The organism is Photorhabdus bodei (assembly GCF_003287735.1).
Lineage (GTDB): Bacteria > Pseudomonadota > Gammaproteobacteria > Enterobacterales > Enterobacteriaceae > Photorhabdus > Photorhabdus kayaii.
The window spans coordinates 1-50498 of record NZ_NSCM01000036.1 but is presented as its reverse complement, the minus strand read 5'-3'; the positions used below and the strand labels follow the sequence as shown (position 1 = coordinate 50498).

Genomic DNA, 50498 nt, shown 5'->3' with positions numbered 1-50498 from the left:
ACACTACTGAAAACTTTAATTTTCTTGGTTAAATCAGTCTATTGAATGAAGTATTTAATCTCTCCCTGTTTGTCTTTTTAAATAGTCATAGCTGGTTAGGTAAATGTAAAATAAGTGGAGTGTAGTATTACCGATTTACCGATAAGTGGATTAAAAATAGCACGGAATAGGTTGTTTTTAGTCACTCTGTACCTTTTAAAAAGCTGGCTAATGTGGCGCCTATTTTTTAATCCTTAGTTGATTAATTACCGATAAAAGGGAAATGTAAGTTAAAAAAGTAATGTTAAAAATATGATAAACTTGTACAGTGGTTTTCATTCTGAGGGGTTGCTTATTTTTAATTATAAATCTATTGTAACGAAAGGTTTTTATTACTTAATTGTGGTAAATCTAAAGGTTTCTACATTTTCTGAATCGTATTTAATGTTCTTGTTTTCATTAAGCTGATATTTAGATTTTCTCGTTTTTCGTTTCTCCTTTTTCTGTATTTAATTTTTTAGGTTTAAAACCAGTGAGGGTAGCAGATAGCTAACGGTATTAAGATTAACGCCAGTTTCTTTAATCATTTTTAATGTTGTTAAATACTCTTGCTTTTTTGGGTTAATCTAAAGGCATCTCGGTTTTCTACAATTATAGTCTCTGATTTTTCGTGAACTTGTTGCAGTCAGGAAAAATCTTTTATTTAAGAAAATCGGTTTAATGTGGTTAATACTGTTAAATGTTTTGATATGATATATTATTGTTATTAGGTTAATACTGTCATTTTTTCACCTTGTTTAATCAATTTAAAACCTGTTTTTTCTGATGTTTTCTCTTCCAATGTTAGAATGCCATCGGGTTTTTAACCTGTTTAAAAAATCCTTAATTACTTCTTTTTACTTTTGATGATTAAAGTTTTTACCTGTTTTTTCGTGGTTAGCCTGGCCTCTTTTCCAGCTTTTAAAACCACACGGATAGATAAAAAAGGTTTTTTTTAACAATTGCCCCGTAAATCCTAGCTCAATGCGAGGGTTTACGGCGGTTTTTGCTAATCCCCATTTTTCTGGCTTTCGCCACGCCAGTACTCAGAGCATAAAGGTGGCTCATAAATTCATAGTTGACAAACAATCTTTCCCTCCATCTACTTAGTCATCCGACAACTCACTAAATTTGTTAGCTTTCTTGCAGATTTAATTGATTAATTTGCACAACCAGCCTTTCCTGCACATCATGGAAGTTATTGTATTTACCATTATCTATTAACTAAAACTTATGATTAGAGTTGCACTTATTGACGACCACGTAGTCGTCCGTTCCGGTTTTGCCCAATTACTCACGCTTGAAAATGATCTTGAAATCGCCGGGCAATACGCCAATGCCAAAGAAGCCTGGTTGGGTTTACTCAGAAACCCGATTGATGTTGCCGTGATGGATATCGCGATGCCGGATGAAAGTGGTTTACACCTGCTCACTCGGTTACGGCAAAAACGGCCTGATTTTCGTACCATTATTCTCAGCATTTATGACACCACCGCATTTGTACAAAGTGCGCTGGATGCCGGTGCCTGCGGCTATCTCACCAAACGATGCGGCCCGGAAGAATTAGTACAGGCAGTACGCTCCGTACATCAAGGAGGCTGCTATTTGTGCGCTGATGCACTAAAAGCACTGCGCCAAACATCACAGAAGGTTACAGCACTGCAAGTGCTAACCCCCAGAGAACGGGAAATATTTGATCTGCTGATCAATGGCATTAATGTTAAAACTATCGCAGAACAACTCTATCTCAGTCATAAAACGGTTCATGTGCATCGTGCCAATATTCTCAGCAAACTCCAGTGCGATAGCACCATTGATCTGGTCCATTACGCTCTGCAACACCAGATTCTCATGGGGAATCCATGAACAGAGGATCACGATTTGGCCTGTTATCACTCTTTCTGCTGATTTTTTATTCGCTGAGCTGGCTTGCTCTGTGGACCATCAGCTTCTACCTGAATGACAATGGGCAACAAGCTGCACTACTTCTGCCACAAGGGTTGCGGCTAGCGCTGTTTATCCTACTGGGGCGTCGTTACTTACCCACCTTGTTAGCCACTGAGATTACCATTTTGCTATGGCTTAACAGCGAACAACTTATTACTCACAATATCATTCTGTTATCGCCCTTTCTCAGCCTAATACCCACATTTATCGTGCAACAATTCTGGTGGCGCTATCCCCTGTATTGGCAACGGCTCTCGATTCTGCTGGCTGGCGTAGCCGCCAATAGCGTATTGCAGGCTGTTTGTCTGGGATTTACGCTGACTGCCGGCACCAGCCACCTGTTTCTCACCTCGTTAACCGGTGGAGTTTTATTGTCACCTTTTGTTTATCTGATCTATGAATATCTACGTCAGCAACATCTAAAAAATATGCTGCAACCGAGTGACCCTGATCCGCAGTTACGCCCTTCTTTGTTGATGTGGTGTTGTCTATTCTGCTTGCTAGGATTAAGCGCCCAGATCTTTATGTCACCAGAAATTGAAAACCTTTTGGTGATTCTCATCTTTATCCCTAATGTCTTCATGGCCTACCGTTATGGCTGGCAAGGCGGCGTACTGGCGGCTTTACTCGGGAGCCTAATGATCACATCAGCTCGGCAATTCAGTGGCGCTTTTAACGATTTAGGCGAACTGGAAATGTTCCTGACCATTCAGGCCCTCTTAGGCATAGGTCTGGGGATAGCAATCAGCCGCCAACAACAGCTCGCTGAAAATTTACAACGCTACCATGAACTCTTAGAGCAGGAACTAACCGCCCGCCATACTCTGATGAAGAAGCTGGTTCACACAGAAGAAGATATTCGTAAAAGTATTGCCCGCGAGTTACATGATGAAATTGGTCAGAATATTACTGCCATTCAAATTCAGGCAACGCTGATAAAACGTACCGCCATCACCCCGGCAACAGAAATGATCGCAGAACAGATCAATAACCTGGCCCAACAGATCCACCAATCCACCCGTCAATTATTACGCCAATTGCGCCCACCGGTTTTGGAAGAGATGTCCTTAGAAAAAGCGCTTCACCATCTGATCCATGAATTTGCGTTTAAAGAACAACATATTGATTGCCGGTTGGACTACCAGCTTCCTCAAAATCCAACCAATGAAACGGTGGTTTTTACCCTTTACCGTCTGGTTCAAGAGTTACTGAACAACGTTAGTAAACATGCCAAAGCGACTCGAATCGCTATCATCCTGCGGCAACACCGGGATGTGATCGAACTCAGAATCAGTGATAACGGCATCGGCATTACAGAAGATAAAAGAAAAGGTGGATTTGGCCTCCAAGGTATTGAAGAACGTATCCGCGCGTTAGGTGGAGATTGGCAGTTAAGCAATGATAACGGCACGCGTATAATTGTTAAGCTGCCCACAAATTCTGATGAAAATCAGGCATAACTAGGAATTATTCCTAGTTGCCTAAAACCTTATCCCATCCATTTTCATCAACCTTTCTTTATATTTCATTTTCATGGAGGAGCCGGGTATGCAAGCCACCAGCCAGAAACAGATTTCACAACACTATCGCCACTGGCGTAGCCGCCTGCTGATTTCCATGATTATTGGCTATGCCGCGTTTTATCTGACGCGAAAAAGCTTCAACTTTGTTATGCCGGTTATGCAGTTGGAACTGGGATTGGATAAAGGGCATATCGGCTGGATAACCACTCTGTTCTATCTGGCTTACGGCAGCTCAAAATTTATTTCTGGTGTATTTCATGATCACACCGGTTATCGCTGGTTTATGGGCGCCGGATTAGTGATGACAGGTGTGTTAAACATTATCTTTGCTTTCTGCTCATCATTTTCTGCTCTGCTGATCATCTGGACACTGAACGGCTTCTTTCAGGGCTGGGGATGGCCCCCCTGCGCCAGATTGCTGACACACTGGTACTCCCGCAATGAGCGCGGCTTCTGGTGGGGATACTGGAATATCTCCATTAATATTGTCGGTATCACCGTCCCGATGTTGTCCGCTTTTCTGGCGACAACTTACGGCTGGCAAACAGCCCTGATGATGCCGGGAATTATTGGCATTTTATTAGGCATCTGGCTCTGCCATCAGTTATGCGACATACCACAACAGCACGGTTTGCCCAGTGTGGGGCAGTGGCGGCAGGATTCACTGGAGCTTCGACATGAACAGCTATCGCACCCCATGCCGATGATGCAGATACTGCGGGATACCATCTTAACTAACAGAACTATCTGGTTGCTAGGATGCTCCTACATTCTGGTCTATCTCATCAGAATGGCGATTAACGATTGGGGAAACTTGTGGTTGTCAGAAACACATGGTGCCAATCTGCTCAGTGCCAATGCGACGCTCTCGCTGTTTGAACTCGGTGGTTTAACCGGTGCTCTGTTTTCCGGTTGGGGATCTGATTTACTGTTCCGCGGCCAACGCGCCCCAATGATTCTCCTGTTTGCTCTTGGGCTATTCATGACTGTCACCGCATTGTGGCTCACTCCCATTCATCACTATGCGCTGTTGGCAGTCTGTTTTTTCAGTATCGGTTTTTTTGTATTTGGCCCGCAAATGCTGATTGGGCTGGCAGCAACGGAATATTGCCATAAACAAGCTGCCGGCACCGTCACGGGTTATCTGGGATTGTACGCCTACCTAGGCGCAGCAATCGCAGGCTGGCCACTAAGTCAGGTGGTTGCCCACTATGGCTGGTCAGGGATGTTTGCCCTGCTCACCGCCGCAGCCGCCATGATGGGTTTGCTGTTGATGCCACTGTTAATGGCAGACGTTGGTAAAAGGGAACATATGGCAGGGGTAGCCTCGCTACTTTCTAATAATAAGCAGTTTTGAATACTAAGGACAAAATAATGAAACTGAAACCTCTCTCTACACTTATTGCAGCCGGTCTGGCCGTTGCTGCATTTACCAACAGTGCTCAGGCCGCCGGACGTTTGATCGTTTATTGCAGCGCGACTAACGCCTTGTGTGAAACTGAAACCAGAGCATTCGGTGAAAAATATAATGTAAAAACCACTTTTGTCCGTAACGGTTCAGGCAGTACCCTAGCAAAAATTGAAGCCGAAAAACGCAATCCACAAGCGGATGTCTGGTACGGCGGGACTCTGGACCCACAATCTCAAGCGGGAGAGATGGATCTGCTAGAACCTTACAAATCCCCTAATCTGACACAAATCATGCCACAGTTCCGCGACCCGGCTAAACGTAAAGGCAACTACAGCTCCGCCGTTTACGTCGGTATTCTCGGCTATGGCGTCAACACTGAACGTCTAAAAGAGAAAAATCTGCCGATTCCAACCTGCTGGAAAGATCTCACCAAACCGATATATAAAGGCGAAATTCAGATTGCCGATCCTCAAAGTTCAGGCACCGCTTACACCGCGTTAGCAACCTTTGTTCAGTTATGGGGCAAAGATCAGGCATTTGATTACCTGAAAAAACTAAACGCCAATATTTCTCAGTACACCAAATCCGGCATTGCGCCAGCACGAAATGCCGCCCGGGGCGAATCTGCGATTGGTATCGGTTTCCTGCATGATTACTCATTGGAAGTAGAAAATGGCGCACCACTGAAACTTATCGCGCCATGTGAAAGCACCGGTTACGAAATCGGCGGCGTAAGTATCATCAAAAACGCCCGCAATATGGACAACGCCAAACTGTTTGTTGACTGGGTGTTATCCAAAGAAGCACAAGAATTGAGCTGGAAGAGAGGGAAAGCTTATCAGATCCTGACCAATACCACGGCAAAAGCTTCTCCTTTGGCTCTTAAATTATCCGATCTGAAACTGATCAACTACGACATGGATAAATATGGCGCGAATGATGTACGCAAAGAGTTAATTACCAAATGGGTGACAGAAGTGAAAATGGCTAAATAAAGTCAGTCAAGGGCGGATCACCTCCGCCCTTAGAAGCTATCCGTCAGGCTACCTTATGTTCCCGCACCAATAATGTCTTAGCGGATAGCTGCTTACTGTCGCTACCACACAATAATATATACCCTATGGATTTCAAGATGCATCGCGACGGCAAGGGAGCGAATCCCCGGGAGCATGGATAACGATGTGACCGGGGTGAGTGAGTGCAGCCAACAAAGAGGCAACTTGAAAGATAACGGGTATAAAATGGAGGGAAATTATGTCTCATGCCTTTACCCTGCCTATCAGACAGAAGCAGGATGCCGTGTTCTGGTGGATTGCTCTAATGTGGCTGGCCTTCGCGCTTTTGCCATCATGGAGCCTGGACTACGGCCTTTTCGACTCTACTCAAGATGAACTTCTCGCCGCCTATGGCTGGAACAAATTAAACATCAGTTTACTGTGGTTCCTGTTACCCTCAGTGCTGCTGCTACGTCCACTGACACCAGCAAACCGCAATCAACATCGACGCCACTATTTTGACGCGGGTTATGCCTTATTATGCGCTCTATTTGTGGTTATTAGCGCAGCTATTATCGGTCGTGGGCTGGGCTACTCGACGATTTTCCTGTTTATCTCACTGGGCGCGATTATTACTCTGGCCCTGTCTCGCCTTGAATGGCTGGGTGGTGACAGTTTTGTTATCGGCTCATTAGTCGCGGTTATTGCCCTAATCGGCATATTTATCCTTTATCCGAGTATTGCCATCTTTATGCCGATGTTTACGGATGATGCCGGTCAGTTTGCCCCATTTGCTTTTATATCGATCCTGGGGCAGGCACATATTATTCAGGTTATCATCAACTCCATTCTGCTCTCTCTAGCCGTTGGTGTAGGTTGCACTTTCTTCGGGCTGGTACTGGCAATTTATACCGCCAGAATCGCCCGCCGTTCCGCCATTATTGGCCGGGTATTCTCTATCTTACCCATCGTCACGCCACCGTTTGTGGTTGGTTTAGGCGTCACCCTAATGATGGGCCGTTCCGGTTATATCACTGAATTTATGGCAACCTGGTTTGGCCTAACCAACACCAACTGGCTGTATGGCTTTACCGGCATCTGGCTGGCGCAAGTTCTGGCCTTTACGCCAATGGCATTTATGATCCTTGATGGCGCTATCAAAACCATCCATCCCTCATTGGAAGAAGCTGCTTATACTCTGCGAGCCAATCGCTATCAGACATTCTTCAATGTTTTTATCCCGCTGTTGAAGCCGGCACTGGCGAACGCTTTCCTGATTGTCATTGTCCAGTCGCTGGCAGACTTCAGTAACCCTTTGGTACTGGGCGGTAGCTTTGACTTACTGGCGACCCAAATCTATTTCTATATCACCGGTTCTCAACTCGACTATCAGGCCGCCAGTACTCTCGGCGCTTCACTGCTGGTTTTCTCATTACTGGTCTTCTGCGTGCAATATCTGTGGATTGGTAAACGTTCCTACGTCACGGTTTCCGGCAAATCCTACCGTGGTGACGTACAACCGTTACCAACGTCACTGGTTTGGGGAGTCTGTGCCATCCTATTTATCTGGGTTGTGTTCAACATTTTGTTATATGGCAGCATCTTCTACGGCAGTTTCACCGTCAACTGGGGAGTGGATTACACTCTGACCTTAGATAACTTCATCAAACTGTTCGGTCAAGGTCTGCACGATGGCGCATGGCCATCATTACTGGATACCCTGCTCTACGCCGGTATCGCCGCTCCCATTACCGCGAGCCTTGGTCTGCTGATTGCCTACATTGTCGTACGCCAGGAATTTCGCGGTAAAAAAACCATCGAATTCACCACCATGCTGTGCTTTGCCGTACCGGGTACCGTCGCCGGGGTTTCCTACATTCTGGCCTTCAACGATTCACCTTTTTATCTCACCGGAACCGCAGCCATCGTCATTATCTCCATGACCATGCGAAACGTGCCGGTAGGTATCCGAGCAGGCATTGCCGGTCTTGGACAAATTGATAAATCACTGGATGAAGCGTCACTCAGCCTGCGCGCCGGATCGATGAAAACCATCTTCCATATACTGTTACCCTTACTGCGCCCGGCGATTTTATCTGCACTGATCTACAGCTTCGTTCGTGCGATTACCACCGTCAGCGCGATTGTCTTCCTGGTCACACCAGACACCCGCGTAGCAACCTCTTATATTCTGAATCGAGTGGAAGATGGTGAATACGGAGTTGCTATCGCTTATGGCTCGATCCTGATTGTGGTTATGCTGGCCATTATTTTCTTATTTGACTATCTGATTGGCGAAGCGCGGATCTCTCGCTCCAAAGCCAAAAATGCACAGTAATCACGGAGTGACGACATGACACAACAAAATTTTGTCGAACTGAAAAATGTAACCAAACGGTTCGGTAACAACACCGTGATCGATAATCTGGAACTCTCTATTCCGCAGGGACATATGGTCACGCTGTTAGGACCATCCGGCTGCGGTAAAACCACCGTATTACGTCTGGTTGCCGGGCTGGAGAAACCTAGCGCAGGTAAAATTTTCATTGATGGTGAAGACGTTACAGATCGCTCTATTCAGCAACGGGACATCTGTATGGTATTTCAGTCCTATGCCCTATTCCCGCATATGTCACTGGGGGAAAATATTGGCTACGGGCTGAAAATGCTAGGGCAGCCTAAAGCAGAAATACGCGAACGGGTTAAAGAGGCGCTGGAGCTGGTGGATTTAGGCGGCTTTGAAGATCGTTACGTAGACCAAATCTCCGGTGGTCAACAACAGCGTGTTGCCCTCGCTCGCGCACTGATCCTCAAACCTAAAGTGTTACTTTTCGATGAACCGCTGAGTAACCTTGATGCCAATCTGCGCCGCAGTATGCGCGAGAAAATCCGCGAATTACAGCAGCAATTTAATATCACCTCGCTATACGTTACTCATGATCAAAGTGAGGCATTTGCAGTTTCCGATGCGGTACTGGTGATGAATAAAGGTAAAATCATGCAAATCGGCACGCCACAAACACTCTATCGCCAACCGGCGTCTGAGTTTATGGCAAGTTTTATGGGAGATGCCAATATCTTCCCGGCGACTTTGGGTACTGATTATGTTGAGATTTTCCAATATCGCCTGCCACGACCAGCCAACTTCACCACCAACTGGCAATCGGTAACGGTAGGCGTCAGACCGGAAGCGATTACCCTGAGCCATCAAGGTAATACCAGCCAACGCTGCACCATCAGCCATGTGGCTTACATGGGGCCACAATATGAAGTCACCGTAGATTGGCAAGGGCAAACTCTGCTATTACAGATTAACGCTACCCAATTGCAACCCGATGTTGGCGATAATTATTATCTGGAAATTCATCCGTTTGGAATGTTTATTTTGGCCGAGAAAAGCAGCAGTTAGTTTGATTGCAGAAGATCCTGACTTTTAGATATAGTAGGCTGCCAGATGGCGGCCTATATAATGAAAATACAGACACGAAAGGAATAGCAGAGGTTATCACAGGTAAGCAGCGCAACAACCTGATAGGTACGGTTTGACTGATGTTTAACAGTCAATGGTCTCGATTTGATAACTACTCTGACCCAGCTTATATAGACAATATCGATTAAAACTTGCACAAGATCATGGCAAGGATTACTATAATAAAAATTACCATTTCGGGGATTTCGTGGCTGTTTACTTAACAAAACTTTTTAATAAAAAGGCCAAAAAACTAAAAATCACCACAGATACCTTACTTAAAGCAGCGTCTGAGGTCATGAATGGTGTATTTGAAGCTGATTTAGGCGGTGGTGTTATCAAGAAGCGGGTTCCTTTAAAAGGCACGGGTAAGAGTGGAGGCACACGAACTATCATCTTCTTTAAAAGTGGAACTAACCTGTTTTTTTTCGATGGCTGGTCAAAAAGTGAAGTCAGCGGAAAAGGAGCTAAGGAAATCGAGGACGATGACTTGGAAGGCTACAAAGACGTTGCCGCAGAACTTCTAAAGTATAATGATAAAAAAATAAAAAAAATGCTCGAACTAAAACTTTTGGTAGAGGTGAAAGATGAGCACTAAATTGGACGAAATGCTTAGCTTTGCAAAAGAGCTGGAAGAGGCTGGTATTTCTAACGGTGATTTAACCAAAAAACTTGAAGCTAGAATTCAGGTTCGCAATTTAAGTAAACATATAGCTAAAGCTCGCCCGATGTCTGGAGATGAAATCAAAAAATTACGCGACCGTTATAACATTTCTCAAGCTAGTTTAGCTCTGGCGCTTAATATGACGAAAGAAAGCGTATCGAAATGGGAGCGTGGTGAAATTAAGCCCAATGGGGCAGCATTAAGAATGCTAAACCTCATTGATAAACAAGGATTGAAAATTATCACCGCTTAACATAACCATTAAAGGTACCTTTCGGGGTGCTCTGACCGCTGACAAACCTCGTTTAAAGCACTGATACAGGAGCGGAAATTATGAAAATACAGACTTTTGAAAGCGTATGGGACGCGATCAGTGATACACCAGAGCAGGCCGAAAACATGAAGATCCGTGCTCAACTAATAAATATTCTCAATGCATGGATAGCAAAACGGGAATTTACCCAAGCTGAAGCCGCCAAAGTACTGGGGATTACCCAACCCCATGTTTCAGAGCTTGCTAGGGGGAAAATACAACTTTTTAGTGTGGATAAACTGATTGCGATGATGGCTCATGCAGGTGTGTATATCCGGCATATCGAGATAAGCGAGCCGGAAGTCACTTTAACCACGTTACCCATCGTTTAACTCTCTCAAAAGTGAAATCCAGTGCTTAGCGCACTGAATTTCACTTTTACTTAAAAGCCCCTGATTTCATTACCGCTATACAATTTATAAGGTTTTATACCTTATGGATTTCAAGATGCATCGCGGCGGCAAGGGAGCGAATCCCCGGGAGCATAGATAACTATGTGACCGGGGTGAGTGAGTGCAGCCAACAAAGAGGCAACTTGAAGGATGACAGGTATATACCCTCTTTTTTACACTCATCAAAAAAGAGAGCCAGAGATTTAGCGCCCTCTTCCTTCAACTCACCAATGTTATAAGCGTAAAAGTCAGCGCCACCATTTAACCCGACAAACTCACCACGAAACATCTCGATTTCTGGATCAAAAGTGATAACAGCCACATGGCCGTCAATTTTTAACGTATTGTTCATCATGGCCTAATTCCCGACTAAAATAACAAGAACCTGTTAAACAATATAAATAAATTTATCAGGTTCCTGATTAAATATTAAATACAAAAACAACGACAAATATACCCTATGGATTTCAAGATGCATCGCGGCGGCAAGGGAGTGAATCCCCGGGAGCATAGATAACTATGTGACCGGGGTGAGCGAGTGCAGCCAACAAAGAGGCAGCTTGAAAGATGACGGGTATAAACGTATTATTTAAGTAGTTCTCTTACCTGACCGGCAAATGCCTCACCACCATCCTTCGCGGTATAACGTACATGCAAAATAATATCTGCCAAATTATCCAGAATATCTCGCTGTATACTGTCTGTTGCCGCTGATGGGAAAGTGAGTTTCCAGTCAGAAACCGCCCCAGTTCCTTCAAAAGGTAAATAGCGATCATCACCAAAATTAAGATTAAATGTACCGCTATCATTAATCCCTGATGAAAGTGCGATTTGTTGGCTCGCTCTCAAATTCGTGACAATTTGTTTATTATCGCCTTCCTTATTTGAAAGTAAATATTTCACACCATTAATATCCGGCATTTTCAACGTATAACTTTTAGTTTGAGTTAAAGTCGCTTTAATATCCTGATAAGGGCCAATTAATGTCGGCAGCGTAACCGATACAGAAGTGATCTGGCGTAAATAATGCCCGGCATAATCTTGATCAAATAATTTCTCATTCAGTATAAATGTAATTCCTTCACCGGTTTTAAGTTCAGATTGAATATCTTGCCATTTTTTCGTATCAGATAATAGATTTTTTAACGAGATCGTTTTAGTTAACTCTAAACGACGTTCATTACGATTCAAATAAGCCGATTCCATTTTCAGTAGATTCAGTTTAATCTTTTCTCCTACCAATAAACCATTATGGTTATCGTCCCAACTATTTTGCACAATGAATTGTGTGGCAAAATCCCCCATTTCATATTGCCAACATGCTTGTGCATTTAAACATAGCGAAAGCACCGCATCGTAAGCCTGACGATATAATGACATCATCTGATCATTCAGCCATTGATAAAGCGAAGATTTCGTTACCTTAGTCACAGTAAGAAACTGATACATATCCTGCTCTTTCTGCAGTTGTGCCTGAGATTGTTGTAATGTTGTATTCGCGGCGGAAATTTGCGCCTCTTGCTGTTCAATCTGTTTTTTCAACATTTCCAGCTCACTTTCCGCCTGTTTATATTGAATCTCCCACTCTTCACGTCGCCGGTTATAACTGGCTTTAACACTCAATGCATCACTTGCCATTTGCATCATTAATGATGCTGTACGTGTAATACCCGCGGAACAAACAAGCGGCATATGCCATCGTTGTCCACCAAATGACGTTCCCGCAATACTCGGTATCAGCGAGGCGGCACCAGCGGCGGTTAACATCCCTTCCTCAACAGAAGAGATAATTTTTGCCGTACCTTGTAAATTCAGAGCATTGGTTTCATCTGTAGAAATATTTTCATCATAAAGCGCCTGATAATGATCAATCCGTTGTTGTAATGTCTGCTGACTTTTTAATAATGCCTCTTTCCCTTTTTCAGCAACTGCGACAGCATCTTTCTGTAATGAAATGGCGAAAATAGCTAACTCTTTCAAATGCAATTGATTCAACTCTTCCTGTTCCGCACGATCTTTACGTTCTTGCGCACTCAAGAGCAAATCACCAAAATGACTTAATGTATCTACCGCATGATAAACACTGGGTAATAATGCCCGGAAACGATAAGGCGGTATATTCAAAATACCGGTACTACCTGCTGCCAATAATGATCCACCATTTGCCAATAAAGCGAGCAGATTTTTTGGATCGACAGGTGTTGCATATAATGGTAACGACAAAGGTTTACCATCTAAAGTTAAATTATGGCGCAAATTATAAAATCTGCTGGATAAAATATCCCAATACCACAGTAAATCATTGTTTAAAGGCACTCTAAATATCGCATTATCGACTGCCGTATGAGCACTGACTTTAGTGGCTGGAAGATCAATTAATACATCAGGATCAATATTACTCTCAAATTCGCGTAATTTATTATTCTTTGAAGAGGTGACATCAGCCAATTCAATTGGTCGCCAATGACTAACTAAATCAAAATCAGGTCTGGGACCAAGTAATTGCTGTGCTTGAAGATAGCGTAATTTAGCATTATTAAGTCCGTCATTGGTCAGAAAGCGATAAAAACTATCACCAAAATCAATTAAATTCTGCACATACATTTGAAATATGGCTTTCTTATAATGTACTGGATCGGCATAAGCTATCGCATCTGGATCTTGTAATCCTTTTAATTGTACTGAGCTATCTTGAAAAACCTCTAACAGGCTGCAATGCCAATAGCTTGGGCTACCATTAGCCTTATTTTTTACTCCTGGGTTGAAAATATAGTGCAACCAGTTTTGGGCATCCTGATATTGTTGTGAAGCATTGAGTTGATACGCAACTAAATAAGGCACATGGAAGAAAAGCTCCCAGAAATAAATACTATTTGCCCCGTTAAGCGCTGAATCATTATTTTCATTACTCCCCGGGATAGGCGGTTCATTAATATGTTGCGCCTCCCAACTCAGTACATCAGCAATAGAATGGTTAGCCCGCGCAATAAGCTCCTTGCCAAATAGGGTATTTAATCTAATAGATCGATATTTAAATTGTAATTCAGTAATATCCAGATACTGCGCTTGCGTTTTTTTATCATAGGCCAACAGTAAATTAGGATAAGGCGTTTTATTTAGTTTAACTTCATAATAGTTATAACCTAAGTCCGCATCTTCACCCTCTTTCTTATAACCTAATTTTAAAAATACACTCGAATCCTTACCATTTATTTTATCGAGATCAAGTTCTACAGTAGGAATAATACTCTTTCCATTAAGTAATTGGCGTTCTGAATATAACAGACTATCACTTCCCCCGTTAATATTCCATAAACAGAAATCAGCCTCCCGATAATCTGACTGATCAATATCTACTTTTGGCGTTCCATCTCCAGAAGCAACAAGCTTACCGCCAGATTTATTGAGTTCTGAACTAAATGCTTTAGCTTCTTTTAGTCCAAACAGTGGTACTTCCATTTCTTTGGTAAAATGATAGGCATTACCTTGCTTTTGTCCCCATTCAGAAAAATTAACTTTCAGCTCAGGATAACCACTCTGACTAGAATTAAACATAATATAAAAATAGTCACCTGATTCATAACTATTATCATTGATAGTCACCACGACAGAAACTGTTATTTTTCCATTATTTTCTTTAGCGCCATCAGCGAGTGAAATATTAACCTTTCCTGCTTCACTAGATTTACGTTTCAGATCAATATCACATGCTACAGATTTAATAGTCTCTTTCCCAATCGACAAACTATTATTACCACGGAGACGTAGTTTTCTACTACCCATTTCAGCAAATAGTGTCATTTTCCCTGTCGCAAGCCCAGGGTAACTTTTTGACTCCAGATAAACAGGCTTATCAACTAATTTATATGTATCCCCAAAATAGGCTGACAACATATTTGATTGTGTAAGATCTTTCGTGTAATTAGATTTAATCTGTTGATAAATATAGAGATCTAATGACTTATCACCAACCAGAGGCACAGGAACTTCGTTAAATAGTAAATTACAGGAGTACGGATAATGCTCTTCTCCTGATGTATTATTTTCTGTTTTTACTGGTTTGTAAATAGCAGAAATAACTAATACAGGTTCAGATCGCAAATCCATTAATGCAATGAGTTCAAAGTTATCATTAACTTTATTTTTATCACCAGTAAAAGTACGTAATTTATTTGGAAGACTCCATTCACCATTAAATTTTCGATATATCAAATTAATACTATAATAATTTTTTCCTTCTTTATTATTATCAGCTTCATGTGCCAACCAAACGATATGAAGACGACCATTAATAACGACTGGGCGGATCTTAATCACTTCCCCAGTAGCAGGAATACCAATTTTTTCCCATTCTTTCCAAGCTGTAGGGTTAATGACATCTTGCATATTTCGATTAGCCATATTCAGTGATCGCCAGTAATATTGACCTGGCGTAATACTCATCTTACCAATGAAATAATATTCAGCCTGAGCGGGTGCTAATTCTTTAGTTGTATTAATATAGCCACTCATCAACTCTAAATTACTTATTTCTTCAAATTTATTCAAATAATTCAATATGACTTCCTGAACAACCTCATCACTCAATTTACCTTTATTTAAATTATCCTCCAACTCTTTAAAATCACTTGTTTTACCCTGACGTAATATAGGGCTAATATAATTCTCTGGATAACTCCATAACTGTTGAAAACCAGCCCAAATATTATATTGGCTTAAAACATCATTCCATTTTTCTACTTTATCTTCATATTGATAATCATACCCTGGTTCCATGTTAAGCATAATGCCATTAATATATTGCTGAACACTGGAAATCGCTTGTGCAACGACACTGGTATTAACCTGACTCGATACCTGATTATCAATCAGTAAATATTGATACAAATCATCCGACGTTTTTAAATCGGGTACATTAGCTGTTTTTGAAATATGCCCCAAGTAATAACTAACCAATCCATCACGAACACTCTCAGCTAATTTTTTAGCAACAATATTTTTCATATCCTGAACCTCTATTAAAATTTTTTATTCCACTATGACAATTACATACCCTATGGATTTCAAGATGCATCGCGACGGCAAGGGAGCGAATCCCCGGGAGCATAGAGAACTATGTGACCGGGGTGAGTGAGTGCAGCCAACAAAGAGGCAACTTGAAAGATGACGGGTATATTTACAGAGTTGCTACCATCGCTACACCGACCTGTTTATAATCCTCATAAGAGGAATGAGCATTGATATTTATCGTTGCTAATAATGAACGCATAGAAAGTGCCATTTCCTCAGACCAAACTTTAAGTCTCATCATGATATCTATTTCAGCTAATGTTTTTGCTGTATTATCTTCCTTGCCAATAATATGTGAATTAGCTAATAGCACTTCATCACGCTGCCATGACAATAGTTCAGTTAATATTTTCACCCTATTAGCCTTATCGTTACTTTGATTATTCGTATTGACTAGCTCCAAATAACGCAATATTTTATCTTCCGCGTTATCTAAAGAAGCAACTAATTGCATCCAATCTCGGTAGCGACTGAAATAATAAATAACCGATAAAGAAAGTTGCGTGTTCTGGCAGCCAAACCGTTCAGGATGTTCAGAAAAATGGTTCAACATCACAGTACTCAGTCGGAAAGTTTTAATCACTGAAATATATCGCGACAAATCATACATCAGTATCAAATAATCGTGACCGATCATCTCTGGTTGTAAATTTTTCTTATCAAACAGTTCAAATGACTTCAATAAAAAATCGTAGCTACTTGAGCCAATCCAATTTAAAATAAATAAAGGAAACGGTTGTGATAACTGAAATGCATTTACTAACATACTGGCCGATATTGCATTTTGTGCAGATTGAGCTTGAGTAATAATTGCAGACCATTGTTCAGTAATAGATACTTTGACTTTCTCATCAAGTAATATACTTTTTATCGCTTTATTAATTTCATCAGTAATATTAACATCAGGCTTAACTAAACCATATTTTTGATGAGATATTGCATTTAAAACAGTTTGACGTGGAGTTAACCAATCAATCAAATCACCATTATTATCTAATGCTGGTAAGGTATTTGATGATAAACTTTCCAGGGTTAAACTCTCTGAATTACGATGCAATCCAACTTGATTAATAAAAGCCACCTGCGCCGCATTTCCTGTCATAACAACTTCGTTAGCCGGTAATAAGAATAGTTGAAGAGTACCAACAGATAATTTATTTATTCTCAACCATTCTGTAGTTTGCTCCATTGCAATCATAATATCCAGAATATCTGTTTGCCTATTATTTCCTGATTGCGATAAATAAGGCATACCCGCGACCTGTTTTAATACTTTATTTCCACCTATCAACGTTAAAAGAACCACACCTTCTTGTGGTGTTAACCCCAAAATTCTCGACAGTTGCACAATACGATAAAACGCAGAAACAACAGAAAGTGAACATGTTAAACTCTTTTTATCCATCGATTCAGCAACTAATGGTGCTAATAAAGAAAAATCTTTCGCTTTAATTTTCAATCCAGCACACAACTTACTAATGATAGTATCATCCTGTTTTTTCTCTGAATAAAACTCACGATCATCTATCACCAATGGTGCATCAAATAGCGAAGATAAATTGAATATCTGATCAAAAAAAGGAATCGCTGTACCTATCGAAAAGGGCGTAATTTGATATATCAACGCAGCAAAATCATCAGGTGAAATATGATATTTTTTACTCCAATGATGAAAAACACCTAACATACGTAAGGTATTATCATTCATCTGTAATTGTTTATTTTCATCCCCTTCTGCCCGCATCGTCGCAGTTACCAATAAATCAATTTTATCTACCGGCAATTTAATCCATTTCCACAATCGTATCATGCGATTTAACCTATCAAAGCGTTCATGATTCACACCGGATAATTTATTTACCGCTTGTGGTAAATTACCACTTGAGGCAAACTCACGATACAAATGTAGGAAATCACTCTCTTTTGCATTCGACCCATTAATAAAAACGGCACCATAACGATAAGGAGCCGCAGGTATACCTAAATTAAGCACATTTTGAGATAGTCTCACATTATTTTGCTCTAACGCAGCCTCTTTATTTGTCGATATTCCTTTTATACATAATAATTGCTCAACCTCCGCGACAGAGAGAGCTGTTTGTGTAGTAAAAGTTGATAACAACTCAAGTAGCTCTGCATTATTAACACCGTAATTATCCTGATAGAATTGGCTATTAGAGGGATTCAATGGCTCATTAATTATTTTTTGCTGAGAAATTCCTAACTGATTTGCTAAAGGCGCGACAAATTCTCCATTAGCAGTATTCAGATTGGATTTAAGAAAATAAGGATAACTCTTATCTGTCTGTTGCACCATTTCCAAACAAAAAAGTTTTTTATTATCAAATGTTAGATTAATTTGGTTTTGCGCATGATCATAAGGGAGCTGGAATGGATAACGTACATTAGCCAAAAGATCATAACTGGATAAATTGGTCTTTCCTTGCTGTTTTAACATAGCTTCCAAACGTTGATTTAGCATAGCATTAACCAATGACAGTGTTGAAATCTCTTGATTAATACTCACTTCATCCAGCATTAAATGCGCTAAATCAGAGCGGCGCTCATCTATTTTAATGGCCTCAGCACCCGCATTGGATTCAATATCCATCGCTAATTTATAAATCTCTGCTAAATAAGCAACCGGTGAATTATTTGCTTCCGGTGCGCCATTTGGACAGTGTTGCTGCCAATTATCCTGAAATAAGGATTGATATTGGGGACCTTCTTTTAATGAAAGAGAAGAATAACTCCTGGCATATGTATTATGAGTGTAATGCTGCTGGCGAAATTTACGCGCTATTTGTATAGCATAGCTGTTTGCTGTATCATAAATATCTTCTGCCTGATGATTTGAATTATACTTATCTAAAAATAGATTACGGGGTATTCTTATAATATCAAAAATAGATTTATAATCTGATTCAATTATCTTATCGGTAAAGTTATATTTATTACCTAATTTCTTTAGCAACGGGCTGATATCATTATTCATAGGATCGCCTTTATTCATCGGAAATATACAGTATGGATGTTTTTTTCTAAAAAATAATAGATTAGAGAACAGAGATGCAATAAATAATAAGAAATTTATTGCATCATCTGGTGGTTATTAAAAGTCGTTAACTATTAACTGATTTTCGGCTCAAGTGTAATCAAAGCATATCCCGCACGATTGGGTTTATTTTTATGTGTCACTCTGAGTAAAACAATTTCTGAACAAGTAATATCACTTGGTGCAGTATAAGTTGCAGTATACTTTTCGATGTCATTACCAAACTCATCTTTTATAACTTCTGGCTCACCTACCTTAATATTTCCTCTTGCAGGCATAAGGCTCCATTCACTTGGAGAAGTCAAATCATTACCCATAGAAGAGAATTTCGTTACTTCATCGGGTGTTAATAACTCTTGACTATAACTTGGATCAATCTTGAATTCTGCTATAGTACTTTTACTAATAAGCAGAATATTAACTTTATCTACATCACCATTCTCAGCAACAGCCATCACCGTAACCATATTATATCCGGCCGGAAAAGAGGCTGGAGGCGTATATTTGCCATTCACATCAACACCACCATAACCAGTACCCGTTTCCACACTCCAATTCACTTTCTTATTGCCATAAACAGTAAAATTGACATTCTTATTAACATCATTTTCATTGATAACAACAAAAGAAGGGCTAATCGATACTGAGGAAGGCAACAGAGTGACAACCGCTGAAGCTTTAGCGTTTGTGCTTGAGTCTGTCGCAGTAATTGTCACAATTTGACTATTCCCTTTTATCTTAGTCGGTGCCATGTAATCTCCTGTATTTGCATTAATACTCCCCAATTCTGCTGGAGTAATAGACCAATTTACCGTTGCATTGGTATTAGTTGTAAATTTATGCTTAGTTTTCACTGGCATAGTTAATTGAAGATCATTGATTTTAAAAGCGGTTGATGTTGGAGAAATATCACCAAATAGCACCATATCCCCAGGCACATATACTTTATCAAATTCAAGATAATTACTTTCAGGGAATAAAAGGTGATTAACGGCAAATAGACTAATGCTCTCTAATTTAATCTTTGCAACGTTGGATAAATTATTTTCAACAACACCTTTAACAATTTCTGCTGTTTTATCAATAAACTCTGATTCAAAATCAGGGCCTATAATCCCTCCCCAACCAGATGCCCCTTGTTTATCATAACGGGAACTCATTCCATAATGTGATTCCAACTTAATTTCATCATTAGATATAACTTTAGGCGTAATATCTATTGATCCATCAACATAGAAATCAATTTTCTTGCTAGAATAATGACCAGTTATTAGACTATTTTCCAATACACCGACGCTTTGATCAAAATGATAAGATTGACCATTATTACCCACTCCAGAAAAGATAATTTTTTCCTTCTCAGGCTTAATATACATCCCAGAATAAGGAATTTTTACTCTCTCTGGCCAAATATTAGTGGCACCATTATATTTAACCAATCCTGTCCATACTGTATACTTTCCTCTTTCATATTGTACAGGCTTATCACTTTTATAATATCCGTTTTTTATATTCAAATATTTGGCTGAATCATTTTGTTGGCTATTGAAACTGACAAGCTCTAATTCTACTCCCGTAGAACTCGGTAATAAACTCTCATATTGCGGCTTAAGAATATTCTCAAATAGTGTCTTATTACTGATAATTAATACCGCAGATCGATTATCCGGTATCAAATAAGGGAAATTATTTGAGCTAGTCGGTAATCTCCCACCGTTAGGATTATAGTTTGTTGCAATAAGTAACAACACCGCCCCATGACCATACTTATCAGAACCATATACATTAGCGCCGGGTGCCGGTTGAGTTCTGATTTTAAACATTGTTGGAACCAGTCCAGCCGTATTACCCAGCTTCAAAATACCTAACTCATAAGTTACATCATTATCTTTGAGCCAATTACGGAAAAACTCCTTGACTTCTGCTGGCGCATCGTTGATAACATTGACCTCACCCAAAGTCCCTTTTTTAAACTCAACGACAACTTTTCCATCATTACCAACAGAACCTGTCGCCGCAATCAAGTCTACGGTTATTGTCATATGGTAATCATTATTCGGCGTAATTCTTTGATAATTCTTTACTCTACCATCATCATAAAGTTCTATTACCGTGCCAGAAATAAAATTTAATTTTACCGTTGCCTGAGAACGTTCAATTGATGAATTTTCAAAGGAAATTAACGGCACTCCCAATATCAAGTTGTCAAATTTTATCTTTTTATTTCCGCTTTCCCAGAAAATAGGTGAAAAATGTGTACCTTCACTCACTTTTCTCACATATTGCTGTTCAAACAGCATATTTATTTTAGTTCTATCATAGGCAGCAACAATATCCCATCCAAGAGTCTTCGTTTTACCGTTAAAATCATCAATAATGCTATTTTCTGTGGTCATATAGTCACCTATTTTAGACGTCATAAAAAATTTGTTATTAGAGGAAGCGTATTAGACAATAGCTGCCGCCATCATATTAATTTAATAATATGAAAGTAATCACTAGAATAATTTATATTTGTGCTCTATTGCCAACTTAGACATAAGTTGAATGAAAAATATATATTATTCAATTTACCCTGATAGATTAATAATCAATTAGGATATATATGATAAGCATAACATATATTAATGAAAATATAATACAGGGAAATATTAACAAAAAACATGTAACTGGTAATATATAATATTAGCCATATAATTAATATTCAAATACAAAAGGCAATATACCTTATGGATTTCAAGATGCATCGCGACGGCAAGGGAACGAATCCCCGGGAGCATAGATAACTATGTGACCGGGGTGAGTGAGTGCAGCCAACAAAGAGGCAGCTTGAAAGATGACGGATATAAACAATACCTATAATTCAGAATCTCTGTATGCTTGATTAATTATCGCTTTTGCCATCCATTTAGTGATCTCAATAATTTCCGCATTATCCATCCGCCAGATATCTTTCATCACCAGAAAGACCTCGGAGCCATAAATTAGGGAAAAAGATCGAATGACATTTTCCAAAGTATCCGGCGGAAAATGCCCTTTTAATGGTTCAACAACCATTGCAAGGATATCTTTACGATGCCCACGTACCAGTTTCTTTTCCTGCTTACCCTCAGATAAACATCCCTGAGCCCATTGTTGCAAGGAAACTAGCAGAGCCGCTCGCAATGTACCTTCGTATTGAAACATTCGGGGATAAGCAAAATCCAGCAACTCAGTAATCCGCTCCTCGGTCTTTTCACTAGCAGGCTTCCAGGTGAGGATCGGCCCAAGGCTGGCACCAACAATCGCATCAATTAAATCAGTTTGTGTCGGAAAATAGCGGTATGCTGTTGCCCTGGAAACACCAGCATGCATTGCCAATTCAGAAACCGAAGGTATCGCTCTCTGTTCAAAAAGCTCCAATGCCGCATTGATTAGCAATGTATAAGTTTTTTTCCGAGTACCAGTAAAATGAGTTTTCGTCTTCGAATCTATCATTGCCATAACTCTTCACCATAAAAATCGCAACATTAACACTTATGGTTAAAATATTTTTTCGCTATCATCACTCTACTCAACCATCTACAAAACGACCAAATTAATTCATTTTATTTATGTATTAAATGGGATAACAATCTCAATTTGGTAATACAACAGTGATACTTAAGTCTCATCTTGACTATAATCTGTCCATGAATGAGTCGTCAGCACCAGGGAAGTATTCACAATTATACCCTATGGATTTCAAGATGCATCGCGACGGCAAGGGAGTGCATCCCCGGGAGCATAGGTAACTATGTGACCGGGGTGAGCGAGTGCAGCCAACAAAGAGGCAACTTGTAAGATAACGGGTATATAATGAAAAAAAGCCAAGGCCATGTTCATATCGCTACTATTTTTGATACCAAGCGCGCAGAAATTTTCTACGTCAGGGATCTGATCAAAAAAGCGGGCCTTGCCGTTCGAACTGTGGATTTGTCTACTCAATCTGACTCACCGTAAAGAGGTACGGATATTACAGCCCAAACAGTAGCAGAGCATCACCCGCAAGGCAAAGAAGCTCTACTATGGCTTCCGACTATCAGTCTGACTATGTTTGGTGTGACGACACCTTGCATACAATTATTAAAAGCCCTCATCATGTAAATTCACCTGATTTTTGCCAACAAGTGATTAACGAATACCGGCAAATGATGGCTTAGCACCAGCGGTAATACCGTTGCAAAAACAACACTGACACTGAAAGATTATATACAACTAATTAATGACTAGGCAAAAAGTTGCCAAAAGAGGGCATTCTAATGCTATTGTTCTATCAGGGATGAATTTACGACATGTCTGTCAGGACGTTGTACTAAAGAAATTAAAGCAGTTAACTATTCGTGTACAAAGGGAAGCCATAAGAACTTCCTGTTAATAACCTTGCTGTAAGATGTTAGGAGTTAACAAACTAAATTAACACATAAAAATACCGGCTTTGTTCTCTCCCTTTCGGAGCTTATTTCCGTCAACACCAGGCTCCTGCGGCCCCCCACCGCAGGAGTTTTTTTATGAATAAACGGGCAACAGGTTAAAATTTGATAAGATATGGGCGGCAGCATTTAGTACGCCAAATAGCAAAATCAAGCCGATCATCACATTACCTCCCCAAACTCGATACACAGGGCTACCAAATCGTTTACGGGATGCTCTGGCAAGTAATGCGGGAACGATAGCAGCCCAAACTGTTGCAGCAAGGCCAGCAAAACCTATCGCATGAATAAAACCATTCGGATAAATCATTCCACCAACCATTGGCGGAAGAAACGTCACTAATGCCGTTTTAAAGCGCCCCAGTTTGGTATCATCAAATTTAAGTAGATCAGCCAGGTAATCGAACAACCCAAGCGTGACACCAAGGAATGAGCTGGCAACCGCAAAGTTAGAAAAGAGAGTCAATAATAAGCCCAGAGCAGAACTGTTCAATCCTCCACTTAATGATTGAACCAAAACATCAATATTGCCCCCCTTTGCTATAATTTCGACAAAATCAGGCCGGGAAATATTTCCCATTGTTCCAACCAACCAGATCAAATAAAGCACCAAAGCCATTGATGTCCCAATAAACAGGCATCTCTTTATTTTTTCTGGTTCTTTTCCATAATATTTCATCAGGCTAGGAACATTGCCATGATATCCAAATGAGGCCAGACAGAAAGGTAAAGTCATTAATATATAAGGCCAGTAAGTTGGATTAACTTCAGTTGTATTAAACAATACCGCCGGTTTAATATTATAAACCAAACCGCCGAACGTCATAAAGAAAGTTAATACTTTAGCACCAAGAATAATCGACGTCATCCTGCTAACAGTTTTAGTACTTAACCAGACAATAAATGCAACAACAAGAGCAAATAAAAAACCAGCAAGCCCAGGTGAAAAATCTATCGATACTTCTCGCATAGCATGTTGAATAATCGATCCGCTCGCGGAAATATAAGCGTAAGTCAGTATATATAAAACAAAAGCAAGGGTAATACCATTAATGATATTCCAACCATTGCCTAATAGATCTTTTGTTATCGTACTGAAACTTGAGCCAATTCGATAATTAAGATTGGCTTCCAATATCATTAATCCTGAGTGCAACATGCAAAACCAGGTAAAAATCAAAGTGACAATTGACCAGTAAAACCATGCTCCTGACATGACAACCGGTAAAGAAAACATGCCCGCACCAATAATCGTTCCACCAATGATCATGGCGCCGCCAAATAGAGATGGAGACGATTTTTTTATCGGCAAAGTAGCCATATATGTTACCCTAGCGTGGCTTTATACCCATCATCTTTCAAGTTGCCTCTTTGTTGGCTGCACTCGCTCACCCCGGTCACATCGTTACCTATGCTCCCGGGGATTCACTCCCTTGCCGTCGCGATGCATCTTGAAATCCATAGGGTATATATAATAAGAAGTATAATTGGGGATGCCCTTAAACAAGAAGCATCCCAATTTTTATTATTTAATTGGTTTTAATCTCGCAACGAAATGCCGTAATACGGATGGCTCATAAGTAAACGTTAATCCTTTAATCTGAGGAATTCGCTCCTTCAAGGAAATAAAAGCTTCTACAACATAATCCATATGATCATTAGTATAGACGCGACGAGGAATCGTTAATCGCAAAAGTTCCATTAGTGATGGTTTCTGTTTTCCGGTTGTTGGATCACGACCCAATAACAAAGAACCAATTTCCACACTTCTTATTCCCGCCTCCAAATATAATTCATTATTCAGTGCATGAGCTGGGAATTGTTCCCCTGGAATATGTGGTAATAATAATTTAGCATCAACAAATACAGCATGACCACCGGTTGGATATTGAATAGGAATACCTGCATCTCTTAATCTATTACCTAAATAAGCCACCTGATTAATACGATATGCCAGATAATCTTCATTCATCCCTTCTTCAAGGCCAATTGCCAGAGCCTCCATATCACGACCGGCAAGGCCGCCATAAGTGACAAACCCTTCCATTGGCACACAGCGGATACGCACCTCATTAAAGAGATCTTCATCATCGCGGAAACAGCAAAGACCGCCAATATTGACCATAGGGTCTTTTTTAGCTGACATTGTTAACATATCGCCATATTGATACATCTCCTTGACGATCTGTTTCACGGATTTATTTTCATAGCCTTTTTCTCTTTGCTTAATAAACCAAGCATTTTCACAGAAACGGGCTGAATCAATCACCACAGGAATATCATGTTGCTTTGCTATCTCATACACAGCGCTCATATTAGCCATAGAGATAGGCTGACCACCGGAGCTGTTACAGGTAACGGTTGTAATAATCGCGACAACATTATCAGCGCCCTGTTCTGCTATCGTTTTTTTCAATTCATCAATATCAAAATCGCCTTTCCAATCATAATAAGTGGTTGTATCAAAGGCTTTTGACGTGACAACATTAATCGCTTTCGCGCCATTTAATTCAACATGAGCCGCTGTCGTATCAAAATGGAAATTAGAAATAAAGACCGGATGCGTTGCACCACCTTGTGCTTTTTTCCGAGCAATTAATGTCGGGAATAAAATCTGTTCTGCTCCACGCCCTTGATGGGTTGGAATAGTATATTGGTAGCCAATTAATTCATTAACTTTATCACATAGATGATAATAGTTACGGGAACCTGCATAAGCTTCATCCCCCATCATCATCCCTGCCCACTGGCGATCACTCATTGCTCCAGTGCCAGAATCTGTCAGCAAATCAATATAAACCGCATCACTGGGTAATAGGAACGGATTATATCCGGCTTCTTCTAATGCTTTTTCACGTTCGGCACGAGTAGTCATGCGAATATTTTCTACCATTTTAATACGGAAAGGTTCTGGAATACGTTTCATATATATTTTTATCCAATAATTGGCTATACTGCATAATTCAGACAAATTTCCAAAAACAGACAGAAATATGCCAAAATAAATATAGTGATTAAAAAATTTAATTTTAAATATAACCAGAACAGTTAATCAGGGAAAAAATGAGAAATACGGTGATCGACATTAAACCATGCTTGCATATTACAAGAATAGATAAAACAATAACGTAAAAATATATAAATCATAAAGTGAATTTATTCCCTAATTAAAATCAGCCATTAAGATATAGATAATATTTAAATTATCCGTGACCAACTCCACAAAAATAGAAAACAGCAGAAATATAATTTTATATATAGATTTAATTTAATGAATCAGATAAATCAATAAGAAAAACAGATAATAAATTGATTTTAATAAATATAACAATACAATTAACCATATCAATTAAATAAATTACTAACACAGAAAACCACCCCATAAGGGCTTAAAAGAACAAGTTAAATAACATAAAAATTAATAGAATTATTTACCAGATTTTTACATGAATAAAAAATAGCTTTATTAGACTAAGAGCCTATCCCAATAGGCTCTTAGTCAATTAACATAAAAAATATAAACCTTGATAGCTAAAATAGACCTTCCAATTTACTCTATTTTTAAATCATATACCCTAAAGATTTCAAGATGCATCGCGACGGCAAGGGAGTGAATCCCCGGAAGCATAGGTAACTATGTGACCGGGGTGAGCGAGTGCAGCCAACAAAGAGGCAACTTGAAAGATGACGGGTATAAATCACTTTATAAAAACCCGCCCTTTATTAAAGGGCGGAAAATAGGAAAAAAAGAGGCAGAATTCTGCATAACGCAATAATGTTAAACAATAGTATTGCACAATAATTATACTAACTGAATATTAATAGAATTCCATTTTCGATTAGCTATTTTTTTCAGATCCAATAGACATTGGATAATTAGAAGCTAAATGATTAGGCGCTTGAGAACCGATAATACATGTTGCAGTATGAGATGAAAAAATAACGCATTTTGCCGCACATATAGGAAAGTGCGGGTACAATATACAAGCATGGGTAGATGTAGAAAAAGCAGAAAAGAAAGTCAACGTTAAAAGGGCCAAAAGTAACTGGTGTTGTAGTCTATTTATCATCATATCACCTCGCTGAATGGTATATTTTCATTTCCTTATATCCTTATATTCGACTCCTTTAAAATTAATTATAGAGCAAAATTTAACCACAAAAATTTTTTTATCACTCCGTTGATAAATCGTTTAAGTTATCATAAAAAGCTGAATGATCAGATTTGGAAAACCCCATAATCCAACAAAATTATTCAGCAATATAAAATCATAAATAAAATTTAGACAAAATTACCTAATGATTTATTAAACACATAAGGCATCCATTGGCTGGTAAAGTTGGCATCTCATAAATACTAATAATATATTAAAATAATTATTTTAAATATTTTTAAAATTTGGCGTTTAAATTTTTTATCAATTAAGATAATCATTTAAATATCTTAATTATTTACCATTAAATTTATTTACTTGTTGATATAAATTTCCTCGCAACAAATGTACTGTGTACTGACTGTAGTCACAGTATATGCATCCACAGCAGAAAAATAGACGCCAGATTGAGTAATCTTTTCAACAATGGCAAAATCAACCTGATCCTCAAATGCCACATCCACCACATGTAACATGCCAAGCAAAAATTTATCAATTCCGCTAACACATCCGACAAATAGCAATGCTAATATTTGCTGCCAATCATTTCCCTTATGATGCTAATTGATCGTTATTTGCTGCGTACCACAAGGCGTTGTTCAAGCAGAAAAAACCAATCACAGAATTCAATTTTTATCTTTCTATATCTCATCTCTGTTAACAGATAAATAAACCATGTACAATGCCTGAATATTTTCTGAGTACGCGGCATCTCAAGAAATAGTTCATTTACCTTTTTCAATAAGCAGGTTTTTCAAATGCATCAAACTGATGTTACTGAGCGCTCGCTCTTTTCGCTAAGCTGGCCGATTTTTATTGATATTCTTCTCCATCTGGCCACTTTATTAATTAATACTTATATGGTGAGCCATGTTTCTACTTCTTATCTGGCTGCCATGGCTGTAGGTAATCAGGTATTTGATCTGTTTATCACTATCTTCAACTTTATCAGTGTTGGTTGCAGTGTCGTTATTGCTCAATATATTGGTGCAGGCAAACGGGATAAAGCCAGCCAAGCGATCCATATTTCTATTGCATTCAACTTTTTGCTTGGGTTTAGCTGTGCGCTGATTACTATCTTCTTCGGCTATAAGATCTTGTATATCATGAATATGCCGGAACATCTGATGGAAGATGGTTTTAACTATCTGCACATTCTGGGTATCTGTCTTATCCCCGAAGCTATTTCGATTATTCTGGCTGCTTGTTTGCGGGTTTATGGGAAATCAAAACCGGCAATGTATGTTACTTTGATTGCTAACTTGCTGACAGTGCTAGGTAATATGATCGTCCTGTATGGTTTCTTCGGATTACCTAAATATGGTCTGGAAGGTGTCGCCTGGTCTACAGTCTTTGGCCGGATTGTTGCCGTGATCCTATTATTCTGTCTGCTCAGTTATGGCCTGAGGATCAAATTTACGCTGGCAGGTTTCCTACGCTGGTCACAGGGTATGTTGGGCAAAATCTTATATATCGGTTTACCCGCCGCGGGTGAAAACGTAGTGTGGATACTGCAATATATGGCGGCCATAGCATTCATTGGACTGATGGGTGAAATTCCACTGGCAGCACAAACACTCTATTTCCAGCTATCACTGTTTGTGATGTTATTTGGCATTGCCACCAGCATTGGTAACGAAATTATGGTTGGCCATCTGGTCGGTGCAAAGCGGTTTGAAGATGCTTATATTCGTGGCATTAATAGTCTGAAAATCGGCTGTATCGTCACTATTGGCGTGGTCACTGCTTTCTGGCTGCTCAGAATGCCGATTCTGCATTTTCTGACGCAAGATGAAGCCATTATCAAACTGTTGTTACCACTATTCTTGCTATCCGTTTTTCTGGAGCCAATCCGTACCGCAAATATTGTTATGGTGAACGCATTGCGTGCTTCCGGTGATGCTCGTTTCCCACTTTATGCAGCCATATTCTTTATGTGGTGTATTGCTATTCCAGTGGGGTACTTTTTAGGGATCAAAATGGAAATGGGCATTTTAGGTATCTGGATCGGTTTCTTCTGTGACGAATGGTTGCGTGGACTCACTAATATCTGGCGTTGGAAATCTAAAAAATGGCAAACTAAGCGACTCGATATTTGAATGATTAAAATAACTGTTCAGCCAGTCGCCTTAACGTAGTTTCTTCCCGTTAAACTCCCACAACAAGAGGTACCCAATAGGTGCCTCTTGTTGATTTAAAGTCATAAATAAACACTATCGCCAACGTCCAAAATAGTCAGCCATTAAAGAAAGCCAATTCTCAGAGGTTTCTCAGAAGCTGACTGGTACTATTATTGAATAATAACCTCAGGTTAATAAGCGAAATTCTATATTCTAAATGTTGCGATCAATATCATTGTAAATATACAACCATATAGAATCACCGATAAAATTATATTATAAATTATTTTTACCAACAATAAACTATTTTATAAAAACCGCCTATACAACATGCATATATACAATATAAAAAATAATTACACAGAATGAATAGCATGTAATTACATATTAATCATCTTTACTATTTTAAATTCTCGGTAATTATGTTTCCATTATAACTAAAATTAACCAACCTAATAAAACCAACCATTAATTACGTTTATTTTATATAAATCAGAATATATTATAATAATTACCTAAAAAACAGGTTTATATTATTGTTAATAATTAAAATATTAGATAAATAACACAAAACTTTCCTTGTCAACATTAGCAGAATTCATTTACGACATTCTCTATTCACCTCCCCTAAATTAACTCTTCTTAAGTAAACATAAGATTAATTGGCTGAACAAAGTTATCCAAATTGTTATATTTAGCTAATAACCTTATTGAGAAATTTTTTCTTTTCACTATTATGAATTAATGAATGGTTATTAAGCTCATTAAATTAACCCCTCTATTCTTGGGCATATTTATTGCGTTACAACTTGTAATTTCATTAATCACAAAACGTTATTAATTTTTAAATAATTAATTAGGATGCATTTAATGATAAGTAAGGAAATATTCGAGATATTTCCCTCTGTGGATATTGTTGACGGAATAGCAATGACATCGAATTCCGCAATTCGATTAACCCGAGGTGAAAGCCCAACATTACGGAGACCTTTAGGTACCCCGGCAGAAGTAGCACTAGCCTGGCAAAATGCCGGGGCAAAATGGATTCATGTTGTTGATCTTGATGCTGCGTCAGGACGTGGCTCAAACAGCCATCTTATTGCCGATGTCCTGGCAGCGGTCGATATTAACGTACAGGTCTGTGGCGGAATCAGAGATGAAACCATCTTGCGCAAAGTATTAGCAACTGGATGCCAGCGAGTTAATTTGGGGACCGCGGCATTAGAAAATCCAGATTGGTGTGCCCAAGCCATTGCAGAACATAGCGATAAGATCGCCATTGCTCTGGATGTAAAAAGCACATCGGAAGGCTATCAACTGGCGACGCATGGATGGAATGTCAGCAAAGGTAATCTCTGGGATCTCCTTGAGCGCCTCGACAAACAGGGTTGTCAGCGCTATGTCGTAACCGATGTTGAACGGGGGGGCATGATGAGTTCGCCAAATTTCACGCTATTACAGGAAGTCTGCGCGAAAACGTCATCACCCGTTATTGCCGGCGGTGGAGTATCGAGCCTGGATGATCTCCGCGCGTTAGCAGATCTGTCCACTATCGGTGTTGAAGGTGCCATTCTTGGTCAAGCTCTACATATTGGTAAGATTCCTCTCGAAGATGCCCTTGCTGCAACGCAATCATCGAGACGCTAGATATGCCTGAATATTTATCTCCTGCTTTGGATCTTCGCTCTATTGGTTTACTGGGTGAATTGCGTGGCGTGCCTGAAACACGCTATTTAACGAAAGAAGTGATGGCGCTGCCTGGCTTACTCACAGAGAAGCCAGTATTCGTCGGTTCCCGCGGTACTGCCTATTACGAACAAAAACCGTGTCACGAGCTACTGATGACGGCGAAATATTACACGGAATACATCTCTCAACTTGGATGTAGCGATAAGCTGTGTACTGCCCCATCAAAATATATATTGGCCGATCATAGTTTGGCAAAATTGCTCAGAATTGTTGATAGCTTATTAAGTTCTCCACAGACGGTTAACGAAGATATTGTGCCATTCATCGATGGGATCAAAGAGTGCGCTAAAGTCGTCAGTTCAACGCTGATGGGCACACCATTTACTTTTTCACCCTCGCCAATCCATGACCTGAAATTGCCGTTGGCTACGGAACACACAGTGCCCAGACCATTTATTGAAGGAGATAATCATCTGTTAACTTTGGCCGCAGCCCAAATTGACATATGCTCCAACTCCTCTGTTGTTGGCATCATGTTAGGAGGATCAGCGGCAGCCGCAGTCACAGCCGCAGCATGGAATAGTGAGCTCAATTTAGTGAAAGTTTCACGTTACGATGATACGTCTTGCAAGAGCAATCATCTCTGGGGGCGCAAAATTCCATCAGGGCGAACCGTGACAATTATTGATGATAATTGCGGAACAGGAGACACCTTACGTCAGGCAATCGATCTGGTCATGGCCCAAACCGGACAACGTCCAAAGGCCCGAGCGGTCGAACTACATTGGGAAAAATTATTACGTACTCGCGTTTATGGGCATGCTGATCGTGTATTCAACCCTGAAACTTTAGATGTCTTGACGCCTTGGTGTTTCAGACATCATAAAGTCCTGAATCGCTTAATTGATCAGCCTTTCTCCGATGATAAATATGCTCATACAACCACGGCGGATTGGGTTGCCCATTCATATAGTTTATTGTCCGTCCTTCATGACACCCTGACAGATTCAACATGGGCAGCCAAATTATTGCATTTTTTATTAAATCTAAAAGCACAAACACCACTGAATTATGAACAGCCAATTGATGCCTATAAGGCCCTGGCATATCAATGTTCTGAATGTTCGGTTCGCAAAAGTTAATTTGGAAAAGGGGAGTTAAATATGACAACAGCACATATTATTTGGGATTGGAATGGTACATTACTTAATGATGTCAACGTTTCATTGAGTGCAACCAATTTCGCATTGGCAGAAATTGGTATTGACCCTCTAACACTGGAACAATATCGGGAATATTATTGTGTTCCAGTACAAACTTTCTATAAACAAGTGATTGGCCGTGAACCTTCATCTTCTGAATGGTCAGTGATCGGAAAAACGTTTAATTTTCACTATCGGCCAGGTATTCAGAAAGCCAGTTTAACGGAAGGTGTGAGCCAACTCCTCGCTTCCCGCTACGAAACAGGTGCAACCCAATCATTATGTTCACTGATGGAGCATAATGAATTAGTCCCTATGCTTGATAATCATGGTATTGGCAAATTCTTTACCCAAATAGATGGTAGAAATACGCCATTATTGACAACCGGCAAATCAGAGCAGTTAGCTAACCATCTCAAAAAACTCAATGTTGCTCCCGAGCAAAGTGTGGTTATTGGAGACGCTACTGATGACGCAATTGCCGCATTAGCGGCAGGAACTCATGCCATTCTTTATACCGGAGGAACCCACAGTCGTGTCAGTCTTGAAACCGCGGGGGTTCCTATTGTTGATACATTAAGTGAAGCCCTATTAATAGCAGATTCTTTGGTCCATAAACAGTAATAAAGAAGCTGTTCAAAATAATCCAATAAGAAAGGGATCATTTATAACGGTGTATGAATAGATATTGATCACATGAGTTTTAAAAGAACAGCTTAGTATTTAAAAGCAGATTATTCATTTAAAAAAATCATCAAAGATGATGATTTAACTATTATTTTGAATAAGCCAATAGATAATTAAGGAATAGATTTATGTTAACGGCTGTAGTTGGACTCCAATTTGGAGATGAAGGTAAAGGAAAATTTGTTGACTATTTATCTGGCAACATCAATAACATTGCTCGATTTAATGGCGGCGCTAATGCAGGTCATTGTGTACAACATGGTAATCTAAGAGGCTCATTTTCCCAATTACCGGCTTCACTCAACAAAAAGAATTTATATATCTGCCAAGGCGCTTTAGTCAGTCTTCCCATTCTAGTTAAAGAGATCGATTTTATACAAAAAGAAAAAATTGATTCTAATATATTTATCGACCCGAGATGCCATATCGTCTTACCATTACATTCTGAGTTAAATAGAGCATCAGAAAAATACAAAGGTAAGCAGAAGATAGGTTCAGTTGGTGTCGGCGTCGGAGCCTGTGTTGAAGACAAAGCCAACCGTCATGGCATTCGGCTTATTGATACCCTTGATAAAGAAAAATTAAGAAGTAAATTAGAATTTCTTTGGAGTACCAGGGAAAAGCAGATTAAACATGTTTTTAATGCACAAACTACATTAGATTTTGAAGAGATGTTAGAAACAACGTATCAATATGGCAAGAGGATAGAACCCTATTTCACGTTCACTAATGAAGTTATCGGTGATTTACTTAATTCTGGAGAAGATGTTTTACTTGAAACATCACAAGCCACTTTCTTAGATAATAGTTTTGGTACTTATCCTTATACCGTGGCATATCAGACATTAGTGCAAACCTGCTTTGCAATGATAGGTATACCAGCACAAAAAATACATATTGTCGGTGTGATGAAATCTTATATGATCCGTGTAGGCAACGGTCCATTCCCCACTGAATTATCGACAGAACAGGCTGATTATATTCGAGAGCGTGGGAACGAATATGGTACCGTTTCAAAAAGGCCAAGGCGTTGTGGCTGGCTGGATTTATCCCTGATTAAACATGCGGTGAAACTCAATGGTGTAACAGAACTCGCCATAACGAATGTTGATGTTCTTGCTGGTTTGCATGAAATAAAGGTCGCTATTGCCTATGAAATTGATGATAAACTCGTCTGCTGTGATGATGCATTATTGCAGCTCAATAAAGCCAAACCTCTCTATAAGACATTTAAATCCTGGAGCGCACTTAACGCATCATATACAGATTTAACGGAGCTACCTATTGAGCTGATTGATTTCTTATCTTTTATTCAAGACTATGCGGGTGTCCCAATTAAGTATATTTCATATGGACCAGACAGGAATCAGACATTAGTAGCGAAATAAAAGCGTGGAGAAAATAATGATTAACTATGTAACAGGGTTTATGTTTTCCAAAGATAAAAAACATGTCTCACTAATTTCAAAATTACAACCCAGTTGGCAAAAAGGGAAACTCAATGGGATTGGTGGAAAAATAGAAGCGGGAGAAAGCCCCCAACAAGCCATGGCAAGGGAGTTTGCAGAAGAAGCTGGCATTGAAACACGTCCTGAAGAGTGGCGACTATTTACTGTCTTAACTCGTCCTGACGTTTATCAGGTAAATTTTCTCTATATGTATGATGATCGTGTCTATTCTGTCAATTCTATTGAAAAAGAGATCGTTAATATCTATGAAGCAAATTCATTACCCGATAATGTGATCTATAATTTACGTTGGTTGATCCCTATGGCGGCCGATGAGCATTTACGCTTCGATAAAGAAATAGAAATAACAGAAATGCGGGGTTAGATACGGTATCTAATTAACGTTTTAATAAAATAAACACCGAAGCACCTGCGCTTGAAATAGGTGCTTCTGTGAAATAGAAAACAACATCGTCACCAAACCATTTCGATAAATTCCCCAGCCTAAGCAGATGGCTCAACGAAGTTAATATCCGACCACACGGAAATAACCGCGACGGCCTTGGCTTGCCCGCCGGCACCGTCAGTCTTCAACAGAATCGGTACCACAGACAGTTGCGTTGAGGCGGTATAACTATCGTCCCCCAGCTTTACGTATCTCGCCGACTGCCCTGCACCTCGGTGCCCGGTACTGAGTGATAAGGGTTTATTGGCAAAATCGAAGAACGCGAAGGCGACCTGATCTATTGACGAGGCCAGCGCATGCGGTTTGCCCGGCACGAAGGGTCCATCGATCCGGTAGAGCAGGCGTGAATTTTGGAATACCGCGTCATCACCAGAACAGGTGCTGCTTATCCCGATCTGTCTGGCCGGTGCCAGTGGGTCTCCCGCCTGTTTACCGGCTCTTTTTACCGTTCCCCAATCCACCGATGAGGGCGTCAGGACAACCGCACAGGTGGACGGCTTTTTAACGGATGAAAGGATGACTGTGGTCCACAGGGGTTTCAGCCTCCCGTTAGAACCCGATATGGCGGCGGGAATCCAGCCGATCGCGCCCACTGACAGGGGACTGCCTCCTGCCTTCGCATTGAAATTGCCGTCACTGTCCGGGTAAATTGCGCCTGTCACGGTACGGACACTGACATCAACCAAGCCGTTAGCATCGGGAACACAGGGAATGTTAACGCCGGCACTCCGCCCTGTCAGACTGGCTGAGCGATACGTACCGGATAAACCGTGCGTCTGGCAAGAGAGTGAAGACTGCCCGATATCAACCATAAAGTCGCCGGATCGTCCCACTCGGACATGACTCGGTGACGACGAAGAGATTAATGGGTTCGTTCCAGATTCCACCGTGTAGGCCATAAACTGCGTTCCAGCCGGGACGCGACAGGTTGTCGACCAGTCAAGGGGGCCACTGGTGGTATAACCCACTATCTCATCACGTGAGTAATCACGTTTATCTTTGTTGTTTGGCACCGTGGCATAACCCGTAACATGACGAACCCTCTGTACCAGTTCAATCTCGCAGTCCTGATAACGCTCTGCCGCTTGAAGGGGCAAAGCAGTCAATAAAAAGAGCAGTGATATCCCCAAGCCTATGAGGGTTGGAACGGGGTTCTCTACATGACAGCCCCACAAACGTTCGGTGTTTAACATTCTTCTTCTCTCCAAATGACCCATCTGTTCAAATCGCTGACTTTAACTACCGGGATAACTTCGCTTTTGGTGGTGCCCACATGAAGTAACGCTTATAGACACACGGCATCTGCCTGCACCAGTTGCCCGGGGGTATCGGGCGGTACCTGATAACGAGTAGTGCATTGTTGCGCTGCCCCGTTTCCCCATTTGACTTTCACGCGACCGGCGGGAGGCATGCCGCTCAAATAAACTCGGCCGTTATCGCCCACAATGCCGCTGCCGGCCTGAGTGGCATTCTCTTCCAGCGTCGCGGTGGCACCAAAAGGTACCGGTTTGCCATGATGTATCAACGTCAACAGTAACTGGCTGCCTGAGCGAACCTGATAATTGGCCAGCGTGACTGCTCCCCTAGTCGGATAAACATTCTTGCTGGTCTGGTCAATATCGACCCCTTCCGGCAGGGTGGACGGGTCCAGATTGATGGTGTTTTTGTGGTAGACCGATCCGCCCGGCAGTACGGCGTAGCCACGCCAGTCGGTCTGCACGTTGCCGTCACCGACCGTCACCCCTTTCGCCCCGGGCGCGCGAACCAATACGGCTTCATCACCCAGTGAACGTGATAGCGTCATGCCGTAAGGATGGATTAGGAGAGCACCGGAAGCCCCGTAAGTGAAATGATGGCTATTAGTACTGTCGTTGTAGCCCAGATTAACGTTGCCCTGACTGCCCTGATAACTCAGAGACAAAGCCCGACTGTTTTGCTGGCCACGATTCCCCCAACCTTGCTGGAGGTTATAATTCAGGCAGTTATCCCATAACATGCCACTGATGCCGGTCTGCTGAGTCAGGTTACCCTGCGAGTCGCGCGAGGCCGTATAGCGGCTGTAAACGCCCCGTAGCGCCGACGATGATCCGAAGAGAGTGAGCGGGACCTGCATATTGAATGACAACTGACGATTCTCCGACCAGTTGCCTGCCCCTTCCATACGATAAATGTTATAACTCAGGTTATAGCTGATCCCCATTAGCATCGCGTTATAACCCAAATTCAGATTGTTGTCGGTACGGCCATTCCAATAATCGTTGCGCGTCCCGGAGGCGTAAAGACTGCCCCAACGTCCCAGCGTTTGATGCAAACTCAACTGCCAAGTGTTTTGACGTCGGTCAAGCGCCCACGGCACTTGATATTCATTCAGGCTGTACCCCATGCTGTTAACATCGCTAAAACTGTAATAATGCTGAGTGGAATAACGATAGGCGGCCAGATCAATGTTGGTGCCGGTACTGATCAAATTCTTGGCATATTTCACCCGATAAGCTTGACCCTGTTGCCAGCTATTTTCCTGTCCCTTAGCCCCTTGCAACTGGGCACGGGCAAACGTCACATCCGCAGACAGTGCGCCTAATGCCCCCAGTGACACGCCCGAGCCGAATACACCTGACTGATAATTGCCCGCGGCCAGCCCCCCGCCGTACAGGGTGATATTGTGTGGCAAACCATAGATCAGGCTGCCCAGCGCAAATACCGGGGAACGGCTGCCATCAGTGAGGTTGCCGCCGTGATATTGACCAGCCGTCAACTCATATTTAATGCCACCGGGACGCTGCATCATCGGGACAGATGAAGAGGCGAGGGTCGAGACACGGGAACTGCCATCTTCCTCTTTGACCGTGACCGTCAGGTCGCCAGAGTCCCCGGTAGTGTACAGGTCGGTGAAACGAAATGGCCCCGGCGCTACCGTGGTTTGATACACGGTATAACCATTCTGGGATACCGTCACCTGCGCATTGGAGCTCGCCACACCGGTTATCTCCGGGGCAAAACCGCGCTGACTTTCAGGCAACATCGCCTCCTCAGAAACCAATTTCATGCCACGCAACGGGATGCTGTCAAAAATATCCCCACCGGTATAGATTTCACCGGCCGTAAACTCACTGCGCAGTGACTGCACATCACGTTGCAGATAGGTATTACTCACCTGCCATTGGGTCTGCGTAGAGGGGGAAAAACCGGCGGGACCTCCGTTGCGCTGGCGATTGTAACTGTAAGTTTGCGTGCTACGCAGACGCCACGGCCCCAGATTCAATCCATTACGAAAAGAGGCAAACAGGTTACGGGAGCGTGATCCACCACCAGCCTTCTGACCGTCATAACGCCCTTCCGAACCATTGACGGTGTAGTTCATCAAAAAGGCCGGGATCCCGTTATCCCACAGTGATGGGTCAACCATCCCGGAATGGTGGGGCTGCATAGCTGCTTGAGGAACACTGAGGTCCAGACGTAAACGGGCGAAATCCAATATCGTGCTGGCGTGTGGGATCTGTTTCGTCAGATCCGTGATGGGGCTGTCACTCGCTTTTCCCTGGAAAGCCGGTAACCCACGAATATTGACCCCATACTCTTCGAGCTGTGCAACCGTTAATTCCGGTTGCAGATGATCATCCACCAATCTAAATTCAATCTCGCGATTATCCACCTTATTTTGGTTCATGTAGACATCCACCAGCTTGCTTTGGAGTCTGCGGCTTTTACCGCCGTCGTACCAATCCTAGCCAGCCCTACCTTAAGCGTGATGGCATTATCACCGGCTACTGCGGGGGCGAATTGGGGATCTTTTAGGTTAATTCCTGCATTTGGTGGTACAACCTTATCATTTAACGTCAGCAGAACCGCATGGTCGGCGATTGCCGTATTACCTGTAGTGTTAATAAGCTGAAAGTAATTATTGGATGCTGCTGTTGCGGTACCGGCAACCGTTAATTTAACGCTTTTCGAAGAACTCCACAGAGGGCATTTTTCCGTTTTAATCGTGACGAATTTTTGCGAGTTAGTTACGATTGCGCCACTTCCTAACGCAGTAAAATCAGATACCAACGCGGTGAGACTAACAGGCTCTATTGCTGCAAACTTACAAGTCTCCGCAGTCACTGAAGAGCTCACCGCCAAGGTGCCGGCACTCACTTCCTCCGCCATAGCCTGCGACATCCCCCCCAGACACAGTGCCGCTATCGCACAGGTCTTCAAAATTTGTTTTTTCATTTCATCGATTCCTTTTATCTATTCGATACTTTTTGCGTGAAACAACATCACGACAAGTTAAACAACCAGATCGCTAACGCGATGCGTTTTACTTGTCATTTGAGTTATTTTGTTTGCTGATTAACTTCTGAAGTTTGGTTCAACCGTCGATAACATATCGATTTCTGAGCGGGAAATATTGAGAGGCAGTTTGTTCCTTTTTTGAAACAATCAATTATTAGCTTTCGATATACTCAACATTAATACCTGAACGTTATGGTGTTGTGAGTATTTATTCCTTAATTAAATTACTATCTGAACTTTAATAACTTCTTCAAAAAGGGAGATGGATAAGAATGGACTCTTTAATTTGTGGTAATAACGTTGTGGTAATAACACGGCTAACGAATAAATCATAAAAGTGACCGTTCCGTCGGTCACGAAACTCAGCCATCAACGGGTTTATCGATCCCCCGATTGGCGTCGAGTTCAGTTAACATCCAAATTTACCCAATGTCGCTTCCGCAATAGGGATATATTGGTCTGTTAATTTATTGATGCTGTTATTGGTTGCCGGATAACTACAATCAAGGAAAAACCAGTTTATCGGTGTCTCCAATATTGAAGCGATCTGCACCAAATGGGATAAATTAATTCGGTTTATCCCTCTCTCATAACGTGAGAGTTGTTGCTGACTAATACCTATTTTTTCCGCCAATTTTACCGCGGTCATGCCCAACTCTTTCCTTCTTTTTTGAATACGCTTCCCTACTAATAGATGATCTTGTTTCATTTTCATCCCAGCCTTTAAATTAAAAAAACACCTTTTTTATGGCATCGCCAAAATTATTGTCCCTGATCCTGAGAAAGGTCCTGCCTCTACTCTGCCATTTTTTTGTAAAATTGATTTCACTGTAACGGGTACATTTCCTCCAGCCGGTACAAACACAGCCACACCATCTTCACCATTTTCCTCATTTAATAGCAATTTAGCTTTCAAGCTACCATCACTTCTTAAAGGGACTAATCCCCTATCAGGACCCGTCGCTGTCACGATAATCTCTATGTCTACATTACAGGTCACATTGATATTTTCCGCTCTGGTTGCGCCTTCCAGTTTTGCCTCATCAATACTACCGTAATTAAGTTCAACGGAGCCTTCTCTGACTTGACAAAATCCTATCGGTGGTGGTGCAACGCCACATAAAGATCCAGGTAATAATCTTCCATGAAAACCATTTTGATCGGTTTCATAAAATAGCCCGACACACTCCTGATGCGATCGAATCGCAGGGCCGAAATGTTTTGCAACGCCGGTGATCGGAAAACTGGTATATTTCAATATCTCCGCCTGCACTTGTTTCATTGTCTTAAATCTTTCCACCCGAGTATTAAATATCCTATAGGGCTGCCCTGAATAACCATCAGCAAAATGGCGATGGTTAACCGATATCCAACATGCAGAATAACCATAACAAGGATTTGGCGTAAAATCGTTTTCTTGATCCCAACGTTCAATGACAAAAGTATAATAGGCATTCGTAGGAACACCTTCGGATTTAGTGATATATGAAAATATTGATGCAGCCGCACTTGATGAAAACAGTGATAAAAATACCAGGCAAACAGAGAATAATTTTTTCATTTAAGCTACCTAATAAAGCTGGGCAAATTAGTCATAATTCAGATTAAATGTCGCAATCGCATGAAATGCGCCTCGCGTAATCGTCTGGTTAGCTAGCGCAGTGGGTTCTGCCTGCACATATGCTTGCAGTGCAATCAAGTTTTCACCCTCTTTTAACGGATAGGCATCTCCCTCTTTATTCAACGACAACCGTTTGCCTTCTGCCGTTTCTATACCAATGGCAATCCCAGCGGCTTGGCTCCCAGCACTTAACGCTAATAAGCCCGGCAATTGCGTATTTTCCATGCCACTGAATGTCAGTTTAATCGATTTGCCCACACTCATATCGCAACCAGATAATCTGAGCAGAAAAGGTTCGCTATGGGTCCTACCATGCAGATACAAATATTTTTCAGACATTGTTGCAAAATCGAGCTGGATATTCTCATCACCCGATTTAATCGTGCAAGGTTCTTTAACCAATGCACCGTGAAAACGCATATTATCCGCAGCCTGTACCCCTTGATGACTATAAACCGTGGCAGCAATAACCATAAAACCAACACGCAACACGAATAATTTTAAATATTTCATTAAGTTTCCTTTCACTGGTATTCCGCCAGCAATGTCGCCGTCACTTCAAATGCCCCTTCCGGCAACGTACTTCCTGGTTTTTTCACCGGCACCGCTTGTATTACCGGCTGTTTCTGTGATGTCACCGGAATACGCTCATTAAGGGTGAATGCTTTACCATCCAACGTCAGACGAATGCCTAAATCCGTAATATTGGTTTGCAACGCGGCGGCATCAAATGAGGTTGGTGGGCCAATCACTGTCAATCCTAAACTCCAACCTGAGATATTAGGCGCACATACCAACTGGTAATTCACGGGCTTGGTATAATTCACTCCGTCCACCTGATAGATGCCAACATTGTGACCAAAATAGACATCAATCATATTACCGTCATTAATAACGCAAGAAGGCGCTTCAAGCAGTGTGCCGTGAAACCACATATTATCGGCTGCCCGTCCCGGCATCACACTGATTAATCCCAAGCACGCACCCCAGAAAACACGATAGATCAAATAGTTCATTGCATGTCTCCCGTTCACTGGTATTCAACCATCATGGTCGCACCCGCGCCAAAGTCGCCGCCTTGCAATACCGCAGCCATATCTTTTACTGGCACCGCATGTAATTCAGGAAAATCAGGATAGTTAAATTTCATCCAGTCATTGACGGGCAATTTTCGTCCGTTATGAATGACAGCGATACCAAGCCCAGTGTGATTGGTTTGCAACACCGCTGGATCAAAACTGGCAGTGTTACCCGATATCATCATTTTCATTGCATTAGCTGGCATTTTTTCACATTTCACGGTGTATTTGACGGGTTGCATATAATTAACCCCATCAATCCGAGTAATCATCACGTCGCCAAAATCTACATCGATAGTATTGCCATTATTAATCACACAAGGTGGAGGTGCGATAACCACGCCGTAAATATTGACCGGTGTTTTACCCGAAAAATTGCTGACAGGTCTTGCTGCTATATTTCCCCTTGTTGTCAGCAAATCAGCCTGAGCATTTACACTCAACAAACAGCCAAGCAGTAATACGCTCCATTTTTTCTGCCTGCGATACTGTCTTTTTATTCGCAGAGAACACAGAGAAAGAGAACTCAGAGAATTAGTCATAATTCACCTGACAATGGTTGCCTGCACAACTAAAAGTTAATTGCGGCCGGCCACCATAATCATTGACATACGTCAGTACCGGCGCACTCCCTAATGCCCCTGCACTACCACTCAGCACCGCGTTACTTTTGGGCGCGATCATCAATGGCTTAAAGTCCGCCACCGTTTTACCCTTAAGCTGGCTTACCGCATCCACCACGGTGATGTAATAGGGCGTCGGGTTGTTCACCTGATATCGGTCCCCCTGACGCGTCAAAGTCATCTTCTCTTGCCACGGATTATCCAAATCGGTACGGCTGGCAAAAATGGCTTTCGGACGATAGAACAGTTTGATCCGGGTTTGTAGCGCAATCTGCAAGGTATTCGGTTTCTTGCTGCGTGGCGGAATTTCACGCAAATTAAAATAGAACAAGCTTTCCCGATCTTGGGGTAACTGTGCGATTGTTGGCAGTGACTCTATTTTCACCTGGCTCTTAGCACCCGGTTCCACCCGCTGCACCGGTGGTGTCACCACTAACGGACCATTGATTTTGTTACCCTGCTCATCTTCTATCCATCCCTGCGCCAGATACGGCAACTCTTTGTTCTGGTTGCTAATATCCATACTGGTGGATTTGTCCTCACCGTTAAACACGACGCGGGTACGATCCAGCGCAATCGCCGCCATTGCCTCACTGATCACCGACAGACTTAGGATAGCGATCGCGACTACATTGATTGTCTTCTTCAATTTCATGCTCTCAATTACTCATTCTTAGAATAATCATTACAGGTCACCGCGATACACTTCGGTGACAGCAACAAGGTTTTTACTCTGCCAGTCAATGAAAGTTATGGCTGTTTATTGCCGTCGGCTAACTGGCAGAGCAGTAATAACGAAGCCATCTCTTCTACTTTTGGTAATTGATGTGGCAGCTCAATCACACATTGCAATTCCCCATCCCAACGCACATCCAGTTTCTCTCCCGGATTTATCCCACTCAGGTAGGTGTTCCCACCATCACTGACGATACCGATCTCCCGTTGATCCTTATTCAGTACCGTTGCCCCAAACGGCGGCGTGCTACCATCCGGCAAGCGGATCATACCCATCGCTTTTTCACCGGATATCACTTGGAATTTACGATAACCTATCGCCCCTTCCGTCAGCGTCGCTTGTTGTACCGACCGGATTGCCTCCACATTGTCCGGCAGTTTGTTCAAATCAATACTCGCACTGTTACGGTAATAGTTGTTCACATCAGAGATCACCGCTTTACCGAACATATTGGTATGGGTAATCGCGCCAAAGCCTTTCACCGGTACGCCACCGACACCATCGGTATCCACCATCAAACGGGTGGTACCCGGCATATTAATGCGATGCAATGCCGCGCCTTTCGGCGTCACGGTCATCCCCCCCTGAATAGAAAGCGCCGCCGTGGTATAACGCCCATCCTGATAACTTGCACTGGTCGTTAGTTGAGCACGATCGCCGTAATGGGTTAAATAACCGTTAGCCGCGGCCTTGCCATCAATACTGGTGCCAGCCGCTAAACGATAGTTACTGTTTTCATTAATCCGGTCGTAATAACCTACCGTGTGGGAGTTACCTTCCCGGTTGACCATTGCGTTATAACTGACCGTTCCTGAATTACCCCACGGCAGGGATAATGTCATATACATCCCGTCGTCATTTTTACCTTCATATTTATTACGGTAAGCAGACAGATTCAGGTTAATGTTCTTATAACTGCCAATATCAAAATAACGTGATATCGATAAGTTATAGCGATCGTTATTCGAACGGTTCCAATAAGTCTGGTGGCTGTAATTTAAGTAGATACTGGTACCAATATGCGTAAACTGCTTATTCAACATAATGGTGTAAAGTTCTTTATTACTCTCCGCATCACCATCGTGATAACGGCGATCCAGATACTGGCTCATGCTCATAAAGTCACGTTCCGAGAAACGGTAACCGGCAAAAGTCACCTGACTGTCATACTCCTCAAAACGCTTGGAATAACTGAGACGATAAGAGCCACCAGTCAACGTTTGGTCCTCAGCCGGTAAATGGGCGCGGGATTCAGTGACATCAAAGGAAAGAGCGCCAAAGACCATCAGATCACGCCCAACCCCCAATGACAACGCGTTATAATTCCCGGCCCCCAATATCCCACCGTACAGCGACCAACCATTGTTTATTCCCCAGGAAAACTCACCAATACCAAAGCCCGATCCCTCGCTGTGATGTTTCCAGTTAGTCGGCTTACCCGCCGCCAGTTTGTACTGAACCCGGCCCGGACGAGTTAAATAGGGAATATTCGCAGTATCGATCTGAAATTCCTGTAAACCGCCATCCTGCTCCTCTACCCGCACATCCAGTTTGCCGCTCACTGCATCATTGATGTCCTGAATACGGAATGGACCTGGCGCAACTTGGGTCTCATACAACACCCGCCCCTGCTGACGAATAGTCACTCTGGCATTGGTTTTCGCTACCCCCGTCACCTCTGGCGCATAGCCTCGCAGGTTCGGAGGCAACATATTGTCATCCGTCACCAAACTCAAACCGGTAAAACGGAAGCTGTCAAAGATATCTGAATTAAGGTAATCCTCACCCAACGTTAGCTTAGCCTGCCAATGTGGTATTGCCCGGTACAAGTAATAACGGCTCCAATCCCAGTTTTTTTCTGTGCTCCCTGCCCGCCCCGTGACGTGGTTATACTGTGATTGCCAGTCTGCCCGCAGGCGCCACGCCCCAAAATTTATCCCAGTCGTACCATTAGCACTGACATTCTGATTTTCACTTCCCTTCGCCGGCTTAGAGATCTGAGCATTGACGTTATAATCAAACATCATTCCGAAAATCCCCTCATCCCAACGTGACGGCGGGTCCCAGTCTGGTGAGTTATATTCGAGATAGGCTTGAGGCACACTCAGGTATAACGTGTCACTGCTCAGATCACCGCGCACTGTCATGCCAGGCAGCGTTTTAGTCTCCAGACACTGGTTATTGTTCCACCAGGTCATCTTTGATTCCCATTCCGCCCGCAGCCCCAACTGCTTGACCAGCTCAGGCGGCAAACACGCCACACTCCCCTTCGGATCATCCGGTGGTACCATAAAAGTCACCGGCATCTCCGGCAGTTCGCTTTTATTCAGACGCACCGCCATCTGATAATTCCCCGGCATGATATAACCCGCGCGGGAAAACTCTTTTAAATTAATCCGAGAACGATCCTGAACATCCAACACGTCCGTATTAAATTCAATTTCCTCTTCCGCATACACCGCATGAGTACCCATTAAAGCAAGCAGTACCGAAACAATAAGAGGTTTCAGGACACACCGAACCGAGACCACCCTGTCATATTCAGTGGTCAAACCCAAAAACAAAGCCATAACATTCCCAGATCGATGATTAGTGATAATCCAGCCTGAACCGAACCGTGGTTCGATACTGCCCCGCTTGCAATAACTGGTGATTACCCACCAATCGCATCACGTAATTAAGCTTCATCTGCTCTGCCTGTAAGTCCCCCACCGGTAGTGGAGCTCCCGGATACGCCTGATTGCCGTATATGTCTGTAATTTGTAACGCCACTCCTTGAGCCACACCAGATAACCGGAAATTGTTCCCATCCGGCACGCCATCAAACATCACCTGAAAGTGGCGCCAATCGGGTTTACCCAAGGCGGCAGAAGTCAGTACACAGTTAATCAAACGGATGGAAAAGGGGCGCACGGCTCCCTGTCCGTCATGTATCATCCGGCTTACCGGGATCGTGGCTAACTCAATCGTCTGGTCACGGCTACCTGCATCAATCGCACAGGCCGTATCAATGATGGTGCCTTGCATGCTAACGCGACCATATCCTTGCGTTCCTTGTGGAGCAGCCGTTTCAGCTTCAATAACACAGGAAAACATTAACAGGCAGGGCACTACAACAACGGCAGAATATCGGCTCATGACTTCTCTCCAGCTAAACTTATTCAAAACTTTTGATTAGGAAACGCCCGCCTCCTTGTAAGCGTTTCCGTGCATGAAAAGACTTATTGGTAAGTCAGCTGGAAGTTGGCAATGCCGGTGAAATTACCCGGAACAACGGCATCAGGTGAAGTATCACCCTGAAGATAAGCAGCAAAATGCAGATCATTATTACCATCATGCAGAGCTACAGCCGGTGAGGGGGTACCTAGTTTGATTTTGTTACCGCCCGCATCAGTGATCGCAATACCCGCACCTTTAGCAATTCCTTCGATACCCAGCAAACCATCACCGCCGGCGATGCTAGATTTGGCGCCAACAAACGTCGTGGTGACTGTACTTATCGTTTCAGTCGTACAGTTATCTAAAGAAATTTTGAATGGCGTGGAAGAAGAACGGCCACCGTTTTTCAAAGATGCGCTAGAAATAGAGCCCATCGGTACTACCTGATCAACCGTTTCCGGGGTGATAGAACAAGGCGCATCAGTAATAGACCCGGTAAAAGTCACCGTTCCGTGACCTTGGCTAGGATTCGCTGCATTTACCGAACCCGCAGCCAAAACCACACCTAACCCCAGGGCCATAACCAATTTATTCAATCTCATGTGAACTAATTCCTTGAATTTAAGGATAAAATACCCATAACCATAAAAAAATAACCGTGCAGGACTCCAGCCCCATGCACCTGATATTCAGCGCAAAATAGTTTAAAAATCTCGGATTAATATTTTCTAAACCAAACAAAATGCACCAAACTGTTTTTTTCAGTCAAAAAAACTAAGAATGCATGATATTTCGGAGTTAATATTCTAAAAAAGACATTAATTTGAACTTATAATCTAATTAATGAATTAATATTTGATTGAATTCAGATGAACCCACTAATTTTTTACAATAATTTGATGGTAAAGTATGAAAAATAGTAAAAAATAATGAAAAAAATCCATATATTATAAATAGTTAAAGATTAGCAATTTTGAATTACACAAAATTTGACTTAATCAGTCGTTTTATAGGAACATATTTACAGTTTGGTGCATTCTGTTTAGTTTCTTTTTGTTGTTAAATAATTTCCAAATATATAATTGCAAAGCTTACAAGCTGATATTTTCTATTAAAAAATGGCTATTTATAACTATCTAAAAACGGTATTTATAGATTTTTGCTAAAATAAATAGCGTTATCAGCTAATAATTTTATAAAAGTTCTATTAATTGATATATTCCGGTAGATTAATATTATTTCTCTACCTATAACTATCCGCCCCAATTTCACAGGAATTATTTTCATGAAGAAACGTAAGTTTTTAACCAGATATGAAATTAATGCGATTTTAGAAAAAGCACGTCAAGGATATCATGCCGAGCGAGATTATTGCATGCTACTAATGTGCTTCATTCATGGATTTAGAGTGAGCGAGTTATGCAATCTAACGTTATCCGATCTTGATCTTAACTCAGAAATTATTCATGTCAGACGATTAAAAGGGGGATTATCAACAACACATCCACTAATACCAGAAGAAATTAAAGCTTTAAATCAATGGTTTAATATTAGAAAGAGTTGGAGAGAATCAGATACAGAGTGGGTCTTTTTATCACAAAAATCAGGTGCTATTTCACGCCAACAAGTTTATGGTTTATTAAAGCGTTATGGCAAACAAGCATTAGTCAATATTTCACCTCATCCACATATGTTAAGACATTCCTGTGGTTATGCTCTCGCTGATTTAGGAAGAGATACACGCCTTATTCAAGATTATCTCGGCCATCGAAATATATCCCATACCGTTATTTACACCGCAAGCAATGTAAAACGATTTTTCAAAATATGGGAGGCTCCTGCAAAAGGACTCGATTAATTTCAATATCTCTTTTCTATGTAAGACATGTAGTATGAGAAACTATTTCTCTCTGAAACAAAAAAATCATCCAATCATTCGATTATAAAAATCCTTGTCCATATACTGATGAGGGTTTTTATCCGATAAAATGGTTATTCACATGATAAGATCTACCCATTATTTCTTATAATTACTTTTAAAATAATTTTCTTGAAAATTAAAAGATAAAACAATTAAATAAAAACGTGTATTTAATGAGAGTTTTAATAATAAATTCCATTATTACATGAATGGATACTTTCTCAGGAATGAAGAAAATAAAATCACTGGAAATTATACCCTGTTTTCCAGTGATAGCCTGCTGACTTTTAATATTTCATGGTTGATTTATTAAATTTTCAGGTAATGTCAAATTTAATCAACTATTTGGATATTTGGAGAATGAGCGAGATAGCCAACAAGATTACCAATATTGTCTTTAACATTCCATCTTTCAAAAATGGATATATACCATGAATATTTGGCTGTACCTGGAGTACGTAATTTAGATCCTTGATTGAAAATATTACGAGTTTCCAGCACTACAGGATAGTCTTGGTTAGTCCCTAACGTTGCCTCTTTACTTGGGGCCGCAACTTGAGATACAGCCGAAGTTAGAGTTGGTGGCGAAACTAGTGATTGGGCACCTACTCCTGCCATATGATATAGAAATACCTGATCATCAAATTGAGCCGATAAAGTTGAAGCCCGCCATCTAATTATATCCCCTACCTTACCTTGAATTAAAAGTGTACCTTGAGCATTATTTTTGGGAACATAGATATTATTTTGAGAGGTAATGTAATAAATGTATTTATCATCCATTACCGTTGGTTTGCCAGAGTCCTTACTAATAGAATTGCCGAGATCATTTATGATAGCTTTTACATCAACAATAGCAAGAACATCAATCAATTGTACACCAACAATGGACCTTGCATCATCCAGTTCTGTATATTCAATATTATTCATAATACTATTCCTATTTTTATATATTAATTTTCTAAATATTTAGTCATCTAGAACTCTAATGAAAGGATCATGACAGACATATCCAATGAGTTGTTTTTTACGATATATTTTTATATACCAAGTATATTGACCGTACCCCTCTCTTTGAGCTGTTGATTGATGATAATATCGTGTTATTAGTCCACCATGACTTTCTCCATCTCTTTTATATACCACACTATTGATATTATTATTATCAGCCTTAGCCAAATAAGGAATAGAAATATCACCATAATCAAGTTGCGGTAATGTTATAAGCGTAACATCATTACCACTAATCGCGGTTCCTTTCATGTGGCATAAAAGTACTGTATATTCAAATTGCTGTGTCAAAGACATTGGCCTCCATCTAATGTCATCAGCAACATTGACTGTTATCTCCAACTCTCCTTGAGCATTATTTTTAGGAGCATAAAGATTCCCAGTACTTGTTATATAATAAAAGTAATTATTAGATACCACTTTCGCAGTTTCTAATGTTTGTGATTTACTTAAATCATAATGACTAACGATAGCTTCTGCATCGACACAAATCAGAATATCTACAACTTGATATCTAGAACTCTCTATAGCGTCACTCATTATCTATTCTCCTTCACAATAAGGTGTTAGATTGTTTAACAATCATCTTTTATATTAATAATTAAGATCAAAAAAACCACTAATATAAATCATAGTTTTTAAAATAAAATTACTTGTATTTTTACAATAACTTTTCAACATATAAATAAAATTCATATTAATATTGAATCACAAAATTATTATTTTTAGTATTAAATCACAATTTGTAAACATCAGTAATTCAACATTTTCTTTTGCGTTAAAGTGATACTTTCCTGATATTTAACTATGCTCCCGGGGATTCGCTCCCTTGCCGTCGCGATGCAACTTGAAATCCATAGGGTATATATCCTTCATTCCGCACCTAATTCAGGAATAAACCGCTTTATATTGTACGCCTAATAAACTCAAAAGCTCATGGTGGTAAGATTGCATTCCTGTCACCATTTTATGTTCTTGAAATTCAAAGGTGCTGAT

The 50498-nt window shown here is 41.2% G+C and carries 42 protein-coding genes and 1 pseudogene; 21 read left to right on the top strand and 22 right to left on the bottom strand.

Going from position 1 to position 50498, the window contains the following annotated elements:
- The first annotated feature begins 1251 nt into the window (after positions 1 to 1251).
- The 11 genes and pseudogenes from CKY02_RS17090 (at position 1252) to CKY02_RS17050 (ending at position 10672) form a co-directional block, all read left to right on the top strand.
- Positions 1252 to 1884 (top strand): response regulator transcription factor, encoded by a 633-nt coding sequence (locus CKY02_RS17090; RefSeq protein ID WP_112896230.1) that lies wholly within the window; start codon positions 1252 to 1254, stop codon positions 1882 to 1884.
- Positions 1881 to 3425, top strand: a complete 1545-nt coding sequence (locus tag CKY02_RS17085; protein WP_112896229.1) for an MASE1 domain-containing sensor histidine kinase — start codon at positions 1881 to 1883, stop codon at positions 3423 to 3425. Before CKY02_RS17090 ends, CKY02_RS17085 begins: the two co-directional genes overlap by 4 nt.
- A 73-nt stretch (positions 3426 to 3498) precedes the next feature.
- Entirely contained in the window at positions 3499 to 4845 is a 1347-nt protein-coding gene (gene uhpC, locus CKY02_RS17080) for an MFS transporter family glucose-6-phosphate receptor UhpC (RefSeq protein ID WP_146747464.1), read from the top strand.
- 17 nt (positions 4846 to 4862) lie between these two features.
- The gene (locus CKY02_RS17075) at positions 4863 to 5894 is read left to right on the top strand and encodes an ABC transporter substrate-binding protein (protein WP_112896227.1); all 1032 of its coding nucleotides are present in this window, start codon (positions 4863 to 4865) and stop codon (positions 5892 to 5894) included.
- A gap of 186 nt (positions 5895 to 6080) precedes the next feature.
- Positions 6081 to 6290, top strand: a complete 210-nt coding sequence (locus CKY02_RS25835) for a hypothetical protein (protein WP_240002074.1) — start codon at positions 6081 to 6083, stop codon at positions 6288 to 6290.
- Positions 6211 to 8232, top strand: a complete 2022-nt coding sequence (locus CKY02_RS17070; protein ID WP_240002075.1) for an ABC transporter permease — start codon at positions 6211 to 6213, stop codon at positions 8230 to 8232. Before CKY02_RS25835 ends, CKY02_RS17070 begins: the two co-directional genes overlap by 80 nt.
- Before the next feature lie 15 nt (positions 8233 to 8247).
- Positions 8248 to 9303, top strand: a complete 1056-nt coding sequence (gene fbpC, locus CKY02_RS17065; protein WP_112896225.1) for a ferric ABC transporter ATP-binding protein — start codon at positions 8248 to 8250, stop codon at positions 9301 to 9303.
- Between the two features lie 53 nt (positions 9304 to 9356).
- Positions 9357 to 9512 (top strand): annotated as a pseudogene (locus CKY02_RS25830) (replicative DNA helicase); the annotation flags it as partial.
- Positions 9513 to 9571: 59 nt separating this feature from the next.
- The gene (locus tag CKY02_RS17060) at positions 9572 to 9961 is read left to right on the top strand and encodes a type II toxin-antitoxin system RelE/ParE family toxin (protein WP_112896224.1); all 390 of its coding nucleotides are present in this window, start codon (positions 9572 to 9574) and stop codon (positions 9959 to 9961) included.
- Positions 9951 to 10280 carry a helix-turn-helix domain-containing protein gene (locus CKY02_RS17055; RefSeq protein ID WP_112896223.1) on the top strand — a complete coding sequence of 110 codons (330 nt, stop codon included), beginning with the start codon at positions 9951 to 9953 and terminating at the stop codon, positions 10278 to 10280. The genes CKY02_RS17060 and CKY02_RS17055 overlap by 11 nt, the downstream gene beginning before the upstream one ends.
- Before the next feature lie 80 nt (positions 10281 to 10360).
- A complete protein-coding gene (locus CKY02_RS17050; protein WP_112896222.1) occupies positions 10361 to 10672 on the top strand; it encodes a helix-turn-helix domain-containing protein in 312 nt (103 codons plus the stop codon).
- Positions 10673 to 10832: 160 nt separating this feature from the next.
- Here the strand turns inward: CKY02_RS17050 and CKY02_RS25320 are convergent, their stop codons facing one another.
- The 5 genes from CKY02_RS25320 to CKY02_RS17025 all read right to left on the bottom strand — a co-directional run bounded on the left by CKY02_RS25320 (position 10833) and on the right by CKY02_RS17025 (position 22340).
- Positions 10833 to 11087 carry a type II toxin-antitoxin system HicB family antitoxin gene (locus CKY02_RS25320; RefSeq protein WP_238399413.1) on the bottom strand — a complete coding sequence of 85 codons (255 nt, stop codon included), beginning with the start codon at positions 11085 to 11087 and terminating at the stop codon, positions 10833 to 10835.
- A 230-nt stretch (positions 11088 to 11317) separates the two neighbouring features.
- On the bottom strand, positions 11318 to 15736 hold the full coding sequence (locus tag CKY02_RS17040) for a Tc toxin subunit A-related protein (protein ID WP_112896221.1): 4419 nt from the start codon (positions 15734 to 15736) through the stop codon (positions 11318 to 11320).
- Between the two features lie 172 nt (positions 15737 to 15908).
- Complete coding sequence (locus CKY02_RS17035) at positions 15909 to 18797, bottom strand: Tc toxin subunit A (protein ID WP_162120666.1); 2889 nt, start codon at positions 18795 to 18797, stop codon at positions 15909 to 15911.
- Positions 18798 to 18931: 134 nt separating this feature from the next.
- Positions 18932 to 21253 carry a hypothetical protein gene (locus CKY02_RS17030; RefSeq protein ID WP_112896219.1) on the bottom strand — a complete coding sequence of 774 codons (2322 nt, stop codon included), beginning with the start codon at positions 21251 to 21253 and terminating at the stop codon, positions 18932 to 18934.
- A gap of 460 nt (positions 21254 to 21713) precedes the next feature.
- Positions 21714 to 22340, bottom strand: a complete 627-nt coding sequence (locus CKY02_RS17025; protein WP_112896218.1) for a TetR/AcrR family transcriptional regulator — start codon at positions 22338 to 22340, stop codon at positions 21714 to 21716.
- A gap of 192 nt (positions 22341 to 22532) precedes the next feature.
- Here CKY02_RS17025 and CKY02_RS24840 point away from each other — a divergent pair, with 192 nt between their 5' ends.
- Together CKY02_RS24840 and CKY02_RS17020 are read left to right on the top strand one after the other, a co-directional pair.
- Positions 22533 to 22679 (top strand): hypothetical protein, encoded by a 147-nt coding sequence (locus CKY02_RS24840; RefSeq protein WP_162120669.1) that lies wholly within the window; start codon positions 22533 to 22535, stop codon positions 22677 to 22679.
- Positions 22680 to 22694: 15 nt separating this feature from the next.
- A complete protein-coding gene (locus tag CKY02_RS17020) occupies positions 22695 to 22838 on the top strand; it encodes a Tm-1-like ATP-binding domain-containing protein (RefSeq protein ID WP_238399219.1) in 144 nt (47 codons plus the stop codon).
- Positions 22839 to 23384: 546 nt separating this feature from the next.
- On the opposite strand, the gene mtr is transcribed toward CKY02_RS17020, so the two are convergent.
- From mtr to tnaC, 3 genes are all read right to left on the bottom strand, one after another.
- Positions 23385 to 24629, bottom strand: a complete 1245-nt coding sequence (mtr, locus tag CKY02_RS17015; protein WP_112896217.1) for a tryptophan permease — start codon at positions 24627 to 24629, stop codon at positions 23385 to 23387.
- A 204-nt stretch (positions 24630 to 24833) separates the two neighbouring features.
- Complete coding sequence (tnaA, locus tag CKY02_RS17010) at positions 24834 to 26234, bottom strand: tryptophanase (RefSeq protein ID WP_112896216.1); 1401 nt, start codon at positions 26232 to 26234, stop codon at positions 24834 to 24836.
- A 122-nt stretch (positions 26235 to 26356) separates the two neighbouring features.
- The gene (tnaC, locus tag CKY02_RS26755; protein ID WP_112896215.1) at positions 26357 to 26455 is read right to left on the bottom strand and encodes a tryptophanase leader peptide; all 99 of its coding nucleotides are present in this window, start codon (positions 26453 to 26455) and stop codon (positions 26357 to 26359) included.
- Between the two features lie 491 nt (positions 26456 to 26946).
- Between tnaC and CKY02_RS24835 the strand changes: the two genes are divergently transcribed.
- The 7 genes from CKY02_RS24835 to CKY02_RS16970 all read left to right on the top strand — a co-directional run bounded on the left by CKY02_RS24835 (position 26947) and on the right by CKY02_RS16970 (position 34993).
- Positions 26947 to 27084: a hypothetical protein gene (locus CKY02_RS24835; RefSeq protein ID WP_162120671.1), complete on the top strand. Its 138-nt coding sequence runs from the start codon at positions 26947 to 26949 to the stop codon at positions 27082 to 27084.
- A gap of 1136 nt (positions 27085 to 28220) precedes the next feature.
- Complete coding sequence (locus CKY02_RS16995) at positions 28221 to 29561, top strand: MATE family efflux transporter (RefSeq protein WP_112896213.1); 1341 nt, start codon at positions 28221 to 28223, stop codon at positions 29559 to 29561.
- A gap of 882 nt (positions 29562 to 30443) precedes the next feature.
- On the top strand, positions 30444 to 31229 hold the full coding sequence (locus CKY02_RS16990; protein ID WP_338047388.1) for a HisA/HisF-related TIM barrel protein: 786 nt from the start codon (positions 30444 to 30446) through the stop codon (positions 31227 to 31229).
- 2 nt (positions 31230 to 31231) lie between these two features.
- Positions 31232 to 32413, top strand: coding sequence for a phosphoribosyltransferase (locus CKY02_RS16985; protein WP_112896211.1), 1182 nt, complete (start codon positions 31232 to 31234; stop codon positions 32411 to 32413).
- A gap of 21 nt (positions 32414 to 32434) precedes the next feature.
- Complete coding sequence (locus CKY02_RS16980) at positions 32435 to 33097, top strand: HAD family hydrolase (RefSeq protein WP_112896210.1); 663 nt, start codon at positions 32435 to 32437, stop codon at positions 33095 to 33097.
- A gap of 191 nt (positions 33098 to 33288) precedes the next feature.
- Positions 33289 to 34548 carry an adenylosuccinate synthase gene (locus CKY02_RS16975; protein ID WP_112896209.1) on the top strand — a complete coding sequence of 420 codons (1260 nt, stop codon included), beginning with the start codon at positions 33289 to 33291 and terminating at the stop codon, positions 34546 to 34548.
- Positions 34549 to 34564: 16 nt separating this feature from the next.
- On the top strand, positions 34565 to 34993 hold the full coding sequence (locus CKY02_RS16970) for an NUDIX domain-containing protein (RefSeq protein WP_011145167.1): 429 nt from the start codon (positions 34565 to 34567) through the stop codon (positions 34991 to 34993).
- A gap of 119 nt (positions 34994 to 35112) precedes the next feature.
- Here the strand turns inward: CKY02_RS16970 and CKY02_RS16965 are convergent, their stop codons facing one another.
- The 12 genes from CKY02_RS16965 to CKY02_RS16910 form a co-directional block, all read right to left on the bottom strand.
- Positions 35113 to 36180 (bottom strand): DUF1120 domain-containing protein, encoded by a 1068-nt coding sequence (locus tag CKY02_RS16965; protein WP_240002073.1) that lies wholly within the window; start codon positions 36178 to 36180, stop codon positions 35113 to 35115.
- Positions 36181 to 36359: 179 nt separating this feature from the next.
- Positions 36360 to 38741 carry a fimbria/pilus outer membrane usher protein gene (locus CKY02_RS16960; RefSeq protein WP_240002072.1) on the bottom strand — a complete coding sequence of 794 codons (2382 nt, stop codon included), beginning with the start codon at positions 38739 to 38741 and terminating at the stop codon, positions 36360 to 36362.
- Complete coding sequence (locus tag CKY02_RS16955; protein WP_112896207.1) at positions 38738 to 39289, bottom strand: fimbrial protein; 552 nt, start codon at positions 39287 to 39289, stop codon at positions 38738 to 38740. Before CKY02_RS16955 ends, CKY02_RS16960 begins: the two co-directional genes overlap by 4 nt.
- Before the next feature lie 472 nt (positions 39290 to 39761).
- A complete protein-coding gene (locus CKY02_RS16950; protein WP_058589287.1) occupies positions 39762 to 40067 on the bottom strand; it encodes a helix-turn-helix domain-containing protein in 306 nt (101 codons plus the stop codon).
- Between the two features lie 30 nt (positions 40068 to 40097).
- On the bottom strand, positions 40098 to 40913 hold the full coding sequence (locus tag CKY02_RS16945) for an MrpH family fimbial adhesin (RefSeq protein WP_112896206.1): 816 nt from the start codon (positions 40911 to 40913) through the stop codon (positions 40098 to 40100).
- Between the two features lie 27 nt (positions 40914 to 40940).
- Positions 40941 to 41486, bottom strand: coding sequence for a fimbrial protein (locus tag CKY02_RS16940; RefSeq protein ID WP_112896205.1), 546 nt, complete (start codon positions 41484 to 41486; stop codon positions 40941 to 40943).
- An 11-nt stretch (positions 41487 to 41497) separates the two neighbouring features.
- Complete coding sequence (locus tag CKY02_RS16935) at positions 41498 to 41989, bottom strand: fimbrial protein (protein WP_112877084.1); 492 nt, start codon at positions 41987 to 41989, stop codon at positions 41498 to 41500.
- 14 nt (positions 41990 to 42003) lie between these two features.
- A complete protein-coding gene (locus tag CKY02_RS16930; protein ID WP_112896204.1) occupies positions 42004 to 42594 on the bottom strand; it encodes a fimbrial protein in 591 nt (196 codons plus the stop codon).
- Positions 42587 to 43330: a fimbria/pilus periplasmic chaperone gene (locus CKY02_RS16925; protein WP_112896203.1), complete on the bottom strand. Its 744-nt coding sequence runs from the start codon at positions 43328 to 43330 to the stop codon at positions 42587 to 42589. The genes CKY02_RS16930 and CKY02_RS16925 overlap by 8 nt, the downstream gene beginning before the upstream one ends.
- Before the next feature lie 95 nt (positions 43331 to 43425).
- Positions 43426 to 45981, bottom strand: a complete 2556-nt coding sequence (locus CKY02_RS16920; protein ID WP_112896202.1) for an outer membrane usher protein — start codon at positions 45979 to 45981, stop codon at positions 43426 to 43428.
- Between the two features lie 19 nt (positions 45982 to 46000).
- Positions 46001 to 46549 carry a fimbrial protein gene (locus CKY02_RS16915; RefSeq protein WP_112896201.1) on the bottom strand — a complete coding sequence of 183 codons (549 nt, stop codon included), beginning with the start codon at positions 46547 to 46549 and terminating at the stop codon, positions 46001 to 46003.
- 83 nt (positions 46550 to 46632) lie between these two features.
- The gene (locus tag CKY02_RS16910; protein WP_112896200.1) at positions 46633 to 47172 is read right to left on the bottom strand and encodes a fimbrial protein; all 540 of its coding nucleotides are present in this window, start codon (positions 47170 to 47172) and stop codon (positions 46633 to 46635) included.
- 683 nt (positions 47173 to 47855) lie between these two features.
- Between CKY02_RS16910 and CKY02_RS16905 the strand changes: the two genes are divergently transcribed.
- Positions 47856 to 48428 carry a tyrosine-type DNA invertase gene (locus CKY02_RS16905; protein ID WP_112896199.1) on the top strand — a complete coding sequence of 191 codons (573 nt, stop codon included), beginning with the start codon at positions 47856 to 47858 and terminating at the stop codon, positions 48426 to 48428.
- A 396-nt stretch (positions 48429 to 48824) separates the two neighbouring features.
- Here the strand turns inward: CKY02_RS16905 and CKY02_RS16900 are convergent, their stop codons facing one another.
- Complete coding sequence (locus CKY02_RS16900; protein ID WP_112896198.1) at positions 48825 to 49421, bottom strand: AidA/PixA family protein; 597 nt, start codon at positions 49419 to 49421, stop codon at positions 48825 to 48827.
- A 39-nt stretch (positions 49422 to 49460) separates the two neighbouring features.
- Positions 49461 to 50042, bottom strand: coding sequence for an AidA/PixA family protein (locus CKY02_RS16895; protein ID WP_112877093.1), 582 nt, complete (start codon positions 50040 to 50042; stop codon positions 49461 to 49463).
- Positions 50043 to 50498: the final 456 nt, after the last annotated feature.

What these genes read in the sequence shown, in the direction of transcription:
- CKY02_RS16945 (WP_112896206.1), bottom strand. Translation starts at nt 40,913, where the DNA reads ATGAAAAAATTATTCTCTGTTTGCCTGGTATTTTTATCACTGTTTTCA.
- CKY02_RS16950 (WP_058589287.1), bottom strand. Translation starts at nt 40,067, where the DNA reads ATGAAAATGAAACAAGATCATCTATTAGTAGGGAAGCGTATTCAAAAA.
- tnaA (WP_112896216.1), bottom strand. Translation starts at nt 26,234, where the DNA reads ATGAAACGTATTCCAGAACCTTTCCGTATTAAAATGGTAGAAAATATT.
- CKY02_RS17085 (WP_112896229.1), top strand. Translation starts at nt 1,881, where the DNA reads ATGAACAGAGGATCACGATTTGGCCTGTTATCACTCTTTCTGCTGATT.
- CKY02_RS16920 (WP_112896202.1), bottom strand. Translation starts at nt 45,981, where the DNA reads ATGGCTTTGTTTTTGGGTTTGACCACTGAATATGACAGGGTGGTCTCG.
- CKY02_RS17050 (WP_112896222.1), top strand. Translation starts at nt 10,361, where the DNA reads ATGAAAATACAGACTTTTGAAAGCGTATGGGACGCGATCAGTGATACA.
- CKY02_RS16995 (WP_112896213.1), top strand. Translation starts at nt 28,221, where the DNA reads ATGCATCAAACTGATGTTACTGAGCGCTCGCTCTTTTCGCTAAGCTGG.
- tnaC (WP_112896215.1), bottom strand. Translation starts at nt 26,455, where the DNA reads ATGATTTATATATTTTTACGTTATTGTTTTATCTATTCTTGTAATATG.
- CKY02_RS17075 (WP_112896227.1), top strand. Translation starts at nt 4,863, where the DNA reads ATGAAACTGAAACCTCTCTCTACACTTATTGCAGCCGGTCTGGCCGTT.
- CKY02_RS17025 (WP_112896218.1), bottom strand. Translation starts at nt 22,340, where the DNA reads ATGGCAATGATAGATTCGAAGACGAAAACTCATTTTACTGGTACTCGG.
- CKY02_RS17055 (WP_112896223.1), top strand. Translation starts at nt 9,951, where the DNA reads ATGAGCACTAAATTGGACGAAATGCTTAGCTTTGCAAAAGAGCTGGAA.
- CKY02_RS17020 (WP_238399219.1), top strand. Translation starts at nt 22,695, where the DNA reads ATGAAAAAAAGCCAAGGCCATGTTCATATCGCTACTATTTTTGATACC.
- CKY02_RS16980 (WP_112896210.1), top strand. Translation starts at nt 32,435, where the DNA reads ATGACAACAGCACATATTATTTGGGATTGGAATGGTACATTACTTAAT.
- CKY02_RS25320 (WP_238399413.1), bottom strand. Translation starts at nt 11,087, where the DNA reads ATGATGAACAATACGTTAAAAATTGACGGCCATGTGGCTGTTATCACT.
- CKY02_RS16900 (WP_112896198.1), bottom strand. Translation starts at nt 49,421, where the DNA reads ATGAATAATATTGAATATACAGAACTGGATGATGCAAGGTCCATTGTT.
- CKY02_RS16955 (WP_112896207.1), bottom strand. Translation starts at nt 39,289, where the DNA reads ATGAAAAAACAAATTTTGAAGACCTGTGCGATAGCGGCACTGTGTCTG.
- uhpC (WP_146747464.1), top strand. Translation starts at nt 3,499, where the DNA reads ATGGAGGAGCCGGGTATGCAAGCCACCAGCCAGAAACAGATTTCACAA.
- CKY02_RS17030 (WP_112896219.1), bottom strand. Translation starts at nt 21,253, where the DNA reads ATGACCACAGAAAATAGCATTATTGATGATTTTAACGGTAAAACGAAG.
- CKY02_RS16910 (WP_112896200.1), bottom strand. Translation starts at nt 47,172, where the DNA reads ATGAGATTGAATAAATTGGTTATGGCCCTGGGGTTAGGTGTGGTTTTG.
- CKY02_RS16940 (WP_112896205.1), bottom strand. Translation starts at nt 41,486, where the DNA reads ATGAAATATTTAAAATTATTCGTGTTGCGTGTTGGTTTTATGGTTATT.
- CKY02_RS16975 (WP_112896209.1), top strand. Translation starts at nt 33,289, where the DNA reads ATGTTAACGGCTGTAGTTGGACTCCAATTTGGAGATGAAGGTAAAGGA.
- CKY02_RS16970 (WP_011145167.1), top strand. Translation starts at nt 34,565, where the DNA reads ATGATTAACTATGTAACAGGGTTTATGTTTTCCAAAGATAAAAAACAT.
- CKY02_RS17040 (WP_112896221.1), bottom strand. Translation starts at nt 15,736, where the DNA reads ATGAAAAATATTGTTGCTAAAAAATTAGCTGAGAGTGTTCGTGATGGA.
- CKY02_RS16960 (WP_240002072.1), bottom strand. Translation starts at nt 38,741, where the DNA reads ATGAACCAAAATAAGGTGGATAATCGCGAGATTGAATTTAGATTGGTG.
- CKY02_RS17090 (WP_112896230.1), top strand. Translation starts at nt 1,252, where the DNA reads ATGATTAGAGTTGCACTTATTGACGACCACGTAGTCGTCCGTTCCGGT.
- CKY02_RS16935 (WP_112877084.1), bottom strand. Translation starts at nt 41,989, where the DNA reads ATGAACTATTTGATCTATCGTGTTTTCTGGGGTGCGTGCTTGGGATTA.
- CKY02_RS16915 (WP_112896201.1), bottom strand. Translation starts at nt 46,549, where the DNA reads ATGAGCCGATATTCTGCCGTTGTTGTAGTGCCCTGCCTGTTAATGTTT.
- CKY02_RS16990 (WP_338047388.1), top strand. Translation starts at nt 30,444, where the DNA reads ATGCATTTAATGATAAGTAAGGAAATATTCGAGATATTTCCCTCTGTG.
- CKY02_RS17035 (WP_162120666.1), bottom strand. Translation starts at nt 18,797, where the DNA reads ATGAATAATGATATCAGCCCGTTGCTAAAGAAATTAGGTAATAAATAT.
- CKY02_RS16895 (WP_112877093.1), bottom strand. Translation starts at nt 50,042, where the DNA reads ATGAGTGACGCTATAGAGAGTTCTAGATATCAAGTTGTAGATATTCTG.
- CKY02_RS24840 (WP_162120669.1), top strand. Translation starts at nt 22,533, where the DNA reads ATGAGTCGTCAGCACCAGGGAAGTATTCACAATTATACCCTATGGATT.
- fbpC (WP_112896225.1), top strand. Translation starts at nt 8,248, where the DNA reads ATGACACAACAAAATTTTGTCGAACTGAAAAATGTAACCAAACGGTTC.
- CKY02_RS16905 (WP_112896199.1), top strand. Translation starts at nt 47,856, where the DNA reads ATGAAGAAACGTAAGTTTTTAACCAGATATGAAATTAATGCGATTTTA.
- CKY02_RS16985 (WP_112896211.1), top strand. Translation starts at nt 31,232, where the DNA reads ATGCCTGAATATTTATCTCCTGCTTTGGATCTTCGCTCTATTGGTTTA.
- CKY02_RS16930 (WP_112896204.1), bottom strand. Translation starts at nt 42,594, where the DNA reads ATGACTAATTCTCTGAGTTCTCTTTCTCTGTGTTCTCTGCGAATAAAA.
- CKY02_RS16925 (WP_112896203.1), bottom strand. Translation starts at nt 43,330, where the DNA reads ATGAAATTGAAGAAGACAATCAATGTAGTCGCGATCGCTATCCTAAGT.
- mtr (WP_112896217.1), bottom strand. Translation starts at nt 24,629, where the DNA reads ATGGCTACTTTGCCGATAAAAAAATCGTCTCCATCTCTATTTGGCGGC.